Source organism: Ancylobacter defluvii, from assembly GCF_018390605.1.
Lineage (GTDB): Bacteria > Pseudomonadota > Alphaproteobacteria > Rhizobiales > Xanthobacteraceae > Ancylobacter > Ancylobacter defluvii.
The window spans coordinates 32453-88082 of sequence record NZ_JAHBGD010000013.1; the positions used below are offsets into that span (position 1 = coordinate 32453).

The 55630-nt window shown below is 66.9% G+C and carries 54 protein-coding genes and 1 tRNA gene (1 of these 55 only partly in view); 25 read left to right on the forward strand and 30 right to left on the reverse strand.

Translation table 11 applies throughout. The features are described 5' to 3' along the window. Window positions 1-113: 113 nt before the first annotated feature. From KHC24_RS09805 to KHC24_RS09845, 9 genes are all read left to right on the forward strand, one after another. The gene (locus KHC24_RS09805) at window positions 114-1331 is read left to right on the forward strand and encodes an efflux RND transporter periplasmic adaptor subunit (protein WP_213363083.1); all 1218 of its coding nucleotides are present in this window, start codon (window positions 114-116) and stop codon (window positions 1329-1331) included. Between the two features lie 10 nt (window positions 1332-1341). Continuing rightward, window positions 1342-4497 (forward strand): efflux RND transporter permease subunit, encoded by a 3156-nt coding sequence (locus tag KHC24_RS09810; RefSeq protein ID WP_213363084.1) that lies wholly within the window; start codon window positions 1342-1344, stop codon window positions 4495-4497. 51 nt (window positions 4498-4548) lie between these two features. Next, a complete protein-coding gene (locus tag KHC24_RS09815) occupies window positions 4549-4893 on the forward strand; it encodes a hypothetical protein (protein WP_213363085.1) in 345 nt (114 codons plus the stop codon). A gap of 328 nt (window positions 4894-5221) precedes the next feature. After that, the gene (locus KHC24_RS09820; RefSeq protein WP_213363086.1) at window positions 5222-5491 is read left to right on the forward strand and encodes a hypothetical protein; all 270 of its coding nucleotides are present in this window, start codon (window positions 5222-5224) and stop codon (window positions 5489-5491) included. 178 nt (window positions 5492-5669) lie between these two features. Continuing rightward, window positions 5670-6389, forward strand: a complete 720-nt coding sequence (locus KHC24_RS09825) for a response regulator (protein ID WP_213363087.1) — start codon at window positions 5670-5672, stop codon at window positions 6387-6389. Beyond that, the gene (locus KHC24_RS09830) at window positions 6386-7960 is read left to right on the forward strand and encodes an ATP-binding protein (protein WP_213363088.1); all 1575 of its coding nucleotides are present in this window, start codon (window positions 6386-6388) and stop codon (window positions 7958-7960) included. Before KHC24_RS09825 ends, KHC24_RS09830 begins: the two co-directional genes overlap by 4 nt. A gap of 936 nt (window positions 7961-8896) precedes the next feature. Then, entirely contained in the window at window positions 8897-10135 is a 1239-nt protein-coding gene (locus KHC24_RS09835; RefSeq protein ID WP_213363089.1) for a Hint domain-containing protein, read from the forward strand. Between the two features lie 261 nt (window positions 10136-10396). Continuing rightward, complete coding sequence (locus KHC24_RS09840) at window positions 10397-11473, forward strand: glycosyltransferase (RefSeq protein WP_213363090.1); 1077 nt, start codon at window positions 10397-10399, stop codon at window positions 11471-11473. Window positions 11474-11658: 185 nt separating this feature from the next. Continuing rightward, entirely contained in the window at window positions 11659-11886 is a 228-nt protein-coding gene (locus KHC24_RS09845) for a hypothetical protein (protein WP_213363091.1), read from the forward strand. A 159-nt stretch (window positions 11887-12045) separates the two neighbouring features. Here the strand turns inward: KHC24_RS09845 and ldtR are convergent, their stop codons facing one another. From ldtR to KHC24_RS09860, 3 genes are all read right to left on the reverse strand, one after another. Further along, window positions 12046-12558: a transcriptional regulator LdtR gene (gene ldtR / locus KHC24_RS09850; protein WP_213363092.1), complete on the reverse strand. Its 513-nt coding sequence runs from the start codon at window positions 12556-12558 to the stop codon at window positions 12046-12048. A 186-nt stretch (window positions 12559-12744) separates the two neighbouring features. Next, window positions 12745-13176 carry a DUF6163 family protein gene (locus tag KHC24_RS09855; RefSeq protein ID WP_213363093.1) on the reverse strand — a complete coding sequence of 144 codons (432 nt, stop codon included), beginning with the start codon at window positions 13174-13176 and terminating at the stop codon, window positions 12745-12747. 25 nt (window positions 13177-13201) lie between these two features. Next, window positions 13202-14266 (reverse strand): enoyl-CoA hydratase/isomerase family protein, encoded by a 1065-nt coding sequence (locus KHC24_RS09860; RefSeq protein ID WP_213363094.1) that lies wholly within the window; start codon window positions 14264-14266, stop codon window positions 13202-13204. Between the two features lie 153 nt (window positions 14267-14419). Here KHC24_RS09860 and hemB point away from each other — a divergent pair, with 153 nt between their 5' ends. The 5 genes from hemB to KHC24_RS09885 all read left to right on the forward strand — a co-directional run bounded on the left by hemB (window position 14420) and on the right by KHC24_RS09885 (window position 19510). Continuing rightward, window positions 14420-15481, forward strand: coding sequence for a porphobilinogen synthase (gene hemB, locus KHC24_RS09865; protein ID WP_213363095.1), 1062 nt, complete (start codon window positions 14420-14422; stop codon window positions 15479-15481). Window positions 15482-15522: 41 nt separating this feature from the next. Next, on the forward strand, window positions 15523-16842 hold the full coding sequence (locus KHC24_RS09870; RefSeq protein WP_213363096.1) for a branched-chain amino acid ABC transporter permease: 1320 nt from the start codon (window positions 15523-15525) through the stop codon (window positions 16840-16842). A gap of 8 nt (window positions 16843-16850) precedes the next feature. Then, window positions 16851-18077, forward strand: a complete 1227-nt coding sequence (locus tag KHC24_RS09875) for a threonine ammonia-lyase (protein ID WP_213363097.1) — start codon at window positions 16851-16853, stop codon at window positions 18075-18077. Window positions 18078-18149: 72 nt separating this feature from the next. Further along, entirely contained in the window at window positions 18150-18671 is a 522-nt protein-coding gene (locus KHC24_RS09880; RefSeq protein WP_213363098.1) for an RDD family protein, read from the forward strand. Between the two features lie 83 nt (window positions 18672-18754). Further along, the gene (locus KHC24_RS09885) at window positions 18755-19510 is read left to right on the forward strand and encodes an arginyltransferase (protein WP_213363099.1); all 756 of its coding nucleotides are present in this window, start codon (window positions 18755-18757) and stop codon (window positions 19508-19510) included. Between the two features lie 81 nt (window positions 19511-19591). Here the strand turns inward: KHC24_RS09885 and parC are convergent, their stop codons facing one another. The 12 genes from parC to rpoZ all read right to left on the reverse strand — a co-directional run bounded on the left by parC (window position 19592) and on the right by rpoZ (window position 31065). Continuing rightward, window positions 19592-21823 (reverse strand): DNA topoisomerase IV subunit A, encoded by a 2232-nt coding sequence (parC, locus tag KHC24_RS09890; protein ID WP_213363100.1) that lies wholly within the window; start codon window positions 21821-21823, stop codon window positions 19592-19594. Window positions 21824-21921: 98 nt separating this feature from the next. Beyond that, the gene (gene recO, locus KHC24_RS09895) at window positions 21922-22668 is read right to left on the reverse strand and encodes a DNA repair protein RecO (RefSeq protein ID WP_213363101.1); all 747 of its coding nucleotides are present in this window, start codon (window positions 22666-22668) and stop codon (window positions 21922-21924) included. A gap of 30 nt (window positions 22669-22698) precedes the next feature. After that, window positions 22699-23637, reverse strand: a complete 939-nt coding sequence (gene era / locus KHC24_RS09900) for a GTPase Era (protein ID WP_213363102.1) — start codon at window positions 23635-23637, stop codon at window positions 22699-22701. Continuing rightward, entirely contained in the window at window positions 23634-24353 is a 720-nt protein-coding gene (rnc, locus tag KHC24_RS09905; RefSeq protein ID WP_213363103.1) for a ribonuclease III, read from the reverse strand. The genes era and rnc overlap by 4 nt, the downstream gene beginning before the upstream one ends. Then, entirely contained in the window at window positions 24350-25105 is a 756-nt protein-coding gene (gene lepB, locus KHC24_RS09910; RefSeq protein WP_213363104.1) for a signal peptidase I, read from the reverse strand. Before lepB ends, rnc begins: the two co-directional genes overlap by 4 nt. 124 nt (window positions 25106-25229) lie before the next feature. Beyond that, a complete protein-coding gene (gene acpS / locus KHC24_RS09915; protein WP_213363105.1) occupies window positions 25230-25649 on the reverse strand; it encodes a holo-ACP synthase in 420 nt (139 codons plus the stop codon). A 22-nt stretch (window positions 25650-25671) separates the two neighbouring features. Then, window positions 25672-26463, reverse strand: a complete 792-nt coding sequence (locus KHC24_RS09920; protein WP_213363106.1) for a pyridoxine 5'-phosphate synthase — start codon at window positions 26461-26463, stop codon at window positions 25672-25674. After that, entirely contained in the window at window positions 26460-27053 is a 594-nt protein-coding gene (pyrE, locus tag KHC24_RS09925) for an orotate phosphoribosyltransferase (RefSeq protein ID WP_213363107.1), read from the reverse strand. Before pyrE ends, KHC24_RS09920 begins: the two co-directional genes overlap by 4 nt. 91 nt (window positions 27054-27144) lie before the next feature. Continuing rightward, window positions 27145-27984, reverse strand: a complete 840-nt coding sequence (locus KHC24_RS09930; protein ID WP_213363108.1) for a transglutaminase-like domain-containing protein — start codon at window positions 27982-27984, stop codon at window positions 27145-27147. A gap of 40 nt (window positions 27985-28024) precedes the next feature. Beyond that, window positions 28025-28204, reverse strand: a complete 180-nt coding sequence (locus tag KHC24_RS09935; RefSeq protein ID WP_213363109.1) for a hypothetical protein — start codon at window positions 28202-28204, stop codon at window positions 28025-28027. A gap of 91 nt (window positions 28205-28295) precedes the next feature. Beyond that, window positions 28296-30512, reverse strand: coding sequence for a RelA/SpoT family protein (locus KHC24_RS09940; protein ID WP_213363110.1), 2217 nt, complete (start codon window positions 30510-30512; stop codon window positions 28296-28298). A gap of 160 nt (window positions 30513-30672) precedes the next feature. Then, complete coding sequence (rpoZ, locus tag KHC24_RS09945; RefSeq protein WP_213363111.1) at window positions 30673-31065, reverse strand: DNA-directed RNA polymerase subunit omega; 393 nt, start codon at window positions 31063-31065, stop codon at window positions 30673-30675. A 236-nt stretch (window positions 31066-31301) separates the two neighbouring features. Between rpoZ and KHC24_RS09950 the strand changes: the two genes are divergently transcribed. After that, complete coding sequence (locus KHC24_RS09950; protein ID WP_213363112.1) at window positions 31302-31928, forward strand: LabA-like NYN domain-containing protein; 627 nt, start codon at window positions 31302-31304, stop codon at window positions 31926-31928. A gap of 5 nt (window positions 31929-31933) precedes the next feature. Next, complete coding sequence (locus KHC24_RS09955; RefSeq protein WP_213363113.1) at window positions 31934-32590, forward strand: uracil-DNA glycosylase; 657 nt, start codon at window positions 31934-31936, stop codon at window positions 32588-32590. Here KHC24_RS09955 and epmA read toward each other — a convergent pair whose 3' ends face one another. After that, window positions 32591-33640, reverse strand: a complete 1050-nt coding sequence (epmA, locus tag KHC24_RS09960; protein ID WP_213363114.1) for an EF-P lysine aminoacylase EpmA — start codon at window positions 33638-33640, stop codon at window positions 32591-32593. 145 nt (window positions 33641-33785) lie between these two features. Between epmA and efp the strand changes: the two genes are divergently transcribed. Then, window positions 33786-34355 carry an elongation factor P gene (gene efp, locus KHC24_RS09965; protein WP_213363115.1) on the forward strand — a complete coding sequence of 190 codons (570 nt, stop codon included), beginning with the start codon at window positions 33786-33788 and terminating at the stop codon, window positions 34353-34355. Between the two features lie 90 nt (window positions 34356-34445). Here the strand turns inward: efp and smpB are convergent, their stop codons facing one another. Together smpB and dapA are read right to left on the reverse strand one after the other, a co-directional pair. Beyond that, window positions 34446-34922 (reverse strand): SsrA-binding protein SmpB, encoded by a 477-nt coding sequence (gene smpB / locus KHC24_RS09970; protein ID WP_213363116.1) that lies wholly within the window; start codon window positions 34920-34922, stop codon window positions 34446-34448. Between the two features lie 39 nt (window positions 34923-34961). Further along, window positions 34962-35852 carry a 4-hydroxy-tetrahydrodipicolinate synthase gene (dapA, locus tag KHC24_RS09975; RefSeq protein WP_213363117.1) on the reverse strand — a complete coding sequence of 297 codons (891 nt, stop codon included), beginning with the start codon at window positions 35850-35852 and terminating at the stop codon, window positions 34962-34964. On the opposite strand from dapA, the gene KHC24_RS09980 reads away from it, so the two are divergent. Further along, window positions 35851-36027 (forward strand): hypothetical protein, encoded by a 177-nt coding sequence (locus tag KHC24_RS09980; RefSeq protein ID WP_213363118.1) that lies wholly within the window; start codon window positions 35851-35853, stop codon window positions 36025-36027. The genes dapA and KHC24_RS09980 overlap by 2 nt on opposite strands. 164 nt (window positions 36028-36191) lie before the next feature. Next, window positions 36192-38465 carry a lytic transglycosylase domain-containing protein gene (locus tag KHC24_RS09985; protein WP_213363119.1) on the forward strand — a complete coding sequence of 758 codons (2274 nt, stop codon included), beginning with the start codon at window positions 36192-36194 and terminating at the stop codon, window positions 38463-38465. Window positions 38466-38569: 104 nt separating this feature from the next. Here KHC24_RS09985 and KHC24_RS09990 read toward each other — a convergent pair whose 3' ends face one another. The 4 genes from KHC24_RS09990 to KHC24_RS10005 all read right to left on the reverse strand — a co-directional run bounded on the left by KHC24_RS09990 (window position 38570) and on the right by KHC24_RS10005 (window position 43001). Then, on the reverse strand, window positions 38570-38722 hold the full coding sequence (locus KHC24_RS09990) for a hypothetical protein (protein ID WP_213363120.1): 153 nt from the start codon (window positions 38720-38722) through the stop codon (window positions 38570-38572). A 6-nt stretch (window positions 38723-38728) separates the two neighbouring features. After that, window positions 38729-40834 (reverse strand): OmpA family protein, encoded by a 2106-nt coding sequence (locus KHC24_RS09995; protein ID WP_271180506.1) that lies wholly within the window; start codon window positions 40832-40834, stop codon window positions 38729-38731. 126 nt (window positions 40835-40960) lie between these two features. Beyond that, complete coding sequence (locus tag KHC24_RS10000) at window positions 40961-42220, reverse strand: aminopeptidase (RefSeq protein ID WP_213363121.1); 1260 nt, start codon at window positions 42218-42220, stop codon at window positions 40961-40963. Between the two features lie 145 nt (window positions 42221-42365). Next, entirely contained in the window at window positions 42366-43001 is a 636-nt protein-coding gene (locus tag KHC24_RS10005) for a nucleoside 2-deoxyribosyltransferase (protein ID WP_213363122.1), read from the reverse strand. Between the two features lie 216 nt (window positions 43002-43217). On the opposite strand from KHC24_RS10005, the gene KHC24_RS10010 reads away from it, so the two are divergent. Next, complete coding sequence (locus KHC24_RS10010; RefSeq protein WP_213363123.1) at window positions 43218-44126, forward strand: hypothetical protein; 909 nt, start codon at window positions 43218-43220, stop codon at window positions 44124-44126. Window positions 44127-44162: 36 nt separating this feature from the next. Here the strand turns inward: KHC24_RS10010 and KHC24_RS10015 are convergent, their stop codons facing one another. The 3 genes from KHC24_RS10015 to KHC24_RS10025 form a co-directional block, all read right to left on the reverse strand. Next, window positions 44163-44927, reverse strand: a complete 765-nt coding sequence (locus tag KHC24_RS10015) for an aldolase/citrate lyase family protein (protein ID WP_213363124.1) — start codon at window positions 44925-44927, stop codon at window positions 44163-44165. Window positions 44928-44941: 14 nt separating this feature from the next. Beyond that, a complete protein-coding gene (gene araD / locus KHC24_RS10020) occupies window positions 44942-46696 on the reverse strand; it encodes an L-arabinonate dehydratase (protein ID WP_213363125.1) in 1755 nt (584 codons plus the stop codon). 320 nt (window positions 46697-47016) lie between these two features. Further along, window positions 47017-48021, reverse strand: coding sequence for a Bug family tripartite tricarboxylate transporter substrate binding protein (locus KHC24_RS10025; protein ID WP_213363126.1), 1005 nt, complete (start codon window positions 48019-48021; stop codon window positions 47017-47019). 167 nt (window positions 48022-48188) lie between these two features. On the opposite strand from KHC24_RS10025, the gene KHC24_RS10030 reads away from it, so the two are divergent. Together KHC24_RS10030 and KHC24_RS10035 are read left to right on the forward strand one after the other, a co-directional pair. Then, window positions 48189-48893 carry a GntR family transcriptional regulator gene (locus KHC24_RS10030; RefSeq protein ID WP_213363127.1) on the forward strand — a complete coding sequence of 235 codons (705 nt, stop codon included), beginning with the start codon at window positions 48189-48191 and terminating at the stop codon, window positions 48891-48893. Window positions 48894-49000: 107 nt separating this feature from the next. After that, window positions 49001-49543: a cupin domain-containing protein gene (locus KHC24_RS10035; RefSeq protein ID WP_213363128.1), complete on the forward strand. Its 543-nt coding sequence runs from the start codon at window positions 49001-49003 to the stop codon at window positions 49541-49543. A 36-nt stretch (window positions 49544-49579) separates the two neighbouring features. On the opposite strand, the gene KHC24_RS10040 is transcribed toward KHC24_RS10035, so the two are convergent. Beyond that, the gene (locus KHC24_RS10040) at window positions 49580-49795 is read right to left on the reverse strand and encodes a DUF1127 domain-containing protein (protein ID WP_213363129.1); all 216 of its coding nucleotides are present in this window, start codon (window positions 49793-49795) and stop codon (window positions 49580-49582) included. A gap of 233 nt (window positions 49796-50028) precedes the next feature. Between KHC24_RS10040 and KHC24_RS10045 the strand changes: the two genes are divergently transcribed. Next, window positions 50029-50466: a YqaA family protein gene (locus KHC24_RS10045; RefSeq protein ID WP_213363130.1), complete on the forward strand. Its 438-nt coding sequence runs from the start codon at window positions 50029-50031 to the stop codon at window positions 50464-50466. A 146-nt stretch (window positions 50467-50612) separates the two neighbouring features. On the opposite strand, the gene KHC24_RS10050 is transcribed toward KHC24_RS10045, so the two are convergent. The 3 genes from KHC24_RS10050 to KHC24_RS10060 form a co-directional block, all read right to left on the reverse strand. Next, window positions 50613-51425, reverse strand: a complete 813-nt coding sequence (locus KHC24_RS10050; protein ID WP_213363131.1) for a polysaccharide pyruvyl transferase family protein — start codon at window positions 51423-51425, stop codon at window positions 50613-50615. A gap of 557 nt (window positions 51426-51982) precedes the next feature. Continuing rightward, window positions 51983-52060 (reverse strand) — tRNA-Pro (locus KHC24_RS10055). A gap of 21 nt (window positions 52061-52081) precedes the next feature. Further along, window positions 52082-52618, reverse strand: a complete 537-nt coding sequence (locus tag KHC24_RS10060; protein WP_213363132.1) for a GNAT family acetyltransferase — start codon at window positions 52616-52618, stop codon at window positions 52082-52084. 144 nt (window positions 52619-52762) lie between these two features. Here KHC24_RS10060 and KHC24_RS10065 point away from each other — a divergent pair, with 144 nt between their 5' ends. Continuing rightward, a complete protein-coding gene (locus KHC24_RS10065) occupies window positions 52763-53404 on the forward strand; it encodes a nitroreductase family protein (RefSeq protein WP_213363133.1) in 642 nt (213 codons plus the stop codon). A 36-nt stretch (window positions 53405-53440) separates the two neighbouring features. On the opposite strand, the gene amaB is transcribed toward KHC24_RS10065, so the two are convergent. Continuing rightward, a complete protein-coding gene (gene amaB, locus KHC24_RS10070; protein WP_246546561.1) occupies window positions 53441-55000 on the reverse strand; it encodes an L-piperidine-6-carboxylate dehydrogenase in 1560 nt (519 codons plus the stop codon). A 474-nt stretch (window positions 55001-55474) separates the two neighbouring features. Here amaB and KHC24_RS10075 point away from each other — a divergent pair, with 474 nt between their 5' ends. Next, window positions 55475-55630, forward strand: the 5' end (the start) of a protein-coding gene (locus KHC24_RS10075; protein WP_213363134.1) for a septal ring lytic transglycosylase RlpA family protein. It continues 222 nt past the right edge of the window; 156 of the gene's 378 nt are visible here — the first part of the coding sequence; the start codon lies at window positions 55475-55477; its stop codon lies off the right edge, out of view.

A 55630-nucleotide genomic window follows, 5' to 3' on the forward strand; every position in this document is an offset into this window, starting at 1 on the left:
ATCCGTCGCGCATCGATGCCTGGCGACAGCTGACGACAAAATCGATGCTGCATCGCGGAAACTCCGCGACAATTGCCCGCTAGCGTCCGTCCCGGTTCAAACAAGGGACAGCTATGCGCACCCCCGTCACTCTTGCCGTGACATTCGCCACCGGCCTGTCGGTGGCCGCCGCCCTCGCCGCCTTCCATCTCGTTTTCGAGATCCCGGCCGGCCTGCCGTCCGAGGCGCGGGCGCAGACCGCGCAGCCGTCCCAGCCCCCGCCGCCCACCGTCACCGTCGCCCGTCCGGTCCGGCGCGAGATCGTCGAGTGGCGCGAATTCGCCGGCCGCTTCGAGCCCAGCGCCGCGGTGGAGATCCGCGGTCGCGTCGCCGGCCATCTCGCCGCGATCGATGTCGAGGATGGCGCGCTGGTGGAAGCCGGGCAATTGCTGTTCACCATCGATCCCCGCCCCTATCGCGCCGCGCTCGACGAGGCGCGCGCCCAGCTCGCCAGCGCCGCCGCCCAGGTCGAGCTCGCCGGTCTCGAACTCGGCCGCGCCGAGCAGCTGGTCAGCACCAGCGCCGTCTCGCAGGCGACGCTCGACCAGCGCCGCCAGCAGAAGAAGGCCGCCGATGCCGCCAAGGCGCTGGCGGAGGCCGCCGCCTCCCGCGCCGAGATCGACCTCGGCTTTACCGAGGTCCGCGCCCCGTTCGCCGGGCGCATCTCCAATCGCCGGCTGGACATCGGCGCGCTGGTGTCGGACGGCGCCATCCTCACCACGCTGGTGGCGCTCGATCCCCTGTATTTCGTGTTCGACATCAGCGAGCAGGATCTGCTCGCCTACCGGCAGGCCGCGGAGAGCGGCACGCTGCCGCTACTCTATGGCCGGCGCATCGCGGTCGAGGCGCGCGGCCAGGCCGATCGCGACTGGCCGCACAAGGGAACCATCGATTTCGTCGACAACCGGCTGGAGGCCGGCGCCGGCACCCTCAGGGCGCGGGCGGTGATCACCAATGCCGGGGATCGCCTCATTCCCGGCCAGTTCGGCCGGGTGCGCCTGCCGTTCTCCGGCGCCTATCCGGCGATGCTGGTGCCGGAGACGGCGCTGATGACCGACCAGGCCGACCGGGCGGTGTTCACCGTGGCGGCGGACGGCACCGTCAGCTCCGCCAGAGTGGAGCTCGGCCCGCGCCAGGCGGATGGGCTGCGCATCGTGCGCGGCGGCCTCGATCCGGATGATCGCGTCGTCGTCAGCGGCCTCATGCGCGTGCGCCCCGGACAGAAGGTGACGGCGCAGGCCGCCGACACCGAGCCGCGCGCCGCCGCGCTGGCCCCCATTCCCGTCAATTGAGGGTCGTCCGATGCGCCTCGCCCATTTCTGCATCGACCGGCCTGTCTTCGCCACCGTGCTGTCGATCCTCGTGGTGCTGGTCGGCCTTGCCGGCTACTTCACCCTGCCGCTGGCGCAGTATCCGGAGATCGCCCCGCCCACCGTGGTGGTGAACGCGCAATATCCCGGCGCCTCGGCGGAGGTGGTCAGCAACACCGTGGCGACGCCGATCGAGCAGGAGATCAACGGCGTCGAGAACATGCTCTACATGTCCTCTCAGGCGACCGGCGACGGCCAGCTCTCCATCACCGTCACCTTCGCGCTCGGCACCGATGTCGACGAGGCGCAGGTGCTGGTGCAGAACCGCGTCGCGGTGGCCGAACCGCGCCTGCCGGAGGATGTGCGTCGCCTCGGCGTCACCGTGCGCAAGTCGTCGCCGGACATCCTCATGGTGGTGCAGCTGTTCTCGCCGGACAATACGCGCGACCAGCTCTATCTCGCCAATTACGCCACCCTGCAGCTGCGCGACGCGCTGCTGCGCGTGCCCGGCGTCGGCGATGTCCGCATGCCGGCCTCGCGCGACTACGCCATGGTGGTCTGGCTCGATCCCGACCGCGTCGCCGCCCGCAACCTCACCGCCGGCGAGGTGGTGGCGGCGCTCCGGGCGCAGAACGTGCAGGTCGCCGCCGGGGTGATCAACCAGCCGCCGGTGCCGGCCGGCGGCGCCTTCCAGCTCAATGTCGAGACGCTGGGCCGCCTGTCCGACCCGGCGCAGTTCGAGGACATCATCGTGCGCACCGACGCGGATGGCCGCGTCACCCGCGTGCGCGACATTGCCCGCGTCGAGCTGACCGCGCAGAGCTACCGCGCCGGCGCCAATTTCGACGGCCGCCCGTCGCAGCCGATCCAGGTTTTCCAGCAGCCGGGCTCAAATGCGCTGGAGACCGCCGAGCGGGTGGAGCAGGAGATGCGGCGGCTCGGCGAGCGCCTGCCCGCCGGCCTCGCCTACGACATCCCGTTCAACCCGACGCTGTTCATCGCCGAGTCGGTGAACGAGGTCTACAAGACCCTCGCCGAGGCCATCATCCTCGTGGTGGCCGTCGTCATCCTGTTCCTGCAGAGCTGGCGCGCCGCCATCATTCCCATCCTCGCCATCCCGATCTCGCTGATCGGCACTTTCGCGGTGATGGCGGCGCTGGGCTATTCGCTCAACAACCTGTCGCTGCTCGGGCTGGTGCTGGCCATCGGCATCGTCGTCGACGACGCCATCGTGGTGGTGGAGAACATCGAGCGGCATCTGCGCGCCGGCCTGTCGCCGCGCGACGCGGCGCATCGCTCGATGGACGAGATCTCCGGCGCGCTGGTCGCCATCGCGCTGGTGCTGTCGGCGGTGTTCATTCCCGCCGCGCTGATACCCGGCATTTCCGGCCAGTTCTTCCGCCAGTTCGCCGTCACCATCGCCGCCTCGACCATCATCTCCGCCTTCGTGTCGCTCACCCTCAGCCCGGCCCTCGGCGCCCTGCTTTTGAAGCCGCACCAGCCACATGCCCCCCGGCGCGGGCCGCTCGGCTGGTTGGCGCGCGGCTTTGCCGCCTTCAATGCCGTCTTCGATCGGCTGGCGCGCGGCTATGCCGGCATGACCCGGCGGGTGCTGCGGCTCGGCGCCTTCATCCTGCTGCCCTATGCCGGGCTGCTGGCGTTGACCGGCTGGCAGCTCGAACGCGCCCCGCGCGGCTTCATCCCCGAGATGGACCAGGGCTATTTCATCACCTCGGTGCAGCTGCCGCCCGGCTCGGCGCTGCCGCGCACCGAGAACGTGATGAACCAGCTGTCGAACCGGCTGATGGAGATGGACGGCGTCGCCCATGTCGTCGCCATCGCCGGCATTGACGGCGCCACCTTCACCAGCAATTCCGCCGGCGGCGTCGCCTTCGTCATCCTCGATCCCTTCGCCGAGCGGGCAGCGCGCAATCTCGGCGTCGATGCCGTCATGGCGGCGATGCCGCGCCAGACCGCCGATCTCTCCGAGGCCCGGCTGATCCCGATCAAGCCGCCCTCGGTGCGCGGCATGGGCAATGCCGGCGGCTTCAAGATGATGGTGCAGGACCGCACCGGCGGCACCCCGGCCGAGCTGGAGGCCGCGCTGCGCGCTGTGGTGGCGGAAGCCGCCCGCCATCCCGAGCTGGTGCGGGTCTTCACCCCGTTCAACACCGCCACCCCCAAGCTCTATGCCGATATCGACCGGGTGAAGGCGGAGATGCTCGGCGTGCCCGCCAGCCGGGTCTTCGAGGCGCTGGAGATCTATCTCGGCTCTGCCTATGTCAACGACTTCAACTTCCTCGGCCGCACCTTCCAGGTGCGGGCGCAGGCGGATGGCGGCTTCCGGCAGGATCCCGCCATCATCGCCGGCTTCCGCACCCGCAGCGAGAGCGGCGCCATGGTGCCGCTCAGCGCGGTGGCGAGTTTCGAGGAGCGGACCGGCCCCTACCGCGTGCCGCGCTACAACCTCGCCATGGCCGGCGAGGTGCAGGGCGCGAGCGCGCCGGGCGCCTCCACCGGCGCCGCGCTCGACCGCATGGAGGCCATCGCCGCGCAGGTCCTCCCCGAGGGCTACGGCTTCGAATGGACCGAGCTGGCGCTGCAGGAGCGGCTGGCCGGCAATTCCGGGCTGATCGTGTTCGCCGCGTCCATCGTCTTCGTCTTCCTGCTGCTGGCGGCGCAGTACGAGAGCTGGATGCTGCCGCTTTCTGTCATGCTCATCGTGCCAATGTGCCTGCTCGCGGCGGTCAGCGGCCTGCTCGTCGCGGCGATGAACGTGAACATATTGGCGCAGATCGGCTTCGTGGTGCTGATCGGCCTCGCCGCCAAGAACGCCATCCTGGTCGTCGAATTCGCCCGCCAGCGCGAGGAGGAAGGCCTGAGCCCGGCCGAAGCCGCGGTGGATGCGGCGCGGGTGCGGTTGCGGCCGATCCTGATGACCTCGCTGGCCTTCATTCTCGGCGTGGTGCCGCTGGTGCTCGCGCAGGGCGCGGGAGCCGAGCTGCGCCAGGCCCTGGGGGTCACGGTGTTCGCCGGCATGCTGGGGGTGACGCTGTTCGGCCTCGTCTTCACCCCGGCCTTCTACGTGATCTGCCGCGCGCTGCCGCGGCGATCCCGCGCGCCGAAACTGACGCGTGAACACGCCTGAGGCCGCCGCGCGCGGCCTCGATCATTCACTTCTTCCGGAACGGAGGTTCACATGCCCTACGATCCCGAACGGCCTTCCGCCGGCTGGCGCGACATCGGCGCCGGCTTCCTGCTCTCCGCCGCCATCCTGGTCGGCATGGTGGTGTTCGGCGATGCCGGCACCGACATCGACCCGCTCGCCCTGCGCGCCGCCGACCCGCCGATCGTCAGCCGGCAACTCGCCGACGACGAGCAGGAGGACGACGCCTGGGGTCTCTACGACGACTGGCGGCCCGACGAGCCGCCGACCTATCAGGTGATGACGCCGGTCACCTCCTCGCGCGCCCGGCTGTACTGCCGCGGCGAACTGCCCGCCGCTTTCTTCAACGTGCGGCTGGAGGACTACGCCCACTCCTAGCCCGCCATCCGGGCTGGCCGGCCCGGCCGCGCCCACCCCAGCAACGGACGACACATGAGACGCGCCGGCGGCCCCCACCGCCGGCGCGTCTTGTCATTTGGAAAGACCACAGCCGCATCCCCGCGCATGTCGCCCCGCACCGGCAAATGTATCCGGCGCCCACAAGGCTACAATTTAGACGCCCGCCGATACATCGCAGTCACATCTCGCCAAAGCCGTGCGACAGAGCACGTTCATCTTGGCCATCAGACGATCGACAAGGGTCGTCGCCGAACAGTTGTTTCCCTGAAGCCGACGGCTTCATCCAAGCAACCAGAAGGAATGGCACATGCGACTTTATACGACCCGCGCCCTCACGGCTCTTCTACTCACCGCCGCCGCGCTCGCGCCGGCCCACGCCGAGCCGCGCGACCCCAGCGACGCCGAAGGCTATGCCGAGGCGCTGCGCAGCGCCCATCAGGCCCGGCGCGGCGAACTCCCCGCTTCCTCCAAGAAGACCGCCGCCCAACCGTTCCGCTACACCAACACGCCCTCCACCGTCGGCGTCGAGCCCTACATCGCCCGCACCATCGAGCGGAACGCCCGCGGCGACCGCTGACCGAGGCGCCGCGGACCCGCCTTCCGGGCGGCGTTCGCGGCGTCGGCGGCCGGGATCGCCGCCCGCCGGATGGAATTGTCGCAATCCATCGCGCGCTTGGTGTCGGCGACATTCTGCGACAATTTTTTCGGCCGGGCCGGAAATTCTCCCTATATTGGGAACGGCAAAGGGCCAGCTCATGGAAGCGACACCGCACATTGCCGTCGTCGACGACAATCGCGACATCCGCGATCTGGTCGGCAAATATCTGCAGAAGCACGATTACCGCGTCAGCCTTGCCGAGAACGCGGCGGCGCTGCGTCGCCTGGTCGAGCGCAACGCCATCGACCTCGTCGTGCTCGACATCATGATGCCCGGCGAGGACGGCCTCTCGCTGTGCCGGTTCCTGCGCGAATCCACCCAGCTGCCGGTGATCATGCTCACCGCGATGGCGGAGGAGACCGACCGCATCGTCGGGCTGGAGCTCGGCGCCGACGATTACCTCACCAAGCCGTTCAATCCGCGCGAGCTGCTGGCCCGCATCAAGGCGGTGCTGCGCCGGGTGCAGAGCCTGCCGCCGCAGCGGGCGCAGATCCAGGCCAAGGAAGTGCGCTTCGACCGCTGGCTGCTCAATGTCGGCCGCCGCGAACTGGTCGATCAGGATGGGATGAGCGTGCCGCTCAGCACCGCCGAGTTCCGGCTGCTCAGCGTGTTCCTCGACCATGCCGGGCTGGTCCTCAGCCGCGACCAGCTGCTCGACCTCACCGTCGGCCGCAATGCCGAGCCGTTCGACCGGGCGATCGACAACCGCGTGAGCCGGCTGCGCAAGAAGATCGAGACCGATCCGAAGTCGCCGGCGCTGATCAAGACCCATTGGGGCGGCGGCTACAGCTTCTCCGCCGAGGTGGTGTCGCGATGATCCGCTTGTGGAGCCGCAGCCTCACCGCGCGCTTCGTCGCCCTGCTGCTGCTGGCGCTCGCCTTCTCGCAGGGGGTGAGCTTCCTGCTGTCGATGGACGAGCGTGGCCAGGCGCTCAACAAGGCCGCCAAGACCGAGTTCCTCAGCCGCTCGGCATCGGTCGCCCAGCTGCTCGAATCCACGCCCCCGGCGCTGCGTGCGGACATTTTGCGCGCCAGTGGCACCAGCTATACGCGCTTCTGGGTCACTCCCGGCTTCCCGGCAGATGCGGCGGCATGGCGGGAGGATGCCAGGCACCGGCTGGCCGAGCCGCTGCCGACGGTGGCGAATCTCGCCGCTCCCGGCGGTGGGAAGATGACCGCCGTCGAGGCGATGCCGGCGGTCGAGGCCGGCGCCGCACCGGCATCGGCGCCCGACCGGCCCTCCTGGGTGGAGATGCCGGCCTATGCCTGGCCATTGTCGCGGCCGGCAAAATTCCTGCTGCTCGACGACGCCAACGGCATGGGCCTGACGGTGCGGCTCCAGGATGGCTCCTGGCTGTGCAGCGCCTTCGGCAAGAAGATCGTCAACAGCATCTGGTCCTCGCAGTCGCTGCTGTCGCTGGGCGTCACCGCGCTGGTGCTGTCGATCAGCGCCGCCTTCATCGCCCGCTGGATGACCCGCCCGATGCGGCGGCTGGCGGTGGCGGCGGAAGCCCTGGGACGGGGAGAAAGCGTCGAGCCCCTGCCGGAGAAGGGGCCGGACGACATCCGTCAGGCGGCGGTGGCGTTCAACCTGATGCAGGCGCGCCTGCAACGTTTCGTCGAGGACCGCACCCGCATGCTGGCGGCGATCGGCCACGATCTGCGCACGCCGATCACCTCGCTGCGGCTGCGCGCCGAATTCGTCGCCGACGACGAGACCCGCGACAAGATGCTGTCGACCATCGACGAGTTGCGCGCCATGACCGAGGCGACGCTGGCCTTCTCCCGCGAGCAGGCGGCCGAGGAGCCGACGCGCAACGTCGATCTCACCGCGCTGGTGGAAAGCATGTGCGACGACCTCGTCGAGCTTGGCCAGGAGGTGAGCTTCGCCGAGGCGCCCCGGATCGGCTATCGCTGCCGCGCCGACGCGCTCCGGCGCGCCGTCCGCAATCTCGTGGAGAACGCCGTGCGCTACGGCGAACGCGCGCGCGTCGCCGTGCATTCCCGGCCGGCCGCCATCGAGATCGTGGTGGAGGATGACGGGCCCGGCATCCCGGCCGATATTATGGAGCGGGTGTTCGCCCCGTTCTTCCGGCTGGAGAGCTCCCGCAACCGCGAGACCGGCGGCATCGGGCTCGGCCTGTCCATCGCCCGCAATGTCGTGCGCCATCATGGCGGCGACGTCACGCTCACCAATACCGGCACCGGGCTGCGGGCGGTCATCAGCCTGCCCCACGCCTCGCTCGCGGAGGGTCGCGACGTTGACGGCGGCGAGGGCAAGGCCGGCGACGGGGGCAAGACCCGTGACAGCGCCCGTGACAGCGCCCTCGCCCGCCCTCCGGCCTGGCGCGGCCAAGGCCCGAACCGCCCGAAACCCGCGGCGGTCTGAGCCGTCGTCCCTGGGGTGCGGCTCCCTGGGATAACCCACTCCCCAAGACGAACTTAGTCCAAGGCGCTCCTCGCTCTCGGCTCTCCTCGCCCAGAACTCCCAAGAGCCCTCCGCTCGAGTTCCGGCTCTTTCCGGTCTCCGAAAAACCGCGCCACGCCGCCGACACGGCCGGTCGTGCATCACCGCATCTCATGGGTCGCCGCGCCGCGCGCCTTGGCCGAAAGCCCCTTGGGCACGGGGCCATCGATAGTGCCGCGTCTCCGGCGTGACGAACCCGGACGCTCGCGCATGCGGCGTCGGCAACACCGGAGCCGGCAACACCGGAGCCGGCAACAGATTTATAGCTTTCGGTAAAAAATCAGAAGAAAAAAACAAACTAATAGGTCAAATCGCCTGACGTTTTTGCGGGAAAATCCAGGCGAATCCGAAGCCTGGCATCCGTTAACTCCCTTATAGCGCCCGCCGACCATCGGGCTCTCGTCACATTTTCCGAAACTAACTCGGAGACAGGAAGTTTCGAACGAAAGTGATTCGAAGATTCGAAACCAATCCCTGACATACTTTATACCATAATTTCAGAATCTTAGCTTCGATATCGCAAACCAATTTCCGCTCGATCGCGCGCGGACCGATTGACTCCCCAAACGGAATCCGCAAGAGTTTCGAAACCAGAGTCTATCATCGTATAAATTTCGAATATTATATCACACACAATCAACGACTCACCCATCGGGCGAGAAGGATCCGTCATGTCGGAATGAACCGACATAAGCCATGATATAATACTGTTGTGTGCTCATATCTTATGTGCATCATAAGTAATTATATAATTGGCTCAGATATTTAACACATACATCCTTTGTATGTGAACGGGATTACTGTGCCTTTTATATGCGAAATGACCGATTAGTTTTCCACCACATGGGGGCATGAAGCATGGCCATTATTGGCGTCAATCTTCTCGATTCCGATCAGACCGTCAGCGAAGCCACCGGCTTTGAGCCGGGAGATACGGTTTCGATCACCGCACTCGGCGATCACACGCTGACCATCGATGGCGTCACCACGACCGTCAGCTATGGCGTGGGCCTGAGCGCTGTATCAAACGTAACAATAGCCGCCGTAAATGACGCCAACGTCACGATAGACAACGGCCTTCTCAGTGTCGGCCTGATCAGCAGCCTCAATTATACTGTCGGAGATACATCGGATATTACGGTTCAGTCGGGAACCGTCGCCCTAGGGGTGGGAACCAGCCAGTCCGTTACTTTCAGCGGCTCCGGCAGCGGCACTTTCTTCTATGACGACAACACCATCCTGGGCAGCTCCACGTCGTTCAACGTCTACGACTTCAGCACCGGCGACGCGATCGGCGCCACGGGCATCGCCTTTTCTGGCTTTGCCTACGATTCCGGTACCGATATCGGCACCTTTACCTTCTCCGGCGGCTTCCCCGCCGATACCGTCATCTTCAACGTGCAGGGCATGACGGACGCGGATGCCGCGGCCATCCTTGCCGGCCCACCCTCCGCCTTCATCAGCGGCGGCGCCTTCGTGAATCCGGTGTGCTTCGTGCGCGGCACCCTGATCGACACGCCGGAAGGCCCGGTGGCGATCGAGAACCTGAAGGCTGGCGACAAGGTGATCGGCCGCTCCGGTGTCCGCGAAGTGAAGTGGATCGGCTGGCGCGACTACGGCTCCTCCTGGCTGCGTACCGCCGATCAGAAGCTGCGCGTCGCCCCGGTGCGCATCCATGCCGGCGCCTTCGCCGACAACGTGCCGTCCAGCGACCTCGTGGTATCCCCCTGGCACCACCTGTTCGTCAGCGGCAAGCTGGTTCGCGCCAATGACCTCGTCAACGGCGTCACCATCGTGCAGGAACTGGATACCCGTTCCGTCTCCTACTGGCACGTGGAACTCGACCAGTTCGACGTGGTGCGGGCGCACGGCATGTTCTCGGAAGCCTGGGCCGATGGCGGCAACCGCGACTTCTTCCAGAATGTCGATGTGACCACGCTGCGTCCCGAGGACAGCAAGCGCCGCAAGGCGGATCGCCCCGGCTTCGAGGCGCTGCGTGACGAGAAGCGCATTCGCGCGATCCACGACAAGGTCGCCGCCCGCGCCAGGCAGATCGCCAAGGTCGACGCTCCCGCCAAGAGCGTCTCCGCCGCCTGACGCCTCGGCCGGACGATGATTGCGCGGGGGCCGTTCCGGACAACCGGATCGGCCCCCGTTTCTCTGGAGAGCCGCCCTCTGGTGGCCACCTCTCTGGGGCGCCACTCTCTGGGATGCCACGACTTGCGCTGGAACGGGGCTTGCGCATAATCAAGCCGTGCCAGAGTGATACGTAGGAACGTAGACGAACGGCCCTCCTCCCCTCGATCAATCTCTGCGCGCCGTATCAGGGATTGCAGGCTCACCAGGGAGACCACAGGCATGCGGCACATCGCGGTCACCGGATCGAGCCGATCCAATCCCTATATGGACCTGCTGCTCTCCCGCTGCCCGCCCTCCGTTGCCGTCTCCCGGATCAGCAACAAGAAAATCTCCCAGATCAACGACGCCCCCATACCCGACGTCGTCCTGGTCAATTGGGAGGAGCAGATCTTCACCGGCGCGGAGTCCGCGTTCCAGGCCAGATCGCTGGCGACGCGCTACATACGCGACCTGCGGAAATACGCGGAATCCGGCGGGCACATCGTCTGGATGGTGCACAACGCCCACCCTCACAGCGATCTCTTCACCCATCACCTGGCGATGATGCGGAAAAAGATCATGCGGTCGGCCAGCGCGATCCTGCACCAGAACGTCGAGTCGCTGCGATACGCCGACACGCTGGACAATGAGTCCGACCCGGACAAGAACTACTACATCCCGCACCCGTCCTATCTCACCGCCTACGCTCTTCGTCCCTCATTCGAGGCCGAACGCAAGTCGGTTCTCATTTTCGGCCGGATACTCCCGTACAAGAACCTTGAATGGTTCATCCGGTTTCATGAGCTTCACATTCCGAAAACCCCGCTCACCATCGCTGGCCAGTCCGACGACGAGAAATACGTCGCGTACATCGCGAAATCCATTGCCCAGAACAAGAAGATAAGCTTCACCGCCGACCGCATCGAGGACGCCGATCTTGCGGTTCATTTCGACACGGCGAAGTGCATCCTGCTGACAGATCACGACACGATCAATTCCGGCGTCGCGCATCTCGCCTTGCAGGGCGGCGCCATCATCGTCGCGCCGGACACCGCCTATTACCGTGAAGTCCTGCCGCCGTCGGGGCATCGCTTCTTCTATCAGCCCAACAGCTTCATGAGCCTGAAGAAGGCGGTCAGGAACGCCTTCAAGCTGAATGCCGAGGAGCACAGGCAGGTCGTCGAGGCCTATATGCGCCGCGCCGCCTATATCAACAGCGACCGCATCAGTTCGGCGCTGTTCCGGGTTTTCGAGACCCTCGTCGGGCAGACGCCGTCCGACGCCCGCGATCAGCCGGAAGAGCTTGGCGCCGTGTAGCCCGGTCTTTTCGGCCGCCGCCGCCGTGACATCCCGCAAATTGTCCCGTCATCCCCTTCCGCAAGCCACCCTCGCGCCACCCGGTGCGCGGCCGCCTTGGCGTGCAGGGCGGCAAATGCCGTTCGAGCGTCGAAGACCGCTCGCGGCGGCCCGGGCATTGTCGCGGCATGCAAGGGAGAACCCGGATGCCGGACTTCATCGTCAAGCTCGAGCGTACCGTGACCCGGCGCGAAGCCGGTACATTCGTGGTCAGCGCCACCGATCTCGGCGAGGCGGAAAGCCTCGCCCGCCAGCGTGTCAAATCGGGCCTCGACACCGCCATAGGCTGGCGCACCGAGGCAACCGAGCCGCGCCGGCCGGTAGTGGTCGACGTTGAGGAAGCGCCCGCCTCGCCGGGCAACCGCGCCGCCTAGAGCCATTCCGGTGAAATCCAATTCACCGGAATTGCTCCAGCTTTTTGTTTCTACGCAATTCTTTCCGTCAGACCGCTGCGCACTTTTTCGGGAGTTGCTCTGGGCCTCGCCCGGCACGCGCCCCCGCCGGCGATCTGCCGAGCCGCCTCGCCCCAGCCGTCAGAGGCGATAGAGGATCTGGTCGGTCCAGAAGCGCTCCAGCCGCTGCAGCGCCTTGTTGATCACCTGGAAATCCTGCGAGCCGATGCCGCCGATCTGCTCGATGGTGGCAATGTGCTTGGCGTAGAGCGAGCCGACGATGTCGCGCACCTCCTCGCCCTTGGGCGTGAGGCTGATGCGCACCGCCCGCCGGTCGACCCGCGAGCGCTGGTGATGCAGATAGCCGGTCTCGACCAGCTTCTTGAGATTGTAGGAGACATTGGCGCCGAGATAGTAGCCGCGGGTACGCAGCTCGCCGGCGGTAAGCTCGGAATCGCCGATGTTGAACAGCAGCAGCGCCTGCACCGGATTGACGTCCGAGCGGCCGCGCCGGTCGAATTCGTCCTTCACCACGTCGAGCAGGCGGCGATGCAGCCGCTCCACCAGCGTCAGCGCCTCGTGATACAGCGGCGTGATCACGCTCTGCGGCGCTTCGTCGGGTACGGGCGTCAGGGCCCGTGCTGCGCTTCTCATGTTCGACACCCCGGCTCGACGTCATTGGGGATTTTCGTCCCACGGCGATTTCTCGCTGCGAGACCTTCCCTTCGTGTCGTTCCATATTCCGGGGCGCGTCTGAAAGTCCGTTTAAGCGGAAGGATGAATCGAATCCAAACGCCTATGCTTTACAAAGGGTTAAGCGGACTGGTGGAGCGCCGGGTTTCAGCGCTCCGCCTCGCGGCCGGCCTTGTAGGTCAGCCAGGCATAGATCGCCACCAGCACCGTCTCGAATGCCGCGACGATCAGCAGGCGGCCGACGCCCTCCGGCGAGGAGGCGTTGATCAGAATCTGCACCATGGCGGTGACCAGCCACAGCACCACGCCCCAGGCCGCGCCCAGCCACAGGCCGACCGCCGCCACCGGGTTCATGATCGCCGCCCAGATCACCGCCGCCTGCGCGGCGAGCGACAGCATCTCGAAGCGGCTGCTCTCGCCGTCCCAGACCCCGCAGATCAGCGTCCAGCTATAGACGGTCTTCAGCAGCAGCAGCCCGGCAAGGCCGCGCAGATACATCAGCACCCGCCGCTGCCAGGGCGGCATCGCGGCGCCGGCAGGGCCGAGAGTGGCGTCGATGGGATCGTAGAGTGTGCTCATCATGCCTCAATAGCGGAAAATCGTCTCACGTCAGCACCAAATCGTCCGGCAGCTTCTCGTCGAACAGCGCGGCGATGGCGGCGGGATCGACATCGTCGAGCCGCGCCGGCCGCCAGCGCGGCGTCTGGTCCTTGTCCACCAGCACCGCCCGCACCCCCTCATAGAAGTCGTGCTGGGCCAGCAGTCGCGTCACCACCCGGAACTCCAGCGTGAGGCAGCCGGCGAGATCATGGGCAAGCCCGCGCTGCATCTGCGCGAAGGCGATGTGGACGCTGGTCGGCGACGCCCGGCGGATCGTCTCCGCCTGCTTGGCGGCGAATTCGCCCTCGATGCCGTCCAGCGTGGCGGCGTGGTCGAGCGCCGCCATCACCGCCGCGACGCTGCCGCCGGCGAACACCCGGTCGATCAGCGGCAGCAGCGGGCCGAGCGGCGGCGGCGGCGGCACCACGGCAAACCGCGCCAGCGTCGGCTCGACCGGGTCGCCGGCGGCGAAGGCGTCGATAAGGTCCGGCCAACGCTCGGCCGGGACATGATGGGTGTAGAGCCCGAGCGCCATGGCGTCGGCCATGCCGATGCGCGCCCCGGTCATGGCGAGCCAGGCGCCGCTCCAGCCCGGCAGGCGGGGAAGCACATAGGTGCCGCCGACATCGGGAAACAGGCCGATCGCCACTTCCGGCATCGCGAAGCCCAGTCCCTCTCCGGCGACGCGGTAGCGAGCATGGCCGGAGATGCCGAAGCCGCCGCCGAAGCACAGCCCGCCCACCAGCGCGACGAAGGGCTTGGGATAGACCGAGATCAGATGGTTGAGCGGATATTCGTCGCGCCAAAAGCTGCGCGCCGCCTCGGTCCGGCCGGCACGGCCGAGATCGTGCATCGCCCGCACGTCGCCGCCGACGCAGAAGGCCCGCTCATGCGCCGAGCGCAGCACCACCACCGCCACCGCCGAATCGTCGGCCCAGGCATCGAGCCGCGCGCGCAGCGCGGACACCATTTCGTGATCGATGGCGTTCAGTGCCTTGGGTCGGTCCAGCGTGATGATCCCGGCCTTTCCCGAAATCTCGAAGCGAATGCCGATGGACTCAGCTGTCATGCAGGCTCTCCAGGTCGACCCGTCGGATATCCGGGCCGCGTCATCATGACCTGCGACATATTTCGCGCGATTACGCAATCGTCCGGGTGATTATGTCGCCTCGAAGCTTTTATGACGTTATAAGTGTTCGAAACTGGCTTCGAAGAGTGTGCCATGCCCATTCCTTTCGCCCGCCCGCGTCCGGTAAATCTCGATCCGATGGGCCGCTCCGACTCTGCCACCCGCCTCGATCTCACTCACCGTCCCCGCCGCAACCGCAAGTCCGACTGGACCCGCCGGCTGACGCGCGAGAACACGCTCACCGTCGCCGATCTGATCTGGCCGGTGTTCGTGATGGATGGCAGCGAGGCGCGCAGCCCGGTCGGCTCCATGCCCGGCGTCGAGCGGCTGTCGGTCGACCAGGCGGTGCGCGAGGCCGAGCGGGCGGCGGAACTCGGCATCCCGGCGCTGGCGCTGTTTCCCTATACCGATCCCGAGCTGCGCACCGTCGATGGACGCGAGGCGCTCAACCGCGACAATCTGGTCTGCCGCGCGCTGCGGGCGATCAAGGATGCGGTGCCGGAGATCGGCCTGATCACCGACGTGGCGCTCGATCCCTATACCAGCCACGGCCATGACGGCCTGCTGTCGCCGGATGGGCGTATCCTCAACGACGAAACCATCGCGGTGCTGATCGAGCAGTCGCTGGTGCAGGCCGATGCCGGCGCCGATGTCATCGCGCCGTCGGACATGATGGACGGCCGGGTCGGCGCCATCCGGCGCGCCCTCGACGCCGAGGGCCATCTCGACGCGCAGATCCTCGCCTATAGCGCCAAATACGCCTCGGCCTTCTACGGCCCCTTCCGCGACGCGGTCGGCTCCACCGGCTGCCTGAAGGGCGACAAGCGCACCTACCAGATGGACCCTGCCAACGGCACCGAGGCCCTGCGCGAGGCCGCCCTCGACATCGAGGAAGGCGCGGACATGCTGATGGTGAAGCCGGGCATGCCCTATCTCGACATCGTCTGGCGGCTCAAGGACACCTTCGGCCTGCCGACCTTCGCCTATCAGGTCTCCGGCGAGTACGCGATGATCGAGGCGGCGGCGCGCAATGGCTGGCTCGACGGCGAGAAGGCGATGATGGAGAGCCTGATGGCCTTCAAGCGCGCCGGCGCCGATGGCGTGCTCACCTATTTCGCCCCCCGCGTCGCCGAGAAGCTCGCCCGCGAGGCCTGATCCGCGCCGGGCCGGCGCCCCTACCCGCACATCGCCGGTCCATGCGCCTCATCGTACACCTCACTGCACTCTGCCTCGGCCTGCTGCTGGCGGGCTGCAGCTCGGTGATCGATGCCGATCAGGCCCGCATCTGCCGCGACGTCGCCCCTGCCCTGCATGATGAGAGGGTCAGCATCGACGAGGTGTCGCTGACGCCGGTGCCGGGCACCGATGCGCTCCGTCTGGCCTACCGCGCGCGCCTCGGCTCGCGCGCGGTGCCGCACTGGATCATCTGCACCTTCGCCGGCCATACCGGCGCCGCCCGCGCCACCCTGACCGGCATTGACACCGATGCCGGTCCGCTAAGTGACGTGAAATTCTACATAATTATGCGCTGGTGGTTGAGCGACGCACCGGACCGCGCGCCGCCGCCCGCCTTGCTGAGACTGTCGCCGCGGCAGGCCTATTGGCTGCAACAGGCGATAAACGGCACCACGCTCGCCGGCATTTACGGCCTGGTTGCCACCGGCTTCGCCCTGATTCATGGCCTGTTCGGCCGCATCAATCTCGCCTTCGGGGAGATCGCCGTCGCCGGCGGCGTCTACATGCTCATTGCGGTAAGTGTCGCCGGCATGGCCGGGCGGCTGGGGCCGGGCGATCTCGCCTTGGCGATTATTATCGGAACTATCGGCGCTATATCAATAAGTTGGCTGGTGGGCCGCTCTGTGATCCTGCCGCTCGCCTCGTCGTCTTCCCCACCGCAGGGGATGCTGATCGGCACCATTGCCGTCGCCATCGTGCTGGCGGAGGCGGCCCGGATCACCGCCCCGCTCCGGGTGAACTGGCTGCCGCCGCTGCTCAACATTCCGATCCCGCTCGCCGGCGATGGCGGCTTCGTCGCGACGGTGACGGCGGCGCAGATGCTCGCCGCCGGCATGAGCCTAACCGGCGCGTCCATCCTGCTCGGCCTGATGGGTTTCACCCGCTTCGGCCGCGCCTGGCGCGCCTATGCCGATGATCCGCTGATGGCGGCGCTGCTGGGGGTGCACGTCCCCGCCCTGCGCAGCGGCACCTTCGTCATCGCTGGCGCTGCCGCCGGGCTGGCCGGCGCCGTCAGCGTGGTGGCATACGGTACCGTCCAACCGGGAGAGGGGCTGGCAATCACGCTCAAAGCCTTGATTTCGGCCATTATCGGGGGCATTGGCTCTGTGCCGGGCGCATTTCTCGGCGCCGTCATCGTCGCCGGCGTCGAAATCGTGTGGTCGGCGAGCTTCGATATCGTGTATCGCGATCTCGTCATCTATGCGCTTCTGGCCGCCTTCCTCATCTTGAGGCCGGGCGGGCTTCTCAACAATGCGGCCCCCCGGGTACGCGAATTCTGAGTGGTTTCATGTCGCTTCCCGTAACTCCCGCCGATATCGCCGCAGCCCGCCATGTGCTGACCGGCGCGGTGCTGCGCACGCCCACGCTGCCGGCGCCGCGCCTGTCGGCGATTACGGGCGCGCATGTCTTTGTCAAATATGAGAATTTGCAGGTCACTGCCAGCTTCAAGGAGCGCGGGGCGCTGGTGAAGCTCGCCAGCCTCAGCGCCGAGGAGCGCGCCCATGGCGTGGTCGCCATGTCGGCCGGCAATCATGCCCAGGCGGTCGCCTATCACGCCGCCCGGCTGGGCATCCGCGCCACCATCGTCATGCCGAAATTCACGCCGATCGTGAAAGTCGCGGCGACCGAGGCGCACGGAGCCCGTGTCGTGCTGCATGGCGAGACGGTCGCCGATGCCAGCGAGGAAGCCGATCGCCTCGCCCGCGCCGAGAACCTCGTCTGGGTGCACCCCTATGACGACCGCCATGTCATCGCCGGCCAGGGCTCCATCGCCGCCGAGATGCTTGAGGACGCGCCGGATCTCGACGTGTTGCTGGTGCCGGTCGGCGGCGGCGGGCTCATTTCCGGCATGGCGGTGGCCGCACGCCACATCCGGCCCGACATCGAGTTGATCGGCGTCGAGACGACGCTCTACCCATCGATGTGGAACGCGCTGCATCAGCAGAGCCTGCCCTGCGAGGGCACCACTCTCGCCGAAGGCATCGCGGTGAAGAATGTCGGCGTGCTCACCCGCGAGATCGTCTCGGCATTGGTCTCCGACGTCGTGCTGGTCGACGAGCCGACCTTCGAGCGGGCGGTGAACCTGTTCCTCACCCAGCAGAAGACGCTGGCGGAAGGCGCCGGCGCCGGTGGCCTGGCGGCGCTGCTCGCCGAGCCGGAGCGCTATCGCGGCCGCAATGTCGGCCTCGTGGTCTCCGGCGGAAACATTGATCCGCGCACCGTCGCCTCGATCATGCTGCGCGAGCTGGAGCGCGAGGAGCGCATCGTCTCCTTCCGCTTCTCCATGCTCGACCGCCCGGGCGAGCTCGGCATCATCTCGACGCTGCTCGGCAAGCTCGGCGCCAACATCCTCGAAGTCGAGCACAAGCGCCATTTCCTCGACGTACATGCCAAGGGCGCCCGGCTCGACGTGACGGTTGAGACCCGCGACCGTTCCCATGCCGACAAGGTGCACCGTTCGCTGCTCGCCGAGGGCATGGACGTCGTGCGCATCGACTGGCAGTCCGGCAACTAGGCACGACGCTGCGACCCTTGCCGGACGAACGGCCCAAGGCCATGTGTGAAGGGACCGTCACTGGAGACATCCATGTCCGATCCCTTCGCGTTCGGCGGCTCGGCCGAGGCCAAGCCCTACGCCTATGACCCCGTCACCGAACCGGAATACTTCCGGGGCGTGCTGTGGCGACGCTTCATCGCCTTCCTGATCGACGCGCTCATCATCTGCGTGCCGATCGGCGTCGCCGCGGTCGTCATCTTCGTGTCGGGTTTCGTGACCTTCGGGCTCGGCTGGTTGCTCTTCGGCCTTCTGAGCCCCGCTTTCGTCATCTGGGCGCTGGTCTATAGCGGCCTGACGCTGGGCGGGCGCGAATCGGCAACCATCGGCATGCGCGTCATGGAGATCGAGATGCGGCTGTGGTACGGCGCGCCGATGTACACGCTGCTCGCCGTGCTCAGCGTCGTGTTGTTCTGGGTGTCGCTCAGCGTGCTGACACCGCTGGTGGTGATTGTCGGCCTCTTCAACAATCGCAAGCGTTTGCTGCACGATCTGCTGCTCGGCACCGTCGTCACCAACAGCGAGGCGCGCGCCGCCGCGTTGCGCCGGAGGTGACACATTCGCGCGATACGCATTTCTGCCTTTGACGCGACGGTCGGCTCGCGCGATCCTCTCTTCAGTCGAACATTGAAGCTGCCGTGACGGAACACCCTCGCGATACGCCGCAATTCTATCTCACGGCACCTTCGCCGTGCCCGTATCTGCCCGGGCGCGAGGAACGCAAGGTTTTTACCCATCTGGTCGGCGAGCGGGCGACCCAGCTCAACGACGTGCTGACGCATGGCGGCTTCCGGCGCAGCCAGTCCATCGCCTATCGCCCCGCCTGCGAGCATTGCCGCGCCTGTGTTTCCGTGCGCATTGTCGTCGCCGATTTCGCGCCGTCGCGTCGCTTCCGCCGGGTGAGCAAGAGCAATGCCGATCTGATCGGCGACATGCGTGCGGCAGTGCCGACCGCCGAGCAATACTCGCTGTTCCGCGCCTATCTCGACAGCCGCCACGGCGACGGCGGCATGGCCGACATGACGGTGCTCGACTATGCCATGATGGTCGAGGACAGCCATGTGCGCACCCGGATCGTGGAATATCGCCGGCGCGGGCCGGACACGGCCATCCATGGACGCGGACAAGGCGCGCTCTATGCGGTGGCGCTTACCGATGTCCTCGCCGATGGGCTGTCGATGGTCTATTCGTTCTACGAGCCGGACGAGGCCGCGCGCTCCATCGGCACCTTCGTGATCCTCGACCATGTCGCCAAGGCCAAGGCGATGGGACTGCCCTATGTCTATCTCGGCTATTGGGTCGATGGCTCCGCCAAGATGGGCTACAAGAGCCAGTTCCTGCCGCAGGAACGCCTGACCGCGCATGGCTGGGAGCGGGTCGAGAGCGCCGAATAGGCATGCCCCCGGTCTTTTCGATAGCCGGCAACTCATGCCTTAAGAGACACAATCAACGGCGAACCAATAAGTTGCGCGTCGTCAGAACCGATTATTTCGCGGGAATCCCTTAGGCGGCAAACGACCGGCACTCGCACGCTCGCCGCGCCATTCGGTCAGGTCCGTCACCGTCCAGGTGCGCCCCGATGTGTCGAGCCAGGTGAGACCGTCGGCAAGTGCGAACACCTTGAGGTCGGACATCTGTCCATCCTTGTAGCGCTGCAGCCGCACGCCGCGCCCGCGCGCCATTTCCGGCACCTGCGAGAGCGGGAACACCAGCAGCTTGCGGTTCTCGCCGATCACCGCGACGCTGTCGCCCGCAGCCACCACCAGCCGGCAGGCATCCTGCGCATCGACGGTGAGCACCTGCTTGCCCTTGCGGGTATTGGCGACGCAATCGTCCTCCGCCACCAGGAACCCGCGCCCCTCCTTGGCCACCACCAGCAGCTTGCGCCCGCCCTGATAGACGGTGACATCGACGATGTCGGCTTCCTGCTCGAGATCGATCGACAGGCGCAGCGGCTCGCCATGGCCACGGCCGCCGGGAAGCTTGGAGGCATCCAGCGTGTAGAAGCGGCCATTGGTGGCGAAGACCAGCAGCTTCGAGGTGGTCTCGGCAAAGAAGCTGAGCCTCAGCGAATCGTCGCCCTTGAAGGTGAGCGTGGCGAGGTCGGCGACATGGCCCTTCAGCGCGCGGATCCAGCCCTTCTGCGACACCACCACGGTGATCGGCTCGCGCTCCACCAGCGCCTCGATCACCGCATCGGCGGCATGGGCGGCGGCCTCGCCGAAATCGGTACGGCGCTTGCCGAGTTCGGTCTCCGGGCCGAACATCTCGCGGGTCTTGGCGATCTCGGCCCCGATGGCCTTCCACTGCCGGGTCTCCGAGCCGAGAAGCTTCTCCAGCTTGTCCTTCTCCTTGGACAGCGCGTCGTGCTCCTTGCGAATCTCGAATTCTTCCAGCCGCCGCAAGCTGCGCAGCCGCATGTTGAGAATGGCTTCCGCCTGCACGTCGGAGAGCTCGAAGCGTGCCATCAGCGCCGGCTTCGGCTCGTCCTCCTCGCGGATGATGCGGATCACCTCGTCGAGGTTGAGATAGGCGATCAGATAGCCGCCGAGCACCTCCAGACGATGCTCGATCTGCGCCAGACGATGCCGCGAGCGCCGCAGCAGCACGTCGCGTCGATGGTCCAGCCACTCGCGCAGCACCTCGGCGAGGCTGACCACCTTGGGCACCAGCCCGCCGACCAGCACGTTCATGTTCAGTGGGAAGCGCGTTTCGAGCTCGGTGAGCTTGAACAGGCTCTCCATGAGTAGTTCGGCATCGACGTTACGCGCTCGCGGCTCCAGCACGAGACGGACATCCTCGGCGGATTCGTCGCGGACATCGGCCAGCAGCGGCAGCTTCTTCTCGTTGAGCAGGTCGGCGATCTTCTCGACCAGCCGCGACTTGGCGACGCCGTAGGGAATCTCCGTGACCACCACGATATAGGTGCCGCGGCCGGTCTCCTCCTTGTGCCAGCGCGCGCGCAGGCGGAAACCGCCGCGCCCGGTGGCATAGGCGTCCGCCATGGAGGCCGGGGACTCGATGACGACGCCGCCGGTCGGGAAATCCGGCCCCTTCACGAACTGCAGCAGGTCGTCGGTGGTCGCTTGCGGATGGTCGATCAGATGCAGGCAGGCATCGAACAGCTCGGCGGCATTGTGCGGCGGAATCGAGGTCGCCATGCCCACCGCGATGCCGGTCGAGCCGTTGGCAAGCAGGTTGGGAAATCCGCCCGGCAGCACCACCGGCTCCTCGGCGGTGCCGTCATAATTCGGCCGAAAGGCGACCGCGTCCTCGTCGATGCCGTCGAGGATCAGCCGCGCCACTTCGGTCAGGCGGGCTTCGGTGTAGCGTTCGGCCGCGGCGTTGTCGCCGTCGATATTGCCGAAATTGCCCTGCCCGTCGACCAGCGGGTAGCGCTGGGCAAAGTCCTGTGCCAGGCGCACCATGGCGTCGTAAATCGCCATATTGCCGTGCGGGTGGAAGGAGCCCATCACGTCGCCGACGATCTTGGCGCTCTTGCGGAAGCCGCCGCCGGGGTCGAGCCTGAGCAACCGCATGCCGTAAAGAATACGGCGATGCACCGGCTTCAGCCCGTCGCGCGCATCCGGCAGCGCCCGGTGCATGATGGTCGACAGCGCATAGGCAAGATAGCGCTCTTCGAGCGCGGCCTTGAGGCCGACTGGCTCGATGGTGCCCTCGTCAGTCGGAATCGGTCCCTCTCCCATATCCTCTCGCTACCGCGAATGCGCGACAAGAACAAGACGCGAACACGCCGCACGCAAATCTATCCAAAGGCTTGTGGCGCAAAAGAAACGGCGACGACCTACAGGTCCGGCCGCCTCGGCGGGACGCCGCGCAGCACCGCATGCAGGAAGGCGGCACGGGTGTCCGGCATCTCCGCCCCGCGCGGCTCGAACACCCGGTGGGCGAGAAAATGGCCGGTGAGCTCGAAAGCGGCCTGCAGATCCTCCATGGCGGGGGGCTCCGCGACCTCGCCGATCAGGAAATAGGGCAGCACGAAGAGCTGCGCCCGCCATGGCTCGCCAGCGTCACGGCTTACCGCCCGGCCGGATTTCGGCGAGACATAGAGCAGATCGTTGCGCCCGCCGGTTGCCGCGCAGCTGTCGAGATCGAGACCGAAGCCGAGTTCGGCCAGCATGACGAGCTCGAAGCGCGCCAGCAGCATGCCCGCCAGCGCAGGCTCGTCGAGATGCTCGATCACCGCCGCCAGCGTCGCATAGAGCTCGGGATGCGGATCGCGTTCCGGCAGCAGCCGGACGAGGCTGCCGAGATGGCTGACGGCGAAGGCCGAATGCGCCTGCCGCATCAGCCCTTCGGCCCGCGCCTGCGTCACCTCCAGCGTGAAGGCGCCAAGCTGCTCGTCGAGCCGTGCCCGCCAGGCGACATGCACGCTGTTGCCCGGCTGCAAAGAGGGTGCCTGCCGGCGCGAGCCGCCGCCGCGCACCAGCCCAAGATGGCGCCCATGCCCGGCCGTCAGCACTTCGACGATGGCGTTCGCCTCGCCAAGGCGGCGAAGCCCCAGGATGATGCCGTCGTCGGTCCATTCCATCGCGGCGTCCTGCCCCGATCCTGCGGCGGCCTAGTCGCCGTCGGGGAATTCCAGCCCCATCTCGCGATAGCGCTCCGGATCATCCGCCCAATTCTCGCGCACCTTGACGAACAGGAACAGATGCACCGGCTGCTCGACGATCTCGGTCAGCTCCTTGCGCGCCGCCATGGAGATCGCCTTGATGGTGTCGCCGCCCTTGCCGAGCACGATCTTCCGCTGGCTCTCGCGCTCGACGAAGATGGTCTGCTCGATGCGCACCGAGCCGTCCTTGCGCTCCTGCCAACTATCGGTCTCCACCGTCGAGCGGTAGGGCAGCTCCTCATGCAGGCGATGGAACAGCTTCTCGCGGGTGATCTCGGCCGCCAGCATCCGCATCGGCGCGTCGGAGATCTGGTCCTCGGGATAGAGCCACGGCCCTTCCGGCAGCACCTCGGTCAGCCATTGGCGCAATTGCACGAGCCCGTCGCCTTCAAGCGCCGAAATCATGAATACCCGGTCGAGGGTTATGTGCTCGGCCACCTTGGCGGCGAGTTCGAGAAGGCTGTCGCGCTTCACCAGGTCGATCTTGTTCAGGATGACCGCGCGGGGGCGCTTCACCTGCGCGAGGCCGCGCATGATCGCCTCCACCTCCTCGGTGATGCCCACGCGGGCGTCGATGAGCAGCGCCACCGCATCCGCGTCGCCCGCCCCGCCCCAGGCGGAGCGCACCATCGCCTTCTCCAGCCGCCGCTTGGGCGCGAAGATGCCGGGCGTATCGACCAGCACGATCTGCGTCCGCCCCTCGATGGCGATACCGCGCACCAGCGAGCGCGTGGTCTGCACCTTGTGCGAGACAATCGACACCTTGGTGCCGACCAGCGCGTTGGTCAGCGTCGACTTGCCGGCATTCGGCGCCCCGATGAGAGCGACGAAACCGCAGCGCGTGGCGACGTCGGGAGTGGCGCCGATATCGGCGTCTGGGTCATTCATGACGAAACTCGTTCGAGAAAGGCAGCCGCCGCAGTCTTCTGGGCGCTTTGCTTGGAGGAGCCGGTACCTTCTGCAGCCTCCCATCCTGGCACTTCGACCGCGATACGGAACTGCGGATTATGGTCCGGTCCCTCGCGCTCCACCAGACGATAATGCGGCGGCGGCAGCCCGCGCGCCTGGGCCCATTCCTGCAGCGCCGTCTTGGGATCGCGGCCGGCGCTGCCGCGACGTTCGAGCCGGGGCCGCCAGAAGCGCTCCACCAGCTTTTCCGCGGCCGGAAAGCCGGCATCGAGATAGACGGCCGCCAGCACCGCTTCGGCAATGTCGGCCAGGATGGCCTGCCGGTTGCGCCCGCCAGTGCGTTCCTCGCCGGCGCCGAGCCGCAGGAAGAGGCCAACCCGCATCTCCTGCGCCACCTCGGCGCAGGCCTTCTCACAGACGAGGTCGGAGAGCCGGCGCGACAGCTCGCCCTCCTCGGCGTCCGGATAGGCGCGGTAAAGCATGTCGGAGACCACGAGCCCGAGCACGTGGTCTCCGAGGAATTCGAGCCGCTGATAGGACTTCACCCGCGCCCGGCTTCCCTGGACGCCGGTGACCGCGCTGATGTGGGTCAGCGCCAGCGCCAGATGCGACGGATCGGCGAACACATGGCCAAGCGCCTGCTCGAGCGCCGCAAGGTCGCCGGAACGCTCGTCGCCTTTGGAAGACCGGCTCATCGCACGAAAGAGAAGAGGCGGTCCCAGCGCACCGTCCAGGGCCACTTCCACACCTGCCAGGCCGCCTCGCCTTCCTTGACTGAGAAGAAGATCACCTGGGCGCGGCCGATCAGATTCTCATAGGGCACATAGCCGACCTGGCTGAGCACTCGCGAATCGGTGGAATTGTCGCGGTTGTCGCCCATCATGAAATAATGGCCGGGCGGCACCTGATAGACGGGCGTGTTGTCGTAGAAACCGTTGTCGACCAGATCGAGCGTGTAATAGCTGACCCCGTTGGGCAGCGTCTCGGTCCAGCGCTTCACGCGCTGCACGCGGCCACCGCCTTCGTCGTCCATCCAGTAGCCGGCATCTTCGCGCTTCACCGGCTGGCCGTTAATGTGCAGGACGCCGCCAATCATCTGGATCTGGTCGCCCGGCAAGCCGATGACCCGCTTGATATAGTCCGTGCTTTCGTCGCGCGGCAGCTTGAACACCACCACGTCGCCGCGGTTCGGCGTCGAGCCGAGGATGCGGCCGTCGAAGAGCGGCGGCGAGAACGGCAGCGAGAAGCGGCTGTAGCCGTAGCTGAACTTCGACACGAAGAGATAGTCGCCGACCAGCAGCGTTTCCTTCATCGAGCCGGATGGGATGTTGAATGGTTGGAACAGGAAGGTGCGGATAATGAGGGCGATCAGGAAGGCCTGGAGAATGACCTTGGCAGTCTCGCCCAGGCCGCCTTCCTTCTTCTTCGGTTCGGTTGTTGCGCTCATCGTGCTTTCCGCTCAGCCGCGCTCCGGCTGCCGCCGGCACGGCACCCCCTGCGTCGAGGTCATCGGGCTCCTATAGCCGCTCGCCACGCCTGCGGCAACGCGCGCGCTTCACGATCGCCGGAGCTTACGCACCGGGACCAGGCGATCCGCTCGGCACCGCGCTGATGATCACGAAGGCCTGGGCCAGCGGCCCGTCATCGGTAATGGTGAGATCGATGCGGGCCTCGTAGCCCGGCGGAGTCATCGCGTCGAGCCGCGCCCTGGCACCGCCGGTCAGCTGCATTGTCGGGCGGCCGGACGGCAGGTTGACCACCCCCATGTCGCGCCAGAACACCCCCTGGGCCAGCCCGGTTCCGAGCGCCTTGGCGCACGCCTCCTTGGCGGCGAAGCGCTTGGCATAGCTCTCGGCACGGCGCGCGCGCCGCTCCGATTTCGCCCGCTCGACCGGCGTGAACACGCGCTCGATGAAGCGCTCGCCATGGCGCTCCAGCACTTCGGCGACGCGCCGGGCGTCGGTGATGTCGGAGCCGATGCCGAGTATCATGCGTCCCCCAATCCTGCCGGCCTCAGGCCGCCTTGCCGGCGCGCAACTGCGCCCGGCCACGCGCCATCGCCGCGCGCATGCGCCGGATCGCCGTCTCCAGCCCTTCGAAGATCGCCTCGCCGACCAGGAAATGACCGATGTTCAACTCGCGGACATGGGCGTTGGCGGCCATGATCTCTGCCGTTACGTAATCGAGCCCGTGACCGGCATGGACTTCGAGCCCCAGCGTCGTCGCCTGTTCCGCCGCGCCGGTGAGCCGCTCCAGCTCGGCGACGGCCTCGTCCTGCCGTCCCGCCACGCGGAGATCGCACCAGCTGCCGGTATGCAGCTCGACGACGGCCGCGCCGATGTCGGCCGCTCGCACGATCTGGTCGGTATCGGGAGCGACGAACAGCGACACCCGGATGCCGGACGTCGCCAGTTGCTCGACCCGGTGCGCGAGATCGATGCCACCGCCGATGACGTCGAGCCCGCCCTCGGTGGTGCGTTCCTCGCGGCGTTCCGGCACCAGGCAGCAGGCATGCGGCCTCAGTTCGATCGCGATAGCGACCATCTCATGCGTCGCCGCCATCTCGAAGTTGAGCGGGATGGTCAGCGTCTCGCGCAGGCGACGCATATCATCGTCGCGCACATGGCGACGGTCCTCGCGCAGATGCGCGGTAATGCCGTCGGCCCCGGCGGCGGCGGCCAGCATCGCCGCCCGCACCGGATCGGGCAGCGCCCCGCCACGCGCGTTGCGCACCGTGGCGACGTGATCGATGTTCACGCCGAGGCGGATAGGCGGCACAACGACGAGGGAGGCCGGGGCGCTCATGCCTTGGCTCCCTGGATGCCGCGACTGCCAGGCTTCACCGCCGGCAGGGCGGCGAGTTCCGGAGGCAGCCGGTCGGGCGCGTAGCTGGGAATGTCGAGGCTCGCCAGCGTCACCAGCGGCACGCCGAGATCGGCCTTGCCGCCGGAGCGGTCGATCAGGCAGGCGGCACCGACGATTTTGCCGGGGTGGTGGGCGATAGAGGCGAGGCATTCGCGCGACGACAGGCCGGTGGTGACGATGTCTTCCACCATCAGTACCCGCGCGCCCTCCGGAATGGAGAAACCGCGACGCAGCACGAACTGGCCGTCCTCGCGCTCGACGAACACCGCCTTGGCACCGAGATGGCGAGCGGTCTCGTAGCCGGGGATGATGCCGCCCATGGCGGGCGAGACGACATAGTCGATCGGGCCGAAGGCGGCCTGTGCCTTCTCGGCAAGCGCCCGGCAGAGCCGCTCGGTGCGGGCCGGATCCATGAAGATGAACATCTTCTGCAGGAACACCGGGCTGCGCAGGCCGGAGGAAAGGATGAAATGCCCCTCGAGCAGGGCGCCGGCGGCGCGGAACTCGGCGAGGACCTCGTCTTGAGTCATGACGGCAAACCGATCGGGCAAGGGAATGGACCGGCGGGTGATAGCTCATCCGCCGGTCCGCGTCACCTCGCACGCCATGGAGGCAGCCTTATCAGGCCGCCACCGACTCGCTCACCGCCATCTCGTCGGTCCACACCTCGAAGCTGGCGAGCTGGTGCGGCCCGAAGGTGCAGACGATCGGCACATCGGTGGCATCGCGTCCCCGCGCCATCACCACACGGCCGATACGCGGCTTGTTGTGCCGGGCATCGAAGCTGTACCAGCGACCGTCGAGATAGGCCTCGAACCAGGCGCTGAAATCCATCGGCGCCGGATCGCGCGGCACGCCGATGTCGCCGAGATAGCCGGTGCAATAGCGTGCCGGGATGTTCATCGCCCGGCACAAGGCAATGGCGAGATGCGCGAAGTCACGGCAGACGCCGCGCTTTTCCTTCAGCACCCCCACCGCTGAGCGGGTGCAATCGGCATGCGCATAGCCGAACTGGACATGGTCGTGCACGAAGTCGCAGATCGCCTGCACCCGCGCCCAGCCCTCGGGCACCGTGCCGAAGCGCGACCACGCCTCGCTGGTCAGCAGATCGGTTTCGCAATAGCGACTGCCGAGCAGGAATACCATCACATCCTCGGGCAACTCGTCGAGCGACGACTGCCGGGCCGCGACGTTTACAACATCCGCCGCGCCGGAATCACGGATGACACCGTGATGTTCGATCTCGGTGCGCCCGGCCGGCAGCACCACCCGCCGCCGGACATTGCCGAACATGTCGAGCGACATGATGTTGGCGAGCGAGCGTTGCCCGCCGCTTTGCAGGAACATCGGTGACTGCACGATGACGTCCTGATGTCGCGAGCTGTGCACGTCGACGGCGAAGGTCGCCGGGGTCGGATTGGCACAGTCCAGCGCCATCCGAAATCCATATCGGATACGCATGCTTCTTCAATCCTGTGTCGGAGAGCGAGGCGCTTGCGCCTCAGTGATGTATACGGCCGCTGCGGGAACGGACCCGCACCGCGACCAGCTCGGCCCGGCCGACGAGCGCGTCGACACGGCCGAAGGCCTCCAATGCGCCATTGCCCAATGTGCCACCGCTCAGTTGCTTGACGAAGCCGGCGAGGATGCGCATCGCGCTGTGAACGATCTCGACCATCATCGCCTCCTTCATCCCGGCCGTTGCGGCCTTTCGAAGCGACAACGCGATGAAGGCCGCCGGGTTCCGGCGGAGCTGGCACAGCAGGAACGCGTCAGCCGTTGACGCGCTCGACGCTGGAGACCACCGGCCGCGAGCGCAGGTCCGAGATGATGCCGTTGAGGTGGCGCAGGTCGTAGACGCCGATATCGATCACCATGCGCGTGAAATCGGGGGAGCGCGAGGACATGTTGAGGTTCTCGATATTGCCGTCGCGCTCACCGATCACCTGAGCGATCTGGCCGAGCGAGCCCGGCTCGTTGGTCGCCACCACCACGATCTGCACCGGGAAGCGCTGCGGATCGTCCTCGTCGACGTCCCAACGCACGTCGAGCCAGCGCTCCGGCTCTTCCTCGAAATCCTGCAGCGCCGGCGACTGGATCGGGTAGATGGTGATCCCCTCGCCCGGCGTCATGATGCCGACGATACGGTCGCCCGGCACGGCGCCGCCATTCGGCGCGAAACGCACCGGCAGTTCGCGGTTGATGCCGCGGATCGGGATGGAGGTCTTCGGGTCCGGCGCGATCTCGACGCCCGGTATCTTGAACTTGAGGCTCTGGCCACGCTCCAGCTCGAACCAGCCCTCGCCCTTGGGCGCCTGCTTTTCCTCCGGCCGCGGTCCGGTCCATTCGGGATAGAGCGCCTTGACCACGTCGTCGGCCTTGAGCTCTCCCAAACCGACGGCGGCATAGACTTCTTCCGGCGTCGTGCGGGCGAGACGACCGACCGAGCCGGCAAGCTTGTCGTCGGAGAACGCCTTGCCGGCCCGTGCCATCGCCCGCTCGACCATGCGGCGTCCGAGCCCGGCATATTGCGCACGCACCGCGACACGGGTCGCTCGGCGGATCGCCGCGCGCGCCTTGCCGGTGACGACGATGGATTCCCAGGCCGCCGGCGGCGTCGCGCTGGGAGAGGTGATGATTTCCACTTCGTCGCCATTGTGGAGACGCGACACCAGCGGCGAGACCTTGCCGTTGATCTTGGCGCCGATCGCCATGTTGCCGACGCCGGTATGCACCGCATAGGCGAAGTCGATCGGCGTCGCCCCGCGCGGCAGCGCGATCAGCCGCCCCTTCGGCGTGAAGCAGAACACCTGGTCGTGGAAAAGCTCGAGCTTGGTATGTTCGAGGAACTCCTCCGGGCTCGATCCTTCGGCGAGGAGTTCGATAGTCCGGCGCAGCCAGGCATAGGCGTTGGAATCACGGGTCAGCAGATCCTCGCCCGCCGCGGCCACCGGCTCGCCATCCTTGTAGACCGCATGCGCGGCGATGCCGTATTCGGCGATCTCATGCATCTGACGGGTGCGGATCTGCAGCTCGACACGCTGGCGGCCTGGGCCGACCACAGTGGTATGGATCGAGCGGTAATCGTTCTGCTTGGGGGTTGAGATATAGTCCTTGAAGCGGCCCGGCACCACGCGCCACTTGGTGTGCACCACGCCGAGCGCGGCATAGCATTCCTGCACCGTGCCGACGATGAGGCGGAACCCATAAATGTCGGAGAGCTGCTCGAAGGCGACCGACTTCTGCTCCATCTTGCGCCAGATCGAGTAAGGCCGCTTCTCGCGCCCCTTCACCGTCGCATTGAGGCCCTTCTGGCTCAGCGCGTCGGTCAATTCCCGCTCGATCGCCGCAACCAGTTCGCCATTATGATCCTTCAGCGCCTTCAGGCGGCCGAGGATGGAATCATAGGCCTCGGGCGAGAGCTGCCGGAAGGCCAGATCCTCCAGCTCCTCGCGCATGTCCTGCATGCCCATGCGCCCGGCGAGCGGGGCATAGATATCCAGCGTTTCCTGCGCGACGCGGTTGCGCTTCTCCTCCGGCACCCATTTCAGCGTGCGCATGTTGTGCAGCCGGTCGGCGAGCTTGACCAGCAGTACGCGCACGTCGTCGGCAATGGCCAGCAGCAGCTTGCGCAGGTTCTCGGCCTGCTTGGCCTGCTTGGAGACGAGGTCGAGCTTCTTGATCTTGGTGAGGCCCTCGACCAGGGCGCCGATCTGCGGACCGAACCACCTGTCGATCTCGTCGCGGGTGGCGTCGGTGTCCTCGATGGTGTCGTGAAGCAGCGCCGCGACGATGGTGGCATCGTCAAGCTTGAGGTCGGTGAGGATCGCCGCGACTTCGAGCGGGTGCGAGAAATAGGGGTCGCCGGAGGCGCGCTTCTGCGTGCCGTGCGCACGCATGGCATAGACATAGGCGCGATCGAGCAGCGCCTCGTCGGTATTGGGATTATACCGGCGCACGCGCTCGACGAGCTCGTACTGCCGCATCATGACAGGGATCTCGCGAAGGAACGACCCGTCCGTTCCAGACGGCTAGATATGTCTGCCGGCAAGGCCAACGCAAGCACCGGATCGGAAATTACGCCGCAAAAGCAACAGCCCGGCACGAGGCCGGGCTGCACAAGGGCAGACGCCGAATGCGAGGATGGCCTCAGCCTTCCTCGTCGTCGCTCGGCTCCGGCGGCACCAGGCCCTGAAGGCCGGCGAGCAGCTCTTCCTCGGTCATGCGGTCGAGCATGACGTCGGGATCATCAGCGCCGCCCTCGCTGCCGCCCGACGCGATCATCGGAACCGTCTCGGCCTCCGGCTCGTCGACCTCGGTGAACTTCTGCAGCGAGTGGATGAGGTCTTCCTTCAGATCTTCCGGCGAGATGGTCTCGTCGGCGATCTCGCGAAGGGCGACGACCGGGTTCTTGTCATTGTCGCGATCGACCGTAATCGGCGAACCCGACGCGATCATGCGCGCGCGATGGCCGGCCAGAAGAACGAGTTCGAAGCGATTGTCGACCTTGTCGACGCAATCCTCGACGGTGACGCGAGCCATGCTCCGGCACTCCTGTGAGTTAATTCGGAAAGCGCTGCCTTAACGCATGCCTTCCGGGAGAGCAAGCGATCCCCCGAACCGGAGCATCACAATCGCAACTTTCAACGCTCTCCAGCATGAATTTCACCGCGCACACCCGCAAAATTGCGCTATGAATCGCTTACGGGGCGGAAAGTCAGTTTCGTCAAGCGGAAGACGGAGCTTCATTTGAACGTATTGATTAGGTAAACGCCGTAATGGTCCAGCCCATGGAAAAAATTGCCCTATTTATTGATGGTGCGAACCTTTATTCAGCAACGAAGTCTCTTGGATTTGACATCGACTACAAGAGACTTCTCAAGGAGTTTCAGAGCCGCGGTTATGTATTGAGAGCCTTTTACTACACAACGCTCGTCGAAGACAATGAATACTCCTCAATCCGCCCGCTGCTGGATTGGCTGGATTACAACGGCTATTCAGTTGTAACAAAGCCGGCCCGCGAGTTTACCGACAGTCAGGGGCGGCGGCGCGTACGTGGCAACATGGACATCGAGCTCGCGGTCAATGCGATGGAGCTCGCGTCTCATGTCGATCACCTCGTGTTGTTCTCCGGCGATGGCGACTTCCGCTCGCTGGTCGAGGCGGTGCAGCGCAAGGGTGTGCGGGTGAGTGTTGTCTCCAGCGTCAACACGCAGCCGCCGATGATCGCCGACGAACTGCGCCGTCAGGCCGATGCCTTCATCGACCTTGTCGACCTGCAGGCGCGTATCGGTCGCGATCCCAACGAGCGCACCGGCCGCATGAGCGAGCCGCCGCGTTTTCTGGAGCGGCGTAGCCCGCCCTCGCCGCCCGCCGGTGGCGACGAGGAGCTCGCCGACCGTTGATCCAGATGGATGCATCCCCCGCGCGGGCGGCGGAGCCCGCGCGGGATTGTCCGCTATGCCCGCGCCTCGTGGCGTTCCGGGAACAATGGCGGGCCGCCGAACCTGATTGGCACAACGCGCCGGTACCGTCCTTCGGACCGGTGGACGGCCGTCTTTTGATCGTCGGCCTCGCGCCGGGCCTGCGCGGCGCCAACCGCACCGGCCGGCCGTTCACCGGCGACTATGCCGGCGAGTTGCTGTACGACACGCTGATCCGCTACGGTTTCGCCGCCGGGAAATTCGAGGCGCGGCCAGACGACACGCTGCGGCTGAAGGACGCGCGCCTCACCAATGCGGTGCGCTGCGTGCCGCCCGAAAACAAGCCGACCACCGAGGAAATGCGCAATTGCCGGCCTTTCCTCGCCGCCACCATCGCCCAGTTGCCGAATCTCGGCGCCATCGTCGCGCTGGGCAAGATCGCCCATGATCAGGTGCTGGCCGCCCATGGCGAGAAGCTGTCGCACCATAAGTTCGCGCATGGGGCGGTGCATCGGCTCGGCGACGTGGTGCTGTTCGACAGCTATCACTGCTCCCGCTACAACACGAATACTGGCGTGCTGACCCCGGAAATGTTCCGCAGCGTCTTCGCCGCCGTGCGGGCGCATGTCGATACGCTGCCCTGATCAGGGCGCGACCGGCGCCCACAGCACATCCTCGATGCGCCGCGCCCCGGTCGCCAGCAGCACCAGCCTGTCGAGGCCGAGCGCGATGCCGGACGCTTCCGGCATCCGGGCCAGCGCCGCGAGGAAATCCTCGTCGATCGGGTAGCGTTCGCCGTAAAGCCGCTGCTTCTCGTCCATCCACTGGACGAAGCGCCGGCGCTGCTCGGCGGCATCGGTAAGCTCGCCGAAGGCATTGGCGAGTTCGACGCCGCAGACATACAGCTCGAAGCGCTCCGCCACGCGGGGATCGCCGGGTTTCGGACGGGCGAGCGCCGCCTCGCCGATCGGGTACTCGCACAGAATGGTCGGACGGCCGATGCCGAGGAAGGGCTCGATCTTCTCCACCATCAGGCGGGTGAAGACATCGGCCCAGATGTCGTCCGGCGCCACGCGAATGCCCGCCTGTCGTGCCGCGTGCCACAGCGCGTCGCGATCCGTCGCCCCGCGCTCGTCGAGCGTGGCGAGAAGATCGATGCCGGCAAAACGGGCGAACGCCTCCGCCACCGTCAGTTGTTCGGGCTCAAGGCGGACATCGGCGAGGTGGGATCCATAGCGGAAGACATCAGCCCCGATCGCCGCCGCCGTCGCTGCGAGCAGGGCGGCACAGTCGGCCATCAGCGCCTCGTAGCTCTCCCGCGCCCGGTACCATTCGAGCATGGTGAATTCGGGATGGTGCAGCGCCGTGCGCTCACCGTTGCGGAACACGCGGGCGAGGGTGAAAAGCCGTTCCTCCCCGGCCGCCAGCAGCTTCTTGGCGGTGAACTCCGGCGAGGTGTGGAGATAGCGGGTGGCGGCCGTCCCGTCCGCCGCCACGAGTTGGGTCGCGAAAGCGTGCAGGTGCGTCTCGTTGCCGGGCGATATCTGCAGGATCGGCGTCTCGACCTCGATGAAGTCGCGCCCGGCGAAGAACATCCGCAAGGCCCCGAGGATGCGCTGGCGCCCGATCAGGAACGGCCGGCGGTCGGCATAGACCTCCGGCGACCACCAGGGCGATGGCTCAAGGTTAGGCATCGGCTCGGCTCCACGGTCACGCCAAGGAATTACATGGCCGCACCGGGGTTGGCGGCGGGCGGCCGCGCTAGTATAGGAACCGCCCGAAGGAATCCCGGTTTGCGCCATTTTCCCTGTACGGCGCACCCAACAGCCAGAGGACCGCATGGTCAAGGTCATCGCCAGCACGCTGCGCAAGGGCGCCGTGGTCGACATCGACGGCAAGCTCTATGTCGTGCTCACCGCCGACAACATCCATCCCGGCAAGGGCACCCCGGTGACCCAGCTCGACATGCGCCGCATCTCCGACGGTGTGAAGATCTCCGAGCGCTACCGCACCACCGAGCAGGTGGAGCGCGCCCATGTCGAGGATCGCCCCCACACCTTCCTCTACTCGGATGGCGAAGGCTTCCACTTCATGAATCCGGATAATTACGACCAGGTGGCCGTGCATCCGGACGTGGTCGGCGACCAGGCGCCCTATCTGCAGGAAGGCATGCAGGTCATGCTGAAGATGCACGAGGGCAACGGCATCGCCATCGAACTGCCGCAGCGCGTGACGCTGGAAGTGGTCGAGACCGAGCCGGTGGTGAAGGGGCAGACCGCCTCCTCGTCCTACAAGCCCGCCATGCTGTCGAACGGCGTGCGTTCGGCGGTGCCGCCGCATGTCGGCGTGGGCACCCGTATCGTGGTGATGACCGCTGACGGCTCCTATGTCGAGCGCGCCAAGGACTGAGCTTGCGCTCGCTTCGAAGAAGAGAAACGAAAAAGGCCCGGATCTCGTCCGGGCCTTTTGCTTTTCTGCGATGCTTTTCGAGCCGCCGCGTCAGCCCCGGTCGCGCATCACGCGCTGCTTGTCGCGCGCCCAGTCCTTTTCCTTCAGCGCCTGGCGCTTGTCGTGCGCCTGGCGCCCACGGGCAATGGCGATCTCGACCTTGGCCCTGCCCTGCTCGTTGAAGAAGATGCGAAGCGGCACCACCGTCATGCCCTCGCGCTCCACCGCCTGCCATAATTTGGCGATCTCGCGCATGTGCAGCAGCAGTTTGCGCGGCCGGCGCGGCTCATGGTTGAAGCGGTTGGCCTGGAGATATTCCGGGATGAACGAGTTGTAGAGGATCGCCTCGCCGGATTTCGCCGAGACATAGCTTTCCCCCACCGTCGCCTTGCCGTCGCGCAGGCTCTTCACCTCGGTGCCGGACAAAGCGATGCCGGCCTCGAACACCTCGCCGATGTCGAAGTCGAAGCGGGCGCGGCGGTTTTCGGCCACGACTTTGCGGGAAAGGGTCTTCTTCTTCTCGGCCATTTCACTCAGCTCCGTGCCGGAGCCCAACTCCGACCGTCTTCAGTTGATCAGTCCCGCATGCACCATGGCTTCGCGGACGATCTCCTTGGTCTTCTCGCTCACCGGCACCATGGGAAGGCGCGCCTCGTCGGCAATCTTGCCGAGCACGCTCAGTGCATATTTGGTGGGGCTGGGATTAGTTTCAACGAACAGCGCCTGGAACAGCGGGAACAGCCGGTCCTGCAACTCCAACGCGGCGCGGAAATTGCCGGCGAGGCAGGCGTTCTGCAACTGCGAGCACAGCTTCGGCGCCACATTGGAGGCGACCGAAATGCAGCCATCGCCGCCATGCGCGATGAAAGCCAGGGCCGTGGCGTCCTCGCCGGACAGCTGGTTGAAGGACGGACCCATGGCCTGGCGCTGCTGGCTGACCCGGGCGAGATTGGCGGTGGCATCCTTCACGCCGGTGATATTTGGCAGTTCGAACAACCGGGCCATGGTCTCCACCGACATATCGACCACGGACCGGCCGGGAATGTTGTAGATGATGATCGGAATGCCGATGGCGTCGTTGATCGCCTTGTAGTGCTGGTACAAGCCCTCCTGGCTGGGCTTGTTGTAGTAGGGCGTGACGACGAGCGCCGCATCCGCTCCGGCCTTCTCGGCATGGCGGGCGAGATCGATCGCCTCGACGGTGTTGTTGGAGCCGGCGCCGGCGATCACCGGCACCCGGCCGGCCGCCTGCTCGACGGTCCATTCCACCACGCGCTTGTGCTCGTCATGGGTAACGGTGGGGCTCTCGCCGGTCGTCCCGACCGGGACGAGGCCGTGCGTACCCTCATCGATCTGCCAGTCGATCAGGCCGCGCAGCGCTTTCTCATCGAGCGCGCCATCGCGGAACGGCGTCACGAGAGCCGTAAAGGAACCACGAAAGGGCGACGAGTGAGGCATGGCGCGCTCCTGGAATTTTCTGATCATTGGCGCCCGGCGCAGCATTTGCACCGGCAAAGGGGCTTTCAGATATCGCGTCGGCGGTCGCGGCGAAAGGGGTGTTATGGCAATCCGCGCCGATCTTCCTTGGCAAGAACGCGGCTTTACGGCACGCTGCCTTCGTTTCGCCGGGTGAGTAGGCAACAAGATCCGATGTTGGCGCAGATCACAAAGCGCGTGAACGGCTAGTGGTTAGCACTTCGTCAACATGAACGCGAGACAACTAAAACGGACGCGAACCGGATCCGGGCTCGTGTGTGTCGCGTGGGCGGCGTCTGTTTCTGGGGAGTGCACGAACCGATGAGCCTCGAACCGCGTCGCCGTTGCGGCTTCATCCTGTCCGTTGCGGCCAGCCTCCTGCTCGCGGCGACCGCTCCTTTCATGCCGGCCTATGCCGCTGCGCCGACACCGCCGCAGAAGCCGAAGGCAAGCGCCAAGACCGTGGCCGCCCCCAAGCCGCCGGCCAAGCCGGCCGCCAAGGGCGGCGCGACCGCCGCGGCAAAGCCAGTTCCCAAGCCGGCTGCCAAGCCGGCGCAAAAGCCGGTCGCCACCACGGCGGCGAAAAAGCCCCAGATCGCCATTCCCCTCAGCGCGAGCGCCTTCACCTCGGCGTCCGCCATCGCCGGTACGTCCTCGTTCCTGTCGCCGACCTTCGCCGGCACGCCGGGTTTCTCGCCCGACCTCAAGCAGGCGGTGGCACTGGTGGAGAGCGGCAATGCCGCCGATGCCCTGGCCATGGCCGACCGGATGCGTGATCCCGGCGCGCAGGCGCTGGTGCGCTGGCTCGCCCTGCGGGTAACCGCTCGGGGTGTCGGCTTCGATCAGGCGGTGGCGATCCTGCGTGCCCATCCGACCTTGCCGACGCCGATCGTGCTGCGCCGGCGGCTCGAATATCTGCTCTATGCGGAGAACAAGGATCCGGCCACCATCACCGCCTTCTTCTCCACGCAGCGGCCGTATTCCGGCGAAGGCAAGATCGCCCTCGCCCGCGCCTTGTTCGCCGCCGGCGATCAGGCGAATGGCTCGGCGTGGCTGCGTGATGCCTGGCGCAACGACCCGCTGTCGTCCGACACCGAATCCACCGTCATCGTCGAGTTCGGCGGCGTGCTGAGCCGCGCCGACCACAAGTACCGCGCCGACAAGATGCTCTACAACGAGGACGCCGAGCGCGGCCTGCGCGCCGCCGCCCGCGCCGGCGCCGACGTCACCGCGCTCGCCAAGGCCCGCATCGCCCTGTTCAACAAGTCGGCCGGCGATCCCGCCAAGCTGCTGGCGAACGTGCCGGCCTCGCTGCGGTCGGATCCGGCCTATCTCTACGCTCTCGCCAAGATCCAGCGCCGTGCCGGTGACGATGCCGCCGCCGCCCGCACCCTCTCGGCGGCGCCGAAGGACCCGGATCGGCTCGTCGACACAGACGAATGGTGGATCGAGCGGCGTCTCGTCTCCCGCGACCTGCTCGATGCCGGCGACGCCCGCACCGCCTACAAGATCGCCGCCGAGACGGTGACGCCCGAGAACGAGCATTACATCGCCGACGCCCAGTTCACCGCCGGCTGGATCGCCCTGCGCTTCCTCGGCGACGCCCGTACCGCCCAGCAGCATTTTGCCCGTATCCCGCAGGGCCAGACCCACCCCGCCACGCTGGCGCGTGGCTATTACTGGCAGGGCCGCGCGTCCGAGGCGCTCGGCAGCACCGCCAATGCCCGTGCCCAGTACGAGGCCGCGTCCGGCTACAATTCGGCCTATTACGGCCAACTGGCGCGTGCCCGCCTCGGCCGGCCCGACTTCTCGGTCCGTGCGGCACCGGCAGCAGGGGCGGCCCAGCGCGCCGCCTTCGCCCGCGACGAGGGCGTGCAGATATTCAAGCTGCTGCAAAAGCTCGACAAGACTGCGCTTACCGTGGCGCTGGCCCATGATCTCGCCGAGCGGCTGCCCGATCCTGCCTCGATCGGCCTGCTTTCCGAGGTCGCCCGCGCCGATGGCGATGCGCGCACCATGACGGTGATCGGCAAGGTGGCGCTGAGCCGTGGCATGCCGCTGGAGGCCGAGGCGTTCCCCACCATCGGCGTGCCGCGCTATCAGCCGATCACGCAGGATGTCGACCGGGCGCTGGTCTTCGCCATCACCCGCCAGGAAAGCATGTTCAACGCCTCGGCCGTGTCGAGCGCCGGCGCCTCAGGGCTGATGCAGGTAATGCCGGCCACCGGCCGAACCATCGCCAACCGCACCGGCGCCCGACTCGATCCGGCACAGCTGCGCACCAACCCGACGGTGAACGTGCAGTTCGGCGCCGCCGAGCTGCGGGCGCTGCTCGACAACTACCAGAACAATTATGTGCTCACCTTCGCCGGCTATAATGCCGGGCGTGGCAACGTCGCCAAATGGATCGCCCAATATGGCGATCCGCGCGACCCCAGCGTCGACCCGATCGACTGGGTCGAGCGCATCCCCTTCTCCGAAACCCGCAATTATGTGCAGCGGGTGATGGAGAACGCCCAGGTCTACAAGGCCCGCTTCGGCTCGCGCGGCAGCCTGCAGATCGAGGCGGACCTGCGCGGCGCACGGGTGGACTGAGCGGGCTCAGCGCCGCCGCAACATACGGCGCAGCCAGCAGCCGGCGGCGCAACCGACAATATAGGTCGCGAGCAGCAGCAGCGCGGTGTCGATAGCGAAGGCGGTCACGGCTTGGCCTCCAGACTGGTGTCTGGCGCCTCGACCTCTGCCAGGGTGCGGCTGCGATGTGGCGCGCAGCCGCAGAACCAGCCGGTCAGCAGGCCGATGGCTGCCGCGCCGAGCACATAGGGCCAGAGTTCAAGCAGCAGAAAGACCATTGGCCGTCACCTCACGATGAGCAGGATGCCGCCATCCGAACCGGAACGATTCGTCGACTGGGCGGCCACCGTGCCGAAAGGACCGACCCAGAGGCGTTCCGGCGCGATACCGGCTTCGGCGAGATAGTCGATCACCGTGCGCGCCCGTGCCGCCGCCTGGTCCGGGTCGATATCGGCATGGGCGACGCTGATCTCGATAGCCACGTCGGGACAGCCGGCCGCCACCGACGCCACGCGGTCGAGAAGCCCGTAACTCACCGGATCGAGCCGCGCGCCGCCTTCGGTGAAGACGATGCGGCCCCGCTCCAGCAGCGTCGCGACCGCCATGCGGCACGCCTCGCGCTCCAGGGTTTCGCGGCGCGGCAGCACGTCGAGGCCGAGATCGACCGAGAATCCCGCCGGCAGTTCCTGCTTCAGGCCCTCCCCGATGGCGGCAACCGCCGCGGCATGGAAGGCGGTGCCGGTAAGCCGCAGCTTGCGGTCATCGAAGCGCACCTCGCCGGTGTCGAGGCGGGAGAGTTCGCGCAGAGCCAGACGGGCGGCGGCCTCGAAGCCATCAGGAGCCCCCTGCGCCAGCGCCGACACGTCGTTGACGGTGTATCCGGGGAGGTAGCGTTTGACGGCCTCGATGATCTGCTCATGCGCCTGCACAGTCGGATAGAAACCAGAGAGGGTGACCCCTTCCCCCTCCTTGCGCATGCCAAACACATAGGGTGCCACCACCGGCGGGCGCACATCGCTCTGCAGGGCGAAGCCCTTCGGCACCGAACTCGACAGCGCGGCACTGACAGCTGCATAGGCCGCCGAATCCACCGCCTCGCCGGAGATGGTGAGCGTGGTGGCGAGGCCGCGCACCGAGCCGGCGCGCAGCCGTGCCAGCTGGGCGATGCCGAAGGCGGTTGCGCTCGCCCAGGCCTCGGCCGGCGGCCCACCGGCAGCGATGCGCATCTCGTCGCTTACCGGCAAGCCGGGGAAACCGGCGCGCACCGCGTCGAGGGCGAGCTTCTTGGCGTTTTCGGAAGGAGCGAAGCCGGTGAGCCGCAGCCCGCTCGCCCCGTTCAGCACTCCCCAGATGAACGGCGAAACCGTCGGCGGCTCCACCGCGAAGCGGGTGAGCGTATAGCCTTCCGGCAGGTTGCGCCGCGCTCCGGCGAGAGCATCGTAGGAGGCGAAATCCGGCGCGGTGCCTTCGATGGCAATCGTCGTTCCCGACAGCGCGACCTTGCCGTCCGGCAGTCGGCCGAGTTGGTCGAGCGCGAAGGCCACCGCCTTAAGCCAGCCCTGGGTCGGCGGCGAGCCGTCGGCGAGGCGTAGCTGGTCGGAGATCGCCGCTCCCGGCACCGCACTGCGCACCAGATCGAGCAGGGCCCGGCGCGCATCGCCGAGCGGGATATAGCCGGAGAGCTTCACCCCATCCTGCTCGCGCTCGGCGGACCAGACGAACGGTGCCACCGCCGGCGGCAGAACGGCAAAACGGGCAAGGTCGAAATCCGTCGGCAATTCGCTGCGAACGGTCACTTCCAGCGCGTCATAGCTGGCGAAGTCCGGCGCCCGCCCCTCGATGGAGAAGGAATTGTCGGCAATGGTCACCCGGCCGGACGGCATCTTCGCCAATTGCTGGATGCCGAACAGCACCACGCCGGCAAAGTCTCCGGCCGGCACGCCGCGCGCGCGCGTCAATTCCTTGTCGCCGGTCACCACCACGCCGGGCGCCATCTGCGCCGCCGCCTCGACGATGCGCTTGCGCGCCCAGCGCGAGGGCACGTAGCCGGAGAGATGCAGCTTGGAGCCGTCGCGCACCACCGAGAAGGTGAAGGGCCGGCGTTCCGGCAGCAGAGTGGTGCGATCCTCGATGCTGCGCACGCCGGACAGCGCGGCAAGCTCGCCGCGCACCTTGACTCGCGCCTCCTCGGACAATGCCTCGCCTTCCAGCTTCGCGTCGCGCCCTTCGAAGCTGGCATGCGCCCAGGATTCGCCGATATTGATCAGCAACGCCTCGGCCCGATCGGTCAAGTCCTGCTCGGTGGGCACGCGTGCGAAATACACCGCCGCCACGAAAAGCAGCGCCAAGGCAGGCAAGCCCTTCCACCAGGCGAGCCAGCGACACTTCACATTCCGTCTCCCGATCCGCGCGGACGCCCCCGGAAATTCCCGCGCGGCACGAGTTCACCATAGTTCACCGACATCAGGAAGCGATACCCCGGCTGCATCGCATTCCGGCTCGCAGGCGGATAGCGATCATGCCCATTCGCCCTGCCGCATCACCGGCTCGGCCGAGCCGTCGGCTTTGATGCCGTCGACGTCGATCTCGCCCGAACCAATCATCCAGTCGATGTGGATGAGACTGGAATTCGCCCCGCGCGCCGCCAGTTCCTCCGGCGTCAGATCGGCACCGTTGATGAAGCACTTGGAATAGGACTGGCCGAGCGCAATGTGGCTGGCGGCATTCTCGTCATACAGCGTGTTGAAGAACAGCAGGCCGCTCTTGGAGATCGGCGAGGAATGCGGCACCAGCGCCACCTCGCCGAGCCGGCGCGAGCCCTCGTCGGTATCGAGCACCTTGGAGAGCACGTCGAGGCCGCTGGCGGCATGGGCCTCGACGATCCGTCCCTCCTCGAAGCGCACCCGGATGTCCTTGATCAGCGTGCCCTGATAGGCGAGCGGCTTGGTGCTCGCCACATGGCCGCTGACGCGCAGCTTGTGCGGCGTGGTGAAGACTTCTTCGGTCGGGATGTTGGCGTTGCAGACGACGCCGTTCTTGGCGACCGAAGCGCCGCCGGCCCACTCATGTTCGTCGGCAAGCCCGACGGTGAGGTCGGTACCCGGCCCGCGGAAGCGCAACGCTGCATAGCGTCGGGCGTTCAGCAGGTCGGTGCGCTTCTTGAGCTCGGCATTGTGCGCCTCCCAGGCTGCCACCGGGTCCGGCGTGTCGACCCGCGAGGCGGCGAAGATGGCGTGCCACAGCTTGGCGACCGCGATGTCCTCCGGATCGTCGGGGAACATCGCCTTTGCCCAGGCGGGCGAGGCATAGGACACGATGGTCCAGTTGATGTCGAAGCCGGCGATCAGCGACAGGGCCGGCATATAGGCCTTGGAGCGGGCGCGGTTGGCGCGCGCCACCTTTTCCGGGTCCTCATTGGCCAGCAGCGAGGGGTTTTCGCCGGCGATGGCAAGGCGGGCGGCTCCCTTCTTGAAGGCGTCCGCCATACCCTCGTAAAGCCAGCCGGAGGCGGCGTCGAAGCTTGAATCCGGCGCGCTGCGGAAACGCATCAGCGTCGCTTCCTCGTCGGAGAACAGCGTCGTCACCAGCGTCGCGCCGGCCTGGTAGGCATGCTCGGTGATCCGACGCACCAGCGGCAGCGCGTCGAGAGAGGCGGTGATCACCAGTTCCTGACCGGCCTTCAGTCCGAGGCCGACCTCGACCGCCACCCGACCCAGCCGGTCGAGCCGCTCTTCATGCGAAAGAGCCTCGGGGGGAACGCCTGCATGCCTGGTCATCATCGTCTCCGGATTGGCACGACCGTGCCGTCGCCTGATAGCCCGGCATGAAGGAACCTGCGGCGTCCTCCGTCAAGGCCACCTTCCGCCTTGCCTCTATGCCGACATGCCTCGAAGCGCTGCGAAGCCAGCATAGGCCTCGTCTTCACCTGCCGGCCAGCCAGTCGACCGCTGGGCCGGCCGCCAGGGCGGCGGCGAGACTCACGACCATCGCTGCCAGTACCATGATACGGGTTTTGCGGTGAATCGCCCGGTGGCGCGCCTCCTCCCGCTGCCGGCCCGCTGCGACGGACAATCCCGCAACGGCGTCGGCGATCGCCTCCTGCGACGCTGAGCGTACCTTCTGACCGTCACCGACGATCATCAGATTCTCCGGCTTGGCAAAATTCTCGATGAGACAGCCGTCGGCATCGCGATCCGCCCCGTGGCGCGGATCGGCGGCGATCCGCTGCGAGAGGTCGCGGATGTCGTTCGACCACAGGAACACCGGCAGCCCCAGCGCCTCGGCATAGCCGATCTCGAAGGCGGTTCCCGGATCCATATGGGCGCCGCGAAACGGGCTGATATTGGCGACGACCGCATCGGCGCGGCGGATCAGCGCGATGCAATGGGCGCGTATCTCGTCGGCATTCGCTGGCGCCTCCCCCGGCTGCAGGGGATAGAGGCCGATGGCACCGCGCTCGGCGCAGGCCGCCTTCAGCCGCTCGCCCTCCGCCAATGCGTCGGGACGGAATACTTCGGGGCCGGCGAGATACAGGCTCGGCCGCCACGGATCGGGCATGAACGCTCCTCGCATCAGCGCTATCGACGAAACCGGACCGTCCTATACGCCGCCCGCCCAACCGGCAATCATGCTGCGGCAATCCGGTTGCCACCGCCGCCCCTCCCATGCGGCAGTGGTGCTTACCCCGCACCGCCAATTCGGGTACATGCTGGGATGCCGACACAAGGTCGGTCGGGTCCCAGCCGGGCCACTCCGCTCACGGGAGACTGGAGAATGACAGACAAACGCGAGCCATCCTTCGAAAACGGCAACGGCAATGGCAACGGAACGCCGCCGGCTGAGGCGGCACGCCCTGCGTCCCCCCCGGCAACGCCGCCCTCCCCGCCGCGCCCGACGCCTCCAAAGGCCGCCCGCACCCCGCCCGAAGAGCCGACGGCCTTTCACCGCTGGATCGAGATCGAGAAGCTGAAGGTCGAGCTGAAGCGCCTCGAGCTGGAATCGCAGCACCTGCAGACCACGGCCGAGCCGCCCTCGAACATGCTCGCCTATGTGACGCTGGCATTGATCGCCGCCATTGCCGGCCTGCTCATCTATGTGGTGGCGACCCTGGTGCCGCTGCGCGAGGAAGTTGCGCGGCTGCGGACGGCGCAGCTGGCGGCACCCGCCGCCATCGCCGAGACGGTCCCGGCGCCAGCGCCGCAGATCGCCGAGGCGCCGCAGCCCGACGCGCCAGCGACGCCCGCCCAGGCGCCCACCCCGCAAAGCCCGGATAATGCTGCGAATTCCGGCTCGCCCGCAGCACAGCCGCCGGCTCCCGCCACCCCCGAGCCGGCACCGGCGGAGACCGCCACGACCGACGCCGCGCCGGCCCCGCCGCCGGCCGTCACCTATACGGTACGGATCTTCGCCACCGCCTCGGCCGACAAGGCGAAGCTGGAGCGCTTCGCCAATGTCGCCAAGGCGGCGGGGTTCAATGTCGATGTCTCGTCGACCGAGGTCTTCCAGCCGCTGCGCAACGCCCTCTCCTACCACCCGTCGGTGGCGGATGCCGCCGGCCGCCTCGCCAAGGCGCTGCAGGCGAGATATCCCGGCATCAATCTCGATTCCAAGGCCTCGCCCTCGATCAACGACATCGCCAAGAACGTGTTGATTCTCAACATCATGGACGATGCCGTGAATTGATTGGCCGTGAATTGATTGGCGGTGAACCGATGCCGCTCACGGCTTGAAGCGCTTCTTCAAGGCCTCCGAGCCGCGCGCCAGCAGGCCGGCATCGGAACCGACCGCGGTAAACAGGCACCCGGCCTCGATATAGCGCTTGGCCAGCGCCTCGTCGCCGGTGAGGATTCCCGCCCGGTTGCCGGCCCGGTCGATGCGGCCGATGAGCTGTACGATGAGATCGACGACATACGGATTTCCCTGGTCGCCGAGATAGCCGATCGCCGAGGACAGGTCGCCCGGCCCGATGAACACCCCGTCGACCCCCGGCACTGCGGCGATGGCCTCCAGATTCTCCATGCCGAGCTTGGACTCGATCTGCACCAGCACGCAGATCTCCTCGTGGGCGCGGGCGTAATAATCCTTCACCCGGCCGAAGCGGGACGAGCGCGCGCTGGCGGCGAAGCCGCGTATGCCGTCCGGCGGATAGCGGGTGGCGGCCACCACCGCCGCCGCATCCTGCGCGGTCTCCACCATCGGCAGCAGGAAGCTCTGCACCCCGGCGTCGAGGAAGCGCTTGATCCACACCGGGTCGTTCACCGGCGGGCGCACGATGGGCTGCACCCGGTTCTCCATGCAGGCCTGCAACTGGCACAGCACCATCGGCACTTCATTGGCCGAATGCTCGGTGTCGAGGAGCAGCCAGTCATAGCCGGAGCCGGCGAGGATCTCGACGCTCACATGGCTGGCGAGGCTGCACCACAGGCCGATCTGCTGTTCGCCAGCGTAAAGGCCGCGCTTGAAATGGTTGGCGGGCAGTTCCACGGAGGAGGTCCTTCTCAATAGATCGAGGGTTCGCCGACAGGGGCGCCGAACGTGGTTTCCAGGAAGTCGAAGTCGCAGCCCTCATGCGCCTGCTTGATATGGCGCGAGAACATCCAGCCATAGCCCCGCTCGTAATGCGGCGGCGGCGGCACCAGCGCCGCCCGACGGGCGGCGAGTTCCGCTTCGTCGACAAGCATGTCGATGCGCCGGTTCGGCACATCGACGCTGACGAGATCGCCGGTGCGCAGCAAGGCGAGCGGGCCGCCGACATAGCTCTCCGGCGCCACATGCAGGATGCAGGCGCCGTAGCTGGTGCCGCTCATGCGCGAATCCGAAAGGCGCAGCATGTCGCGCACGCCCTGCTTGATCAGCTTCTTCGGGATCGGCAGCATGCCCCATTCCGGCATGCCCGGCCCGCCGAGCGGCCCGGCATTGCGCAGCACCAGCACATGGTCGGGCGTGACGTCGAGGCTCTCGTCCTCCACCGCCGCCTTCATGCTGGGATAGTCGTCGAACACCAGCGCCGGCCCGGTATGCACGCGCAGATGCGGGGCGCAGGCGCTCGGCTTGATGACGCAGCCATCCGGCGCGAGATTGCCGCGCAGCACCGCCAGCGCGCCCTCGGCATAGATCGGGTTGTCCACCGTGCGGATGACGTCGTCATTATAGACCTGCGCCCCGGCGATGTTCTCGCCGACGGTCCGTCCGGTAACGGTGAGCGCGTCGAGGTGGAGGAAGTCGGTCAGCCGCCCCATCAGCGCCGGGAGGCCGCCGGCGAAGTAGAAATCCTCCATCAGGTAGGCGTCGCCGCTGGGGCGGACATTGGCGATCACCGGCACCAGACGGCTGGCCTTGTCAAAATCGTCGAGGCCGATATCGACCCCGGCCCGGCGCGCCTGGGCGATCAGATGAATGATGGCATTGGTGGAGCAGCCCATGGCCATCGCCACGGTGATGGCATTCTCAAAGGCCGGCCGGGTCAGGATGCGCGCCGGGGTGAGGTCTTCCCACACCATCTCGACGATGCGCCGGCCGCAGGCCGCCGACATGCGGTTGTGGCCGACATCGGCCGCCGGGATCGAGGAGGCACCCGCGAGCGTCATGCCCACCGATTCGGCGATGGCGGTCATCGTCGAGGCCGTACCCATGGTCATGCAATGGCCGAAAGAGCGAGCGATGCCGCCCTCGATCTCGTTCCACGCCTTCTCGTCGATATTGCCGGCGCGGCGCTCGTCCCAGAACTTCCAGGCATCCGAGCCGGAGCCGAGCGTCTTGCCCTTCCAGTTGCCGCGCAGCATCGGCCCGGCCGGCAGGTAGATCGCCGGCACCCCGGCGCTGGTGGCCCCCATGAGCAGCGCCGGCGTGCTCTTGTCGCAGCCGCCCATCAGCACCACACCGTCGATGGGATGGGCGCGGATCCCCTCCTCCACCTCCATCGCCGCCATGTTGCGGTAGAGCATCGAGGTGGGCTTGAGGAAGGTCTCCGAGGCCGAATGCACCGGCAGCTCCAAGGGGAAACCGCCGGCCTGCAACACGCCGCGCTTCACGTCCTCCACCCGGTCCTTGAAATGGCCGTGGCAGGGGTTGAAATCCGACCAGGTGTTGAGAATGCCGATCACCGGCTTTCCCACCCAGTCCTCCGGCGCATAGCCCATCTGCCGCAGCCGCGAGCGATGGCCGAAGCTGCGCAGATCGTCATGGGCGAAGTAGCGGGCGCTGCGCAGCTGGTCGGGCGTCTTGGCGGGACGGTTCTTTGGATGGGCGTTCATGAGGCACCTGTGGAGGCGTGGCGGCAAAGGGCTGTGCGGGGGCTGTACATCTTCTTCCTTCAACTTCCCTCTCCCCGCCCGAACTCGGCTGTTGCCGAGTTCGGTTCTGGCAAGGCCGAAGCCGGAAACATCCGACTTCGGCGGAGAGGTGGCCCCCGCGCAGCGGGTCGGCGAGGGGGTACGCGATTGCGGCCCCCTGGAGCGTCGTCCCCCTCACCCACCCCTCTCCCCCCTCGGGAAGAGGGAGCCGAACGGCTCTTCGCGGGAATGTCACGACAGCCACCAACGCGCAGAGTCGGAGCCGGCCTTTCACTCCGCATCTATTGCGTCACGATGTTTCCCGCCTTCACCACCTCGCGCCAGCGGGCCTCCTCGGCCTTCTGGAAGGCGGCGAACTCCTCCGGCGAATTGGCCACCACCTCGAAGCCCATCTCGTTGAACTTCGTCTTCACGTCCGGCGCGGCGAGACCGGCGGCGAACGCTTTCACCACCTTCGCCTTCACATCGGCCGGAAGCCCCTTCGGCGCAGCGGCGGCCTGCCAGGAATAGACGTCGAGGCCATCGACGCCGGCCTGCTTCATGGTCGGCACGTCAGGCAGCACCGGATGGCGGTCAGCGGCGGTGACGCCCAGCGCCTTCAGCTTGCCGGCCTTGATGTGGTTGGCGACCGCGCCGAGGTTCTGGAACGACACGTCGGCATGGCCGGCGATGAGGTCGCCGATGGCCGGGCCACCGCCCTTGTAGGGCACATGGATGCCGGAGGTGCCGGTCTTCTGCCAGAACAGCGCCGCGGTGAGGTGATCCGAGGAGCCGACGCCGGAGGAGGCGAAGGTCACCTTGTCGGGGTTCTTCTTGAGATACTCGACCAGTTCCGCCACCGAATTGACCGGGAAATTCGGATTGGCGACCAGCACGTTGGGCGTGCGCACCGCCACGGTGATCAGGTCGAGATCGGTCTTCGGGTCGTAGCCGAGCGCCGGGTTCAGCGCCGGGTTGATGGCGAAGACGCCGATGGAGCCGACCAGCAGCGTGTAGCCGTCGGCCGGCGAATTCTTCACATGCTGGGCGCCGGTGCTGCCATTGGCGCCGGGCCGGTTGTCGATCACCACCGACTGGCCGAGGACCTCCGGCATCTTGGAGGCGACGAGGCGGGCGGTGGAATCCGAGGCGCCGCCGGGCGGGAACGGCACCACGACGGTGACCGGCCGGTCGGGATAGGCCTGCGCCGGCAGCACCAGCGGGCCGGCGGCGAGCGCGGCCAGCACCGAGAGCGAGGCGAGCGTGCTGCGACGGTTCACCAAGCGGGAAAGAATCGCGCGGGACATGTTTCCTCCTGTTCGTCCGAATGGACCGGGTGGAGGCGGACCGTTGGCGCGGCCTCGTGCCTCCCCTCGAACTCCCGTCTGCGCGGGATGGGCTCCTTGGAGCGCGGCCAAACTAAAGCGCTAATGCATCAGTGAAGTCAAGCCGTGACTGGTGTAGGATGACAACCATGAACGTGACCGCGATTCCACGTCCCTCCCGCGATCCCCATCGCCATGCCGCGCCGCAGGTGTTCGACTATCTGCGCGAGCGCATCGTCAATCTTCAGCTGCCGCCCGGCACGGTGATCGCCCGCGCCGAATTGCAGCAGCTGTTCGGCTTTTCCTCGACGCCGGTGCGCGACGCGCTGCTGCGTCTGCAGGAAGAATCCCTCGTCGAGATCTTCCCGCAGCACGCCACCGTCGTAAGCCCGATCGACCTGAAGCTCGCCCGGCAGGCGCAGTTCCTCCGCCGCTCCATCGAGCATGAGGCGGTGCGCACATTGGCGCTCATGGACGACACCGAGCGACGGTCGGTGGTGGCGCCGCTGGAGACAGCCATCGACATTCAGGCCGCGCTGCTGGGCCGCGGCGACCTCGAGGCCTTCCACGTCGCCGATCGCGACTTCCACCGGCTGTTCTTCGAGGCGGTGGGCGTGCCGGATCTGTGGGTGCTGGCGCGGCGGCACGCCGGCCATATCGACCGTATCCGCCGGCTGCATCTGCCGATACCCGGCAAGGCCGAACAGGTGATCGCCGATCACCGCGCCATCGTCGCCGGCATCGCCGCGGGGAACGCCGCGCAGGCGGAGGCGGCGCTGCGCAACCATCTGTCGAAGTCGCTCGCCTTCACCCCGGACCTGCGCGCCCGCTGGCCGGCCTATTTCCGCGACTGACGCCCGCGGCGTCCGGCGGCCTCGGCACCGGACCGCTTTCGGTCGGCGCCTGTCATGCCTACATTATCTGCGGGGTTCATCTTTGCCGCGCAAGCGGGAGCAGGACCATGCAGGATCCGAGGCGTGAGGAACGCGAGGCGGATGCGGAGCCGGTACCGGGAGAGGTGCTGGCATGCCAGCCCGGCGCCGCTGCCAGCTACTGGCAGCCCATGCCGGCCAACGGTCATGTCGAGGTGATCTTCGCCCCGGATCTGGTGGCGATGCCGCAGCCGCTCGGCTTCGGCACCCAGACGCTGCCGCCCGGCGGCCATGTGCGCGAACAGGCCCACGCCCACGGCGAGACGGTGATCTACGTGCTGCGGGGCCGCGGACGCGCGGTGATCGAGGGGGTGGAGCACCCGATGCGGCCGGGCACGGCGTTTTATCTCGGCCACCACCGTCGCCACATCTTCGTCAATGAAGGCGACGAAAACCTCGTCTTCACTTGGTTGACGGTGCCGAACGGCCTCGATGCGTCGTTTCGGGACGTCGGCCGCCGGCGCCAGCCGGGGGAACGGGCGCCAGGGCCGTTCGCACGCCCGGCGGACCTATCCGCGGGCGAGCGCGAAACCACCTTCTCACTACCGGAGGCGACTCAGCCGCAACGCTGAGGCATGGCATGCGCTATGCGCAGGACTAAATTGCCTTCAGATGGCGGTTACGAGGCGCAACCGCCGCTGCAACGCGGCCTGCGGCACGCTCTCGGCGGCCTGGCGGGCAATGTCGTGAATGTCGGCGCGGCTGAAGCCGAGCTCACCGAGTTCACGGTCGCTATAGGCCTCAAGTTCGCTCTGGACCTGACGATACTGGCGGCGACGCGCAAAGGCCGTCCGCAAGGCGACGCTGATCTGGTCGATCTGCATGATGAATTCTCCTCTTGATCCATGCTGCAGGGCAGCACGGTTGAGGGCAACATAGTGTGCGGCGCACCATGGCAGAAGCGTAAATTCCGCGTCTCAGCACTGCGTTTGATGCAGAACAGCTGACCCATCGGCGGATCAGGATACCGCAGTTCGCCCGCATGGCCGCCCGATGGCGGCAAATCCGTGTGGCCAGGCATCATGGCGGGCCGCGACGGCTCGGTTATAAGGCGGCGATGATCGATCTCGCTGCCTATGCCGGGCTGTTCCTCTCCGCCCTCGTCGCCGCCACCATCCTGCCGATGCAGTCGGAAGCCGTGCTGGCCGGCCTGCTCGTCGCCGGCGCGCAGCCGGCGGCGCTGCTGATCGCCGTCGCCAGCGCCGGCAATGTGCTCGGCTCGGTGGTGAACTGGTGGCTCGGCCGCTTCGTCGAGCGCTATGCCGACCGGTCGTGGTTTCCCGCCAGCCCGGCCAAGCTCGCCCGCGCGCAGGATTGGTACCGCCGCTACGGAAAATGGTCGCTGCTGCTGAGCTGGGCGCCGGTGATCGGCGATCCGCTCACCCTCGTCGCCGGCGTGATGCGCGAGCCGTTCCCGGTCTTCCTGCTGCTGGTCACCCTCGCCAAGCTCGGGCGCTATCTGGTGCTGGCGGCGATCGTGCTGAATGTCATGTGACCGGCGGTCGACGGCACCTGATCGCCCGATCACCCGGCGGATTGTCCGGGCGGCACCCGCAACAGGCCGTGGCCCTACCGCCGGACACACCGCGTCTCGCGACGCCGCGCTTCAGTCGCGACGCCCGCGACCGGCGGCGGCGCGCTTCACGACGGCGTCCGGAAATTATAGGGCGCGACTTCCATCAGCGGCGCCGGATCCCAGGCCGACATGAAACGGTCGGGGCGGACCTGCTCGTAAAGCCGCATGCCCTCGGCCAGCGATGGGGCGAAGGGCAAGGTGAAGCCGAGCCCGCTCGCGAAGTCCTGCCATTTGAACGGGACATCCAAATATTTCCCGTCCCAGAAGGCAAAGGGCACGCCATAGGCTAATGCGACGACCGCGGCATGCATGGCATTCGCCATGACGAAGCGGGCGGAAGCGATGGCGTCGATGAATTCCTCGCAGGCCGCGACGGTATTGGGAATGGCCGGCCTCATCACCACCGAGTCCATATCGGTACCGAGGATGTCCGGCTTCACCTTGGGGTGGTGGACATGCGGGACCCAGAGCACCTTGCCGAGCGTCCGCGCATGCGTGCCCGGCGTGTAGAACTTCGGCAGCAGCAGTGCGGTATCGCCGAGCGGCGTATTTCTCGGCAGGCCCAGGGCGATGCGCGAGTGCTCGCCCCGGATACCCAGAAAGATCGCGCGACGTTCGGCGAGCGGAGACAAGGGTCGCGCGTCGCGCTTCCCGCAGCCCCAGAAAATCGCCCGGCCCGGGCCGCCATCCACCTGACCATCCCTGCGGCTGGTCGCCGAAATCTGGCGCTCGGACACGACACTACCGACCAGATGGACGGTACCCGTCCGAAACAGGCACGGCCCTTCGAACATGCGCGACAGATAAAGCAGCGTCAGGGCATCGCCGAAATTGCCGAGTGCTTCCTTCGAACGCCAATGAAAGACAGAAAAGCTCATAGATTCTCAAAGCGAAATGAGGAAGCCAGACGGCGCGCCGGCTCCCGCCATTCATAATGACTATTCCCTCGTCGATCATCCAAATACCGACGGCCGCGACGAATTACGCCCGCCCGTGCGATCCTTGCCATGTGCGGCCCAGCCGAGACGCACAGGCAGACGGCAGGGTCGGCCCCGGCGATGACACACTGCCGTAGCGAGGAAGGGCGGCAACGCTCGATCCGCCCTCCTCGGCGGCTTGCTTGTCGTCATTTTCCGAGAACACGGTGGGCTTAAGCGCCACTTTATCCATCAGCACCGGGCAATCGAAAGAGAGGCCCGGCTGGAACCGGCGGATTATCGGCACCGTCCCGAACTATCCCGACCCGATTGGGGACGGCCTAAGGGCGGGAATGACGGGTGCAGAGGATGCTCATGGGCAATCCCGGCCGAGAACATTTCGGGATTTTGTTCGGGGCTTTTCGCGCCGGCGGCCGCCTTTTCCGTGAATTCTGTTCTTTCTTGCTCCCGACGCCTCTTAGAGTCAGCCAGAAAAAATGAACAAAACCAAGGAATAATGGTCGGAGCGAGAGGATTTGAACCTCCGACCCCTAGTCCCCCAGACTAGTGCGCTAACCAGGCTGCGCTACGCTCCGACGCCGTAAGGCGCTGTCTCTCTAGCGATTTGATCCCGGCGATGCAAGCGGAGCCGCCGCTTCGGCGGGGGATATATCCCGCGCCGCCTCCGCCCGCGCCTCCCGCTCGGGGCCGACCTGCTGCTCTACCGAGGCGCTCAGGCGCTGGAACAGGCCGAGCGAAACCAGCGCCACACAGCCGATCCCCACCAGCAGCGCCGGATAGATCACCTCGGAAACCTCCTCGCGCGCGGTCTCGAACAGCAGCACCAGCGCCTCCAGGAAGATGGCGATGATGATGGTGGAGAGGAACTTGGTCAGCCCGCGCCGCGCATCGGCGGCGGCGCGCTTTTCGCGGCCGGCGGGCACCTCCTCCTCGAAGAAATATTTCGCGACGTCGAACAGCGCGATGGCGACGATCAGATAGCCGACGATGTTGAGCAGCGCCTCGTGCACCAGCGTATCGCCGCCGAGGCCCTGGCGCAGCGCCGTATAGGGGGCATAGACCAGCAGCACCGCCGCAACCGCCATCAGGGCGCAGGCGGCGACGGCGAACACAGCGCGGATGAGAAAGCTCATGAAAGCGGGCTCCGTTGACCCAACGCCAACTAGGGCTCCGCGCCTCGCCTTCAAGTACCTCCCGCGCATACCCGGCCGCGCCCTCCCCGTCCCGCCTCGTGTATAGTCGCGGCATACGCCGCCGACACCGACCGGAGACCCGCCATGGCTCATGAACACGCGACCGCCGAACTCCTCCGCGATCCCGCCTTCGTGCCGCCGCCGGCGGTGGAGCCGATGATCGCGCGGCTGGCCGCCCGTCGCTCGGCGCCGCTGCGCAGCCTCGGCGGGCCGGCGCCGACGGCGGAGGAACGCGCGCTGCTGTTCCGGCTGGCGCTGAGGGTGCCGGATCACGGCCGGCTCACCCCGTGGCGCTTCATCGTGATCGAGGGCGAGGATCGACGCGAACTCGGCGCCCGGCTCGACGCGCTCTATGCGCGGCAGAACCCGGAGGTGCCGGCCGCCAAGGCCGATATGTGGACGCTGTATCTGGAGCGGGCGCCGCTCACCGTGGTGGTGGTGAGCCGGCCGGATCCGGCGGCGAAGGTGCCGGAATGGAACCAGGTGCTGTCCGCCGGCGCCGCCGGCATGGCATTGACCGTGGCGGCGAGCGCGCTCGGCTTCGCCAGCCAATGGCTGCTGAAATGGCCGGGCCGCGACCCGCAGGCCGCGGCGCTCGTCGGCGTGGAGGCCGGCGAGAAGGTCGCCGGCTTCATCCATATCGGCCGGCCGACGGTCGACAGCCCCGACCGGCCGCGCCCGGAGGCCGCCGGCATCGTCACCCGCTGGCGGCCGGCCGGGGAATGAGCCCTGGAATGCCCCCCGGCCCCGCCAGACCAGGCCTCAGCCCTCGACGTCGAACGAAACGCCCTGCGCCAGCGGCAGCGTGCGGGAGTAGTTGATGGTGTTGGTCGCCCGCCGCATATAGGCCTTCCAGGCGTCCGAGCCGGCCTCGCGGCCGCCGCCGGTCTCCTTCTCGCCGCCGAAGGCGCCACCGATCTCGGCACCCGAGGGGCCGATATTCACATTGGCGATGCCGCAATCCGAGCCTTCCGCCGACATGAAGGTCTCGGCCTCGCGCATGTCGTTGGTGAAGATCGAGGAGGACAGCCCCTGCGGCACGCCGTTCTGCAGCGCGATGGCCTCGGTGAGGCCGCCGACGCGCAGCACATAGAGAATCGGCGCGAAGGTCTCGTGCTTCACCACCTCGACTTGGCTCTCGATCTCCACCAGCGCCGGGCGGACATAATAGGCCTCCTCCGCCCCGGCCACCGCCACCCGCTCGCCGCCATGCACGGTGGCGCCGGCGGCGCGGGCCTTGTCGAGCGCCGCCTGCATGCCCTCATAGGCCTGCTTGTCGATCAGCGGGCCGATGAGCGTGCCGGCCGCGCGCGGGTCGCCGATGGTCACCGAGCCATAGGCCTTGGCGAGCCGCGGCACCAGCTCGTCATAGACGCCCTCATTGACGATGAGGCGGCGCAGCGAGGTGCAGCGCTGGCCGGCGGTGCCCATGGCGGCGAAGGCAATGCCGCGCAGCGACAGGTCGAGATCGGCCGAGGGGCAGACGATGGCGGCGTTGTTGCCGCCGAGCTCGAGGATGGAGCGGCCGAAGCGCTTGGCCACCCGCTCGCCGACGATGCGGCCCATGCGGGTGGAGCCGGTCGCCGAGATTACCGGCACGCGGGCATCATCGGTCAGCGCCGCGCCGACCTCGCCGCCCCCGACCAGCACCTGCGACAGCCCCTCCGGCGCATCGCCGAAGGCGGCCGCCGCGCGCTCGAACAGCGCCTGCACCGCCAGCGCGGTGAGCGGGGTCTTCTCGGAGGGCTTCCACAGCAGGCTGTCGCCGCAGACCAGCGCCAGCGCCGCGTTCCACGACCACACCGCGACCGGGAAGTTGAAGGCGGTGATGATGCCGACCGGGCCGACCGGGTGCCAGGTCTCCATCATTCGGTGGCCGGGCCGCTCGGAGGCGATGGTGAGGCCGTAGAGCTGGCGCGACAGGCCGACAGCGAAATCGCAGATGTCGATCATCTCCTGCACCTCGCCGAGGCCCTCGGAGACGATCTTGCCGGCTTCCAGCGTCACCAGCCGCCCGAGCGCGGCCTTGTGGGCGCGCAGCTCCTCGCCGAGCAGGCGCACCAGCTCGCCGCGGCGCGGTGCCGGCACGGTGCGCCAGGCATGGAAGGCGGCCACCGAGCGCTCCACCGCCGCGCCGACATCGGCGGCCGACGCCTCGGCGACATGGGCCACCACCTCGCCGGTGACCGGCGAGCGCACCGCACGGCCGCCATCCTGCCAGAGAGCCGGATCGACGCCGAGGGAGCCGAGCAGTTCCGTCACTTCGCCGGCAACCGGCCCCAGGGCGGCATTGATGCGGGCTGCGTTGATTTTCGCCGTCATGGTCTCATGCTCCTCGCAAGCGCGATCGGCGGGCCGCGATCCGGCACGCCCGAATTGGCCGCGTGCATAGCACCGCTCGGCGGCACAAATCCATGCTGCGGGAGGAGGAGGCGGGCAACCGCACGCGGAAGCCACCCGGCGTGATCCCCGCGATCACGAGGCGCGGCACCCTCACCTCCCGCGAGGAAAATCGGCTACTTTTCCCGCTGCGGCAGGCTTAAGAATTCATCCGGATGATGTCTTGAATCTTCTTTGCGTATAACCCACATCGACAGTGCCAACAGCCTCGACAATAGGTCGCGAAGACTGTCACATTGAGCCTGTGCGAATGCGAATTATGCCTGAAATATTCCTTGGACAAATTCGCGAAATCACATTCCAGACATGAAATAGCTGTCCTGCCAACACACTTCTTTTCCATCCGAATCCCGTGGATGCAACGGGAGAAGGACAGAGGTATTGACGGCTTGGGGAATGGGACGGGTCGCCGGCGCGACTTTAGCCGCCGCGATCATCTTCGCCGCCAGCGGCAATGCTGCTTCAGCAAACGCGACAGCTACCAAAAAACCGACCGCCTCCAGTGGGATGGCGTCCTATTACGGCTATGGCGGACGCACCGCCAACGGTGAG

What these genes read in the sequence shown, in the direction of transcription:
- KHC24_RS09805 (WP_213363083.1), top strand. Translation starts at nt 114, where the DNA reads ATGCGCACCCCCGTCACTCTTGCCGTGACATTCGCCACCGGCCTGTCG.
- KHC24_RS09810 (WP_213363084.1), top strand. Translation starts at nt 1,342, where the DNA reads ATGCGCCTCGCCCATTTCTGCATCGACCGGCCTGTCTTCGCCACCGTG.
- KHC24_RS09815 (WP_213363085.1), top strand. Translation starts at nt 4,549, where the DNA reads ATGCCCTACGATCCCGAACGGCCTTCCGCCGGCTGGCGCGACATCGGC.
- KHC24_RS09820 (WP_213363086.1), top strand. Translation starts at nt 5,222, where the DNA reads ATGCGACTTTATACGACCCGCGCCCTCACGGCTCTTCTACTCACCGCC.
- KHC24_RS09825 (WP_213363087.1), top strand. Translation starts at nt 5,670, where the DNA reads ATGGAAGCGACACCGCACATTGCCGTCGTCGACGACAATCGCGACATC.
- KHC24_RS09830 (WP_213363088.1), top strand. Translation starts at nt 6,386, where the DNA reads ATGATCCGCTTGTGGAGCCGCAGCCTCACCGCGCGCTTCGTCGCCCTG.
- KHC24_RS09835 (WP_213363089.1), top strand. Translation starts at nt 8,897, where the DNA reads ATGGCCATTATTGGCGTCAATCTTCTCGATTCCGATCAGACCGTCAGC.
- KHC24_RS09840 (WP_213363090.1), top strand. Translation starts at nt 10,397, where the DNA reads ATGCGGCACATCGCGGTCACCGGATCGAGCCGATCCAATCCCTATATG.
- KHC24_RS09845 (WP_213363091.1), top strand. Translation starts at nt 11,659, where the DNA reads ATGCCGGACTTCATCGTCAAGCTCGAGCGTACCGTGACCCGGCGCGAA.
- ldtR (WP_213363092.1), bottom strand. Translation starts at nt 12,558, where the DNA reads ATGAGAAGCGCAGCACGGGCCCTGACGCCCGTACCCGACGAAGCGCCG.
- KHC24_RS09855 (WP_213363093.1), bottom strand. Translation starts at nt 13,176, where the DNA reads ATGAGCACACTCTACGATCCCATCGACGCCACTCTCGGCCCTGCCGGC.
- KHC24_RS09860 (WP_213363094.1), bottom strand. Translation starts at nt 14,266, where the DNA reads ATGACAGCTGAGTCCATCGGCATTCGCTTCGAGATTTCGGGAAAGGCC.
- hemB (WP_213363095.1), top strand. Translation starts at nt 14,420, where the DNA reads ATGCCCATTCCTTTCGCCCGCCCGCGTCCGGTAAATCTCGATCCGATG.
- KHC24_RS09870 (WP_213363096.1), top strand. Translation starts at nt 15,523, where the DNA reads ATGCGCCTCATCGTACACCTCACTGCACTCTGCCTCGGCCTGCTGCTG.
- KHC24_RS09875 (WP_213363097.1), top strand. Translation starts at nt 16,851, where the DNA reads ATGTCGCTTCCCGTAACTCCCGCCGATATCGCCGCAGCCCGCCATGTG.
- KHC24_RS09880 (WP_213363098.1), top strand. Translation starts at nt 18,150, where the DNA reads ATGTCCGATCCCTTCGCGTTCGGCGGCTCGGCCGAGGCCAAGCCCTAC.
- parC (WP_213363100.1), bottom strand. Translation starts at nt 21,823, where the DNA reads ATGGGAGAGGGACCGATTCCGACTGACGAGGGCACCATCGAGCCAGTC.
- recO (WP_213363101.1), bottom strand. Translation starts at nt 22,668, where the DNA reads ATGGAATGGACCGACGACGGCATCATCCTGGGGCTTCGCCGCCTTGGC.
- era (WP_213363102.1), bottom strand. Translation starts at nt 23,637, where the DNA reads ATGAATGACCCAGACGCCGATATCGGCGCCACTCCCGACGTCGCCACG.
- rnc (WP_213363103.1), bottom strand. Translation starts at nt 24,353, where the DNA reads ATGAGCCGGTCTTCCAAAGGCGACGAGCGTTCCGGCGACCTTGCGGCG.
- lepB (WP_213363104.1), bottom strand. Translation starts at nt 25,105, where the DNA reads ATGAGCGCAACAACCGAACCGAAGAAGAAGGAAGGCGGCCTGGGCGAG.
- acpS (WP_213363105.1), bottom strand. Translation starts at nt 25,649, where the DNA reads ATGATACTCGGCATCGGCTCCGACATCACCGACGCCCGGCGCGTCGCC.
- KHC24_RS09920 (WP_213363106.1), bottom strand. Translation starts at nt 26,463, where the DNA reads ATGAGCGCCCCGGCCTCCCTCGTCGTTGTGCCGCCTATCCGCCTCGGC.
- pyrE (WP_213363107.1), bottom strand. Translation starts at nt 27,053, where the DNA reads ATGACTCAAGACGAGGTCCTCGCCGAGTTCCGCGCCGCCGGCGCCCTG.
- KHC24_RS09930 (WP_213363108.1), bottom strand. Translation starts at nt 27,984, where the DNA reads ATGCGTATCCGATATGGATTTCGGATGGCGCTGGACTGTGCCAATCCG.
- KHC24_RS09935 (WP_213363109.1), bottom strand. Translation starts at nt 28,204, where the DNA reads ATGATGGTCGAGATCGTTCACAGCGCGATGCGCATCCTCGCCGGCTTC.
- KHC24_RS09940 (WP_213363110.1), bottom strand. Translation starts at nt 30,512, where the DNA reads ATGATGCGGCAGTACGAGCTCGTCGAGCGCGTGCGCCGGTATAATCCC.
- rpoZ (WP_213363111.1), bottom strand. Translation starts at nt 31,065, where the DNA reads ATGGCTCGCGTCACCGTCGAGGATTGCGTCGACAAGGTCGACAATCGC.
- KHC24_RS09950 (WP_213363112.1), top strand. Translation starts at nt 31,302, where the DNA reads ATGGTCCAGCCCATGGAAAAAATTGCCCTATTTATTGATGGTGCGAAC.
- KHC24_RS09955 (WP_213363113.1), top strand. Translation starts at nt 31,934, where the DNA reads ATGGATGCATCCCCCGCGCGGGCGGCGGAGCCCGCGCGGGATTGTCCG.
- epmA (WP_213363114.1), bottom strand. Translation starts at nt 33,640, where the DNA reads ATGCCTAACCTTGAGCCATCGCCCTGGTGGTCGCCGGAGGTCTATGCC.
- efp (WP_213363115.1), top strand. Translation starts at nt 33,786, where the DNA reads ATGGTCAAGGTCATCGCCAGCACGCTGCGCAAGGGCGCCGTGGTCGAC.
- smpB (WP_213363116.1), bottom strand. Translation starts at nt 34,922, where the DNA reads ATGGCCGAGAAGAAGAAGACCCTTTCCCGCAAAGTCGTGGCCGAAAAC.
- KHC24_RS09980 (WP_213363118.1), top strand. Translation starts at nt 35,851, where the DNA reads ATGGCGCGCTCCTGGAATTTTCTGATCATTGGCGCCCGGCGCAGCATT.
- dapA (WP_213363117.1), bottom strand. Translation starts at nt 35,852, where the DNA reads ATGCCTCACTCGTCGCCCTTTCGTGGTTCCTTTACGGCTCTCGTGACG.
- KHC24_RS09985 (WP_213363119.1), top strand. Translation starts at nt 36,192, where the DNA reads ATGAGCCTCGAACCGCGTCGCCGTTGCGGCTTCATCCTGTCCGTTGCG.
- KHC24_RS09990 (WP_213363120.1), bottom strand. Translation starts at nt 38,722, where the DNA reads ATGGTCTTTCTGCTGCTTGAACTCTGGCCCTATGTGCTCGGCGCGGCA.
- KHC24_RS10000 (WP_213363121.1), bottom strand. Translation starts at nt 42,220, where the DNA reads ATGACCAGGCATGCAGGCGTTCCCCCCGAGGCTCTTTCGCATGAAGAG.
- KHC24_RS10005 (WP_213363122.1), bottom strand. Translation starts at nt 43,001, where the DNA reads ATGCCCGATCCGTGGCGGCCGAGCCTGTATCTCGCCGGCCCCGAAGTA.
- KHC24_RS10010 (WP_213363123.1), top strand. Translation starts at nt 43,218, where the DNA reads ATGACAGACAAACGCGAGCCATCCTTCGAAAACGGCAACGGCAATGGC.
- araD (WP_213363125.1), bottom strand. Translation starts at nt 46,696, where the DNA reads ATGAACGCCCATCCAAAGAACCGTCCCGCCAAGACGCCCGACCAGCTG.
- KHC24_RS10025 (WP_213363126.1), bottom strand. Translation starts at nt 48,021, where the DNA reads ATGTCCCGCGCGATTCTTTCCCGCTTGGTGAACCGTCGCAGCACGCTC.
- KHC24_RS10030 (WP_213363127.1), top strand. Translation starts at nt 48,189, where the DNA reads ATGAACGTGACCGCGATTCCACGTCCCTCCCGCGATCCCCATCGCCAT.
- KHC24_RS10035 (WP_213363128.1), top strand. Translation starts at nt 49,001, where the DNA reads ATGCAGGATCCGAGGCGTGAGGAACGCGAGGCGGATGCGGAGCCGGTA.
- KHC24_RS10040 (WP_213363129.1), bottom strand. Translation starts at nt 49,795, where the DNA reads ATGCAGATCGACCAGATCAGCGTCGCCTTGCGGACGGCCTTTGCGCGT.
- KHC24_RS10045 (WP_213363130.1), top strand. Translation starts at nt 50,029, where the DNA reads ATGATCGATCTCGCTGCCTATGCCGGGCTGTTCCTCTCCGCCCTCGTC.
- KHC24_RS10050 (WP_213363131.1), bottom strand. Translation starts at nt 51,425, where the DNA reads ATGAGCTTTTCTGTCTTTCATTGGCGTTCGAAGGAAGCACTCGGCAAT.
- KHC24_RS10060 (WP_213363132.1), bottom strand. Translation starts at nt 52,618, where the DNA reads ATGAGCTTTCTCATCCGCGCTGTGTTCGCCGTCGCCGCCTGCGCCCTG.
- KHC24_RS10065 (WP_213363133.1), top strand. Translation starts at nt 52,763, where the DNA reads ATGGCTCATGAACACGCGACCGCCGAACTCCTCCGCGATCCCGCCTTC.
- amaB (WP_246546561.1), bottom strand. Translation starts at nt 55,000, where the DNA reads ATGACGGCGAAAATCAACGCAGCCCGCATCAATGCCGCCCTGGGGCCG.